Source organism: Streptosporangium nanhuense (assembly GCF_059358815.1).
Genome location: NZ_JCADBG010000016.1, coordinates 115344 through 171433, shown reverse-complemented (window position 1 = coordinate 171433; position 56090 = coordinate 115344). Strand labels below are relative to the sequence as shown.

Annotated in this window: 58 protein-coding genes and 1 pseudogene (2 of these 59 cut by a window edge); 31 read left to right on the top strand and 28 right to left on the bottom strand. The window is 67.3% G+C overall.

From position 1 onward, the window contains the following. The 5 genes from AC5L38_RS28620 to AC5L38_RS28600 form a co-directional block, all read left to right on the top strand. Positions 1-1222, top strand: the 3' portion of a protein-coding gene (locus AC5L38_RS28620; protein ID WP_495245927.1) for an ABC transporter ATP-binding protein. The gene continues 512 nt to the left of window position 1, outside the view; 1222 of the gene's 1734 nt are visible here — the last part of the coding sequence; its start codon lies off the left edge, out of view; the stop codon is at positions 1220-1222. Then, the gene (locus AC5L38_RS28615; protein WP_495245926.1) at positions 1219-3225 is read left to right on the top strand and encodes an ABC transporter ATP-binding protein; all 2007 of its coding nucleotides are present in this window, start codon (positions 1219-1221) and stop codon (positions 3223-3225) included. The genes AC5L38_RS28620 and AC5L38_RS28615 overlap by 4 nt, the downstream gene beginning before the upstream one ends. A 283-nt stretch (positions 3226-3508) precedes the next feature. Next, positions 3509-4369 carry an NAD(P)H-binding protein gene (locus tag AC5L38_RS28610; protein WP_495245925.1) on the top strand — a complete coding sequence of 287 codons (861 nt, stop codon included), beginning with the start codon at positions 3509-3511 and terminating at the stop codon, positions 4367-4369. A gap of 120 nt (positions 4370-4489) precedes the next feature. Beyond that, a complete protein-coding gene (locus tag AC5L38_RS28605; RefSeq protein WP_495245924.1) occupies positions 4490-4864 on the top strand; it encodes a ClpX C4-type zinc finger protein in 375 nt (124 codons plus the stop codon). Positions 4865-5098: 234 nt separating this feature from the next. Further along, on the top strand, positions 5099-5425 hold the full coding sequence (locus AC5L38_RS28600) for a hypothetical protein (RefSeq protein ID WP_495245923.1): 327 nt from the start codon (positions 5099-5101) through the stop codon (positions 5423-5425). A 61-nt stretch (positions 5426-5486) separates the two neighbouring features. Here AC5L38_RS28600 and AC5L38_RS28595 read toward each other — a convergent pair whose 3' ends face one another. Continuing rightward, positions 5487-6137 (bottom strand): MarR family winged helix-turn-helix transcriptional regulator, encoded by a 651-nt coding sequence (locus AC5L38_RS28595; RefSeq protein ID WP_495245922.1) that lies wholly within the window; start codon positions 6135-6137, stop codon positions 5487-5489. A gap of 258 nt (positions 6138-6395) precedes the next feature. On the opposite strand from AC5L38_RS28595, the gene AC5L38_RS28590 reads away from it, so the two are divergent. Then, positions 6396-6941: a carboxymuconolactone decarboxylase family protein gene (locus AC5L38_RS28590; protein ID WP_495245921.1), complete on the top strand. Its 546-nt coding sequence runs from the start codon at positions 6396-6398 to the stop codon at positions 6939-6941. A 110-nt stretch (positions 6942-7051) separates the two neighbouring features. Next, complete coding sequence (locus AC5L38_RS28585; RefSeq protein ID WP_495245920.1) at positions 7052-7756, top strand: type 1 glutamine amidotransferase; 705 nt, start codon at positions 7052-7054, stop codon at positions 7754-7756. 9 nt (positions 7757-7765) lie between these two features. Here AC5L38_RS28585 and AC5L38_RS28580 read toward each other — a convergent pair whose 3' ends face one another. Next, positions 7766-8782 (bottom strand): alcohol dehydrogenase catalytic domain-containing protein, encoded by a 1017-nt coding sequence (locus AC5L38_RS28580; protein WP_495245919.1) that lies wholly within the window; start codon positions 8780-8782, stop codon positions 7766-7768. Positions 8783-8957: 175 nt separating this feature from the next. On the opposite strand from AC5L38_RS28580, the gene AC5L38_RS28575 reads away from it, so the two are divergent. Further along, positions 8958-9554, top strand: coding sequence for a TetR/AcrR family transcriptional regulator (locus AC5L38_RS28575; protein ID WP_495245918.1), 597 nt, complete (start codon positions 8958-8960; stop codon positions 9552-9554). Between the two features lie 108 nt (positions 9555-9662). Further along, positions 9663-10517 (top strand): NAD-dependent protein deacetylase, encoded by an 855-nt coding sequence (locus tag AC5L38_RS28570; protein ID WP_495245917.1) that lies wholly within the window; start codon positions 9663-9665, stop codon positions 10515-10517. A 173-nt stretch (positions 10518-10690) separates the two neighbouring features. Here the strand turns inward: AC5L38_RS28570 and AC5L38_RS28565 are convergent, their stop codons facing one another. Together AC5L38_RS28565 and AC5L38_RS28560 are read right to left on the bottom strand one after the other, a co-directional pair. Beyond that, the gene (locus AC5L38_RS28565) at positions 10691-11542 is read right to left on the bottom strand and encodes a patatin-like phospholipase family protein (RefSeq protein WP_495245916.1); all 852 of its coding nucleotides are present in this window, start codon (positions 11540-11542) and stop codon (positions 10691-10693) included. 82 nt (positions 11543-11624) lie between these two features. Beyond that, entirely contained in the window at positions 11625-12521 is an 897-nt protein-coding gene (locus tag AC5L38_RS28560; RefSeq protein ID WP_495245915.1) for an alpha/beta fold hydrolase, read from the bottom strand. Between the two features lie 83 nt (positions 12522-12604). Between AC5L38_RS28560 and AC5L38_RS28555 the strand changes: the two genes are divergently transcribed. Then, positions 12605-13198: a TetR/AcrR family transcriptional regulator gene (locus AC5L38_RS28555; protein WP_495245914.1), complete on the top strand. Its 594-nt coding sequence runs from the start codon at positions 12605-12607 to the stop codon at positions 13196-13198. A gap of 52 nt (positions 13199-13250) precedes the next feature. Here AC5L38_RS28555 and AC5L38_RS28550 read toward each other — a convergent pair whose 3' ends face one another. From AC5L38_RS28550 to AC5L38_RS28540, 3 genes are all read right to left on the bottom strand, one after another. Next, the gene (locus tag AC5L38_RS28550) at positions 13251-13964 is read right to left on the bottom strand and encodes an HAD family hydrolase (protein WP_495245913.1); all 714 of its coding nucleotides are present in this window, start codon (positions 13962-13964) and stop codon (positions 13251-13253) included. Positions 13965-14007: 43 nt separating this feature from the next. Then, positions 14008-15021 carry an endonuclease/exonuclease/phosphatase family protein gene (locus tag AC5L38_RS28545; RefSeq protein WP_495245912.1) on the bottom strand — a complete coding sequence of 338 codons (1014 nt, stop codon included), beginning with the start codon at positions 15019-15021 and terminating at the stop codon, positions 14008-14010. A gap of 67 nt (positions 15022-15088) precedes the next feature. Continuing rightward, positions 15089-15736, bottom strand: coding sequence for a TetR/AcrR family transcriptional regulator (locus tag AC5L38_RS28540; protein ID WP_495245911.1), 648 nt, complete (start codon positions 15734-15736; stop codon positions 15089-15091). Positions 15737-15811: 75 nt separating this feature from the next. Between AC5L38_RS28540 and AC5L38_RS28535 the strand changes: the two genes are divergently transcribed. Next, on the top strand, positions 15812-16657 hold the full coding sequence (locus AC5L38_RS28535; protein WP_495245910.1) for an arylamine N-acetyltransferase family protein: 846 nt from the start codon (positions 15812-15814) through the stop codon (positions 16655-16657). Positions 16658-16723: 66 nt separating this feature from the next. Here AC5L38_RS28535 and AC5L38_RS28530 read toward each other — a convergent pair whose 3' ends face one another. After that, positions 16724-17182: a hypothetical protein gene (locus AC5L38_RS28530; RefSeq protein ID WP_495245909.1), complete on the bottom strand. Its 459-nt coding sequence runs from the start codon at positions 17180-17182 to the stop codon at positions 16724-16726. 200 nt (positions 17183-17382) lie between these two features. On the opposite strand from AC5L38_RS28530, the gene AC5L38_RS28525 reads away from it, so the two are divergent. Together AC5L38_RS28525 and AC5L38_RS28520 are read left to right on the top strand one after the other, a co-directional pair. After that, positions 17383-17988 carry a GNAT family N-acetyltransferase gene (locus AC5L38_RS28525; RefSeq protein WP_495245908.1) on the top strand — a complete coding sequence of 202 codons (606 nt, stop codon included), beginning with the start codon at positions 17383-17385 and terminating at the stop codon, positions 17986-17988. Positions 17989-18295: 307 nt separating this feature from the next. Continuing rightward, a complete protein-coding gene (locus AC5L38_RS28520; RefSeq protein ID WP_495245907.1) occupies positions 18296-18919 on the top strand; it encodes an LLM class flavin-dependent oxidoreductase in 624 nt (207 codons plus the stop codon). Here the strand turns inward: AC5L38_RS28520 and AC5L38_RS28515 are convergent. Both AC5L38_RS28515 and AC5L38_RS28510 read right to left on the bottom strand, forming a co-directional pair. Further along, positions 18831-19598 (bottom strand): MerR family transcriptional regulator, encoded by a 768-nt coding sequence (locus AC5L38_RS28515; protein ID WP_495245906.1) that lies wholly within the window; start codon positions 19596-19598, stop codon positions 18831-18833. The genes AC5L38_RS28520 and AC5L38_RS28515 overlap by 89 nt on opposite strands. 123 nt (positions 19599-19721) lie before the next feature. Next, positions 19722-21269 (bottom strand): MFS transporter, encoded by a 1548-nt coding sequence (locus AC5L38_RS28510; RefSeq protein ID WP_495245905.1) that lies wholly within the window; start codon positions 21267-21269, stop codon positions 19722-19724. A 162-nt stretch (positions 21270-21431) separates the two neighbouring features. On the opposite strand from AC5L38_RS28510, the gene AC5L38_RS28505 reads away from it, so the two are divergent. The 3 genes from AC5L38_RS28505 to AC5L38_RS28495 all read left to right on the top strand — a co-directional run bounded on the left by AC5L38_RS28505 (position 21432) and on the right by AC5L38_RS28495 (position 24665). After that, a complete protein-coding gene (locus AC5L38_RS28505) occupies positions 21432-21992 on the top strand; it encodes a TetR/AcrR family transcriptional regulator (protein ID WP_495245904.1) in 561 nt (186 codons plus the stop codon). 597 nt (positions 21993-22589) lie between these two features. Beyond that, positions 22590-23015 carry a cellulose binding domain-containing protein gene (locus tag AC5L38_RS28500; protein ID WP_495245903.1) on the top strand — a complete coding sequence of 142 codons (426 nt, stop codon included), beginning with the start codon at positions 22590-22592 and terminating at the stop codon, positions 23013-23015. A 618-nt stretch (positions 23016-23633) separates the two neighbouring features. Further along, the gene (locus tag AC5L38_RS28495) at positions 23634-24665 is read left to right on the top strand and encodes a hypothetical protein (RefSeq protein WP_495245902.1); all 1032 of its coding nucleotides are present in this window, start codon (positions 23634-23636) and stop codon (positions 24663-24665) included. Between the two features lie 598 nt (positions 24666-25263). On the opposite strand, the gene AC5L38_RS28490 is transcribed toward AC5L38_RS28495, so the two are convergent. From AC5L38_RS28490 to AC5L38_RS28445, 10 genes are all read right to left on the bottom strand, one after another. After that, entirely contained in the window at positions 25264-25887 is a 624-nt protein-coding gene (locus AC5L38_RS28490; RefSeq protein WP_495245901.1) for a DJ-1/PfpI family protein, read from the bottom strand. Between the two features lies 1 nt (position 25888). Further along, positions 25889-26857 carry a GlxA family transcriptional regulator gene (locus AC5L38_RS28485; RefSeq protein ID WP_495245900.1) on the bottom strand — a complete coding sequence of 323 codons (969 nt, stop codon included), beginning with the start codon at positions 26855-26857 and terminating at the stop codon, positions 25889-25891. A gap of 262 nt (positions 26858-27119) precedes the next feature. Then, positions 27120-27872, bottom strand: coding sequence for a DUF429 domain-containing protein (locus AC5L38_RS28480; RefSeq protein ID WP_495245899.1), 753 nt, complete (start codon positions 27870-27872; stop codon positions 27120-27122). Between the two features lie 79 nt (positions 27873-27951). Beyond that, a complete protein-coding gene (locus tag AC5L38_RS28475; RefSeq protein WP_495245898.1) occupies positions 27952-28842 on the bottom strand; it encodes a phosphotransferase family protein in 891 nt (296 codons plus the stop codon). A 167-nt stretch (positions 28843-29009) separates the two neighbouring features. Beyond that, entirely contained in the window at positions 29010-30170 is a 1161-nt protein-coding gene (tgmC, locus tag AC5L38_RS28470; RefSeq protein ID WP_495245897.1) for an ATP-grasp peptide maturase system methyltransferase, read from the bottom strand. Beyond that, entirely contained in the window at positions 30167-31102 is a 936-nt protein-coding gene (gene tgmB, locus AC5L38_RS28465) for an ATP-grasp ribosomal peptide maturase (RefSeq protein WP_495245896.1), read from the bottom strand. Before tgmB ends, tgmC begins: the two co-directional genes overlap by 4 nt. Before the next feature lie 11 nt (positions 31103-31113). After that, on the bottom strand, positions 31114-31386 hold the full coding sequence (gene tgmA, locus AC5L38_RS28460; RefSeq protein WP_495245895.1) for a putative ATP-grasp-modified RiPP: 273 nt from the start codon (positions 31384-31386) through the stop codon (positions 31114-31116). Positions 31387-31579: 193 nt separating this feature from the next. Then, on the bottom strand, positions 31580-32431 hold the full coding sequence (locus AC5L38_RS28455) for a helix-turn-helix domain-containing protein (RefSeq protein WP_495245894.1): 852 nt from the start codon (positions 32429-32431) through the stop codon (positions 31580-31582). Continuing rightward, the gene (locus AC5L38_RS28450) at positions 32421-32951 is read right to left on the bottom strand and encodes a DUF6879 family protein (RefSeq protein ID WP_495245893.1); all 531 of its coding nucleotides are present in this window, start codon (positions 32949-32951) and stop codon (positions 32421-32423) included. The genes AC5L38_RS28455 and AC5L38_RS28450 overlap by 11 nt, the downstream gene beginning before the upstream one ends. 5 nt (positions 32952-32956) lie before the next feature. Beyond that, complete coding sequence (locus AC5L38_RS28445) at positions 32957-33154, bottom strand: hypothetical protein (protein ID WP_350915960.1); 198 nt, start codon at positions 33152-33154, stop codon at positions 32957-32959. A gap of 483 nt (positions 33155-33637) precedes the next feature. Here AC5L38_RS28445 and AC5L38_RS28440 point away from each other — a divergent pair, with 483 nt between their 5' ends. The 8 genes and pseudogenes from AC5L38_RS28440 to AC5L38_RS28405 all read left to right on the top strand — a co-directional run bounded on the left by AC5L38_RS28440 (position 33638) and on the right by AC5L38_RS28405 (position 44200). Continuing rightward, the gene (locus tag AC5L38_RS28440) at positions 33638-34579 is read left to right on the top strand and encodes an Eco29kI family restriction endonuclease (protein ID WP_495245892.1); all 942 of its coding nucleotides are present in this window, start codon (positions 33638-33640) and stop codon (positions 34577-34579) included. Between the two features lie 146 nt (positions 34580-34725). After that, entirely contained in the window at positions 34726-36012 is a 1287-nt protein-coding gene (locus AC5L38_RS28435) for a DNA cytosine methyltransferase (RefSeq protein ID WP_495245891.1), read from the top strand. Positions 36013-36392: 380 nt separating this feature from the next. Beyond that, positions 36393-36824 (top strand): very short patch repair endonuclease, encoded by a 432-nt coding sequence (locus AC5L38_RS28430; RefSeq protein ID WP_495245890.1) that lies wholly within the window; start codon positions 36393-36395, stop codon positions 36822-36824. A 138-nt stretch (positions 36825-36962) separates the two neighbouring features. After that, positions 36963-39299, top strand: a complete 2337-nt coding sequence (locus AC5L38_RS28425; RefSeq protein WP_495245889.1) for an ATP-binding protein — start codon at positions 36963-36965, stop codon at positions 39297-39299. Positions 39300-39306: 7 nt separating this feature from the next. Further along, on the top strand, positions 39307-40971 hold the full coding sequence (locus AC5L38_RS28420) for a DEAD/DEAH box helicase family protein (RefSeq protein WP_495245888.1): 1665 nt from the start codon (positions 39307-39309) through the stop codon (positions 40969-40971). Positions 40972-40975: 4 nt separating this feature from the next. Further along, a complete protein-coding gene (locus AC5L38_RS28415) occupies positions 40976-41572 on the top strand; it encodes a hypothetical protein (protein ID WP_495245887.1) in 597 nt (198 codons plus the stop codon). A 600-nt stretch (positions 41573-42172) separates the two neighbouring features. Continuing rightward, complete coding sequence (locus tag AC5L38_RS28410) at positions 42173-43093, top strand: HNH endonuclease (RefSeq protein ID WP_495245886.1); 921 nt, start codon at positions 42173-42175, stop codon at positions 43091-43093. A 281-nt stretch (positions 43094-43374) separates the two neighbouring features. After that, positions 43375-44200, top strand: a pseudogene (locus AC5L38_RS28405) (IS5 family transposase). Positions 44201-44431: 231 nt separating this feature from the next. Here AC5L38_RS28405 and AC5L38_RS28400 read toward each other — a convergent pair. After that, positions 44432-44635 carry a DUF397 domain-containing protein gene (locus tag AC5L38_RS28400; RefSeq protein ID WP_495245885.1) on the bottom strand — a complete coding sequence of 68 codons (204 nt, stop codon included), beginning with the start codon at positions 44633-44635 and terminating at the stop codon, positions 44432-44434. A gap of 5 nt (positions 44636-44640) precedes the next feature. Then, positions 44641-45498 carry a helix-turn-helix domain-containing protein gene (locus AC5L38_RS28395; RefSeq protein WP_495245884.1) on the bottom strand — a complete coding sequence of 286 codons (858 nt, stop codon included), beginning with the start codon at positions 45496-45498 and terminating at the stop codon, positions 44641-44643. A 775-nt stretch (positions 45499-46273) separates the two neighbouring features. Here AC5L38_RS28395 and AC5L38_RS28390 point away from each other — a divergent pair. Beyond that, positions 46274-46744 carry a hypothetical protein gene (locus tag AC5L38_RS28390; RefSeq protein ID WP_495245883.1) on the top strand — a complete coding sequence of 157 codons (471 nt, stop codon included), beginning with the start codon at positions 46274-46276 and terminating at the stop codon, positions 46742-46744. A 202-nt stretch (positions 46745-46946) separates the two neighbouring features. Further along, entirely contained in the window at positions 46947-47357 is a 411-nt protein-coding gene (locus tag AC5L38_RS28385; RefSeq protein ID WP_495245882.1) for an ATP-binding protein, read from the top strand. A gap of 110 nt (positions 47358-47467) precedes the next feature. Here AC5L38_RS28385 and AC5L38_RS28380 read toward each other — a convergent pair whose 3' ends face one another. Then, positions 47468-48205, bottom strand: coding sequence for an AAA family ATPase (locus tag AC5L38_RS28380; RefSeq protein WP_495245881.1), 738 nt, complete (start codon positions 48203-48205; stop codon positions 47468-47470). Between the two features lie 279 nt (positions 48206-48484). Between AC5L38_RS28380 and AC5L38_RS28375 the strand changes: the two genes are divergently transcribed. The 3 genes from AC5L38_RS28375 to AC5L38_RS28365 all read left to right on the top strand — a co-directional run bounded on the left by AC5L38_RS28375 (position 48485) and on the right by AC5L38_RS28365 (position 49286). Then, a complete protein-coding gene (locus tag AC5L38_RS28375; protein ID WP_495245880.1) occupies positions 48485-48802 on the top strand; it encodes a hypothetical protein in 318 nt (105 codons plus the stop codon). 104 nt (positions 48803-48906) lie between these two features. Next, positions 48907-49053 (top strand): hypothetical protein, encoded by a 147-nt coding sequence (locus AC5L38_RS28370; RefSeq protein ID WP_495245879.1) that lies wholly within the window; start codon positions 48907-48909, stop codon positions 49051-49053. A gap of 32 nt (positions 49054-49085) precedes the next feature. Continuing rightward, positions 49086-49286, top strand: coding sequence for a hypothetical protein (locus AC5L38_RS28365; RefSeq protein WP_495245878.1), 201 nt, complete (start codon positions 49086-49088; stop codon positions 49284-49286). Here the strand turns inward: AC5L38_RS28365 and AC5L38_RS28360 are convergent. Beyond that, positions 49267-50283 carry an oxidoreductase gene (locus AC5L38_RS28360; RefSeq protein WP_495245877.1) on the bottom strand — a complete coding sequence of 339 codons (1017 nt, stop codon included), beginning with the start codon at positions 50281-50283 and terminating at the stop codon, positions 49267-49269. The two genes, AC5L38_RS28365 and AC5L38_RS28360, sit on opposite strands and share 20 nt — an antisense overlap. 613 nt (positions 50284-50896) lie before the next feature. Between AC5L38_RS28360 and AC5L38_RS28355 the strand changes: the two genes are divergently transcribed. After that, a complete protein-coding gene (locus AC5L38_RS28355) occupies positions 50897-51349 on the top strand; it encodes an ester cyclase (protein ID WP_495245876.1) in 453 nt (150 codons plus the stop codon). Positions 51350-51690: 341 nt separating this feature from the next. On the opposite strand, the gene AC5L38_RS28350 is transcribed toward AC5L38_RS28355, so the two are convergent. Next, the gene (locus tag AC5L38_RS28350; RefSeq protein ID WP_495245875.1) at positions 51691-52134 is read right to left on the bottom strand and encodes a hypothetical protein; all 444 of its coding nucleotides are present in this window, start codon (positions 52132-52134) and stop codon (positions 51691-51693) included. 163 nt (positions 52135-52297) lie between these two features. On the opposite strand from AC5L38_RS28350, the gene AC5L38_RS28345 reads away from it, so the two are divergent. After that, on the top strand, positions 52298-53026 hold the full coding sequence (locus AC5L38_RS28345; protein WP_495245874.1) for an FHA domain-containing protein: 729 nt from the start codon (positions 52298-52300) through the stop codon (positions 53024-53026). A 156-nt stretch (positions 53027-53182) separates the two neighbouring features. Here the strand turns inward: AC5L38_RS28345 and AC5L38_RS28340 are convergent, their stop codons facing one another. The 3 genes from AC5L38_RS28340 to AC5L38_RS28330 all read right to left on the bottom strand — a co-directional run. Next, positions 53183-54643 (bottom strand): protein kinase domain-containing protein, encoded by a 1461-nt coding sequence (locus tag AC5L38_RS28340; RefSeq protein ID WP_495245873.1) that lies wholly within the window; start codon positions 54641-54643, stop codon positions 53183-53185. A 262-nt stretch (positions 54644-54905) separates the two neighbouring features. Beyond that, positions 54906-55553, bottom strand: a complete 648-nt coding sequence (locus AC5L38_RS28335) for a TetR/AcrR family transcriptional regulator (protein WP_495245872.1) — start codon at positions 55551-55553, stop codon at positions 54906-54908. A 108-nt stretch (positions 55554-55661) separates the two neighbouring features. After that, a protein-coding gene (locus tag AC5L38_RS28330; protein ID WP_495245871.1) for a class I SAM-dependent methyltransferase crosses the window boundary here: on the bottom strand, positions 55662-56090 show its 3' portion. It continues 417 nt past the right edge of the window; only the last 429 of its 846 coding nucleotides appear in the window; its start codon lies off the right edge, out of view; its stop codon occupies positions 55662-55664.

Here is a 56090-nt window from a genome sequence, read left to right as displayed (position 1 = left end):
GATCGGCCTGATCATCACCCGCATGGTCCCCCAGTTCCGCGCGATGCAGGAACGCATCGACCTGGTCAACCGGGTGCTGCGCGAGCAGCTCACCGGCATCCGCGTCGTGCGCGCCTTCGTACGGGAGCGCGAGGAGACCCGCAGGTTCGCCGAGGCGAACCAGGCGCTGACCGACACGTCGCTGCGCGTCGGACGGCTGACCGCGCTCATCTTCCCGACCGTGATGCTGATCCTCAACGTCTCCAGCATCGCCGTGCTCTGGTTCGGCGCCGCCCGGGTGGACAGCGGCGAGATGCAGATCGGTGCCCTCACCGCGTTCCTCATGTACCTGATGCAGATCCTCATGTCGATGATGATGGCCACCTTCATCTCGATGATGATCCCGCGCGCCGCGGTCTGCGCCGAGCGCATCGTCGAGGTGCTCGACACCGAGTCGTCGGTGACACCGCCCGGCGACCCCGTACGGCAGGTGAGCGGGCACGCGGAGCTGGAGATGCGCGACGTCGAGTTCCGCTATCCGGGCGCGGCGGCGCCGGTGCTGTCCGGCATCTCCTTTCGCGCGAGCGCGGGACGGACCACCGCCGTCATCGGCAGTACGGGCTCCGGCAAGACGACACTGATCTCCCTGATCCCCCGGCTGTTCGACGCCACCTCCGGCACGGTGGCGGTCGACGGCGTCGACATCCGCGACCTCGACCCCCAGACGCTCTGGACGCGCATCGGCCTGGTGCCGCAGAAGCCGTACCTGTTCAGCGGCACCGTCGCGAGCAACCTGCGGTACGGCAACCCCGACGCGAGCGACGCGGAGCTGTGGGAGGCGCTGGAGGTCGCCCAGGCCCGCGACTTCGTCGAGGCGATGCCCGAGCGCCTGGAGGCGCCCATCGCGCAGGGCGGCACGAACGTCTCCGGCGGGCAGCGGCAGCGGCTCGCCATCGCCAGGGCGCTGGTCAGCAAGCCGGAGATCTACCTGTTCGACGACTCGTTCTCGGCCCTCGACCTGGCCACCGACGCGCGGCTGCGGGCCGCCCTGCGCCCGCACACCGCCGAGGCCGCCGTCATCATCGTCGGCCAGCGGGTCTCCACCATCGCCGACGCCGACCAGATCATCGTCCTGGACGACGGCGTGATCGTCGGCCTGGGAACCCACGACGAGCTGCTGGATTCCTGCCCGACGTACCTGGAGATCGTCGAGTCCCAACTAGCCGCGGAGACCGCAGCATGAGCGACCGGCCCATGACGACCACGCGCCCGCGCCCTCCGGGCCCTCCCGCCGGAGGCGGCGGCTTCGGCCGCGGACCCATGGGGGCGGCCGGGATGCCCGCGGAGAAGTCGATGAACTTCGGGCCGTCCGCGCGACGGCTGATGCGGCGCATGCATCCCGACCGCCCGAAACTCCTGGCCGTCGTCGCCCTCGCCGTGGCCAGCGTGGTGCTGAACGTCATCGGCCCGAAGATCCTCGGCTACGCGACGGACATCATCTTCACCGGGGTGATCGGCAAGCAGCTGCCCGCCGGCACGACCCAGGAGCAGGCGATCGCCGCCGCCCGCGCGTCGGGCAACGACAACTTCGCCAACCTGCTCGCGGGGCTGGACCTCGTACCGGGCCGGGGCATCGACTTCGGCGCGCTGGGCACGATCCTGCTGTGGGTCCTGGGGATCTACGTGGCGGCGTCGGCCTTCGCCTGGATCCAGGGCTACGTGCTCAACGACGTGGTGCAGCGCACCGTGTTCCGGTTGCGCGAGGAGGTCGAGAACAAGCTGAACCGGCTCCCCCTGCGGTTCTTCGACGGCCAGCCGCGCGGCGAGCTGCTCAGCAGGGTCACCAACGACATCGACAACGTGGCCCAGAGCCTGCAGCAGACGATGAGCCAGCTGCTGACCTCGGTGCTGACCGTGATCGGCGTGCTGGCGATGATGTTCGTCATCTCGCCGCTGCTCGCGCTGATCGCCCTGGTCACCATCCCGCTGTCGATGGTCGTCACCGCGCGGATCGCGAAGCGCTCGCAGAAGCACTTCGTCGCGCAGTGGGCCCACACCGGCACCCTGAACGCCCACATCGAGGAGGCGTTCACCGGTCACGAGCTGGTGAAGGTGTTCGGCCGCCGCCCCGAGGTCGAGGAGGTCTTCAGGCAGCGGAACGAGGAGCTGTTCAAGGCCAGCTTCGGCGCCCAGTTCGTCTCCGGGATCATCATGCCGACGATGATGTTCATCGGGAACCTCAACTACGTCGCCATCGCCGTCGTCGGCGGCCTGCGGGTCGCCACCGGGTCGATGAGCCTGGGCGACGTGCAGGCGTTCATCCAGTACTCGCGGCAGTTCACCCAGCCGCTGACCCAGGTCGCCTCGATGGCCAACCTGCTGCAGTCGGGGGTTGCCTCGGCCGAGCGGGTCTTCGAGCTGCTCGACGCCGAGGAGCAGGCCCCGGACCCCGCAGTCCCGGTGCCTCCCACCGTCAGGCGGGGCCGTGTCGAGTTCGAGCACGTGTCCTTCAGCTACGACCCGGAGCAGCCTCTCATCGAGGACCTGTCCCTGGTGGCCGAACCCGGGCACACGGTCGCGATCGTCGGCCCGACCGGCGCGGGCAAGACCACCCTGGTCAACCTCGTCATGCGCTTCTACGAGCTGGACTCGGGACGGATCACCCTCGACGGCGTCGACATCACCGCGATGCGCCGCGACGACCTGCGCTCGCACATCGGCATGGTGCTCCAGGACACCTGGCTGTTCGGCGGCACCATCCGCGAGAACATCGCCTACGGCAACCCCCTGGCCACCGAGGAGCAGCTCCTGGCCGCCGCGCGGGCCACGTTCGTCGACCGTTTCGTACGCACCCTGCCCGACGGCTACGACACCGTGATCGACGAGGAGGGGAGCAACGTCAGCGCCGGGGAGAAGCAGCTGCTGACCATCGCCCGCGCCTTCCTCGCCGACCCGTCCCTGCTCATCCTGGACGAGGCCACCAGCTCGGTCGACACCCGCACCGAGGTCCTGGTGCAGCACGCCATGGCCGCGCTCCGCTCGGACCGCACCAGCTTCGTCATCGCCCACCGCCTGTCCACCATCCGCGACGCCGACCTCATCCTGGTGATGGACGCGGGACGCATCGTCGAGCACGGCACCCACGACGAGCTGCTCGCCGCCCGGGGCGCCTACCACCGCCTGTACTCGGCGCAGTTCAGCGGCGCCGTGGTCACGGACGACGAGGAGGCCACCGCCGCACGCTGAAAGCCGCGCGGCCCGGGGCCCTCCGATCCCGAGCCGCGCGGCCGTTCACCCGGTCGGGCCCGCCGCCGGTCGGGAGGCCACTCGGGCGGCGGCCCGCCGGGAGCCTGACGCTCCCCTCACCGGAGATCCGTAGCCGCCGCCCCACCGGATTGGCCGGATCCCGGGAAAACATCGGCCACCCCCGGTTCGCCGTGGCGGGCACCGCTCCTCCTTTCCTCCTTGACCTCGACCAAAGGTGAGGTTGCAGGCTGGTCGGGACATCCCATCGACGGAGGAGATTCGCATGATCCTGGTCACCGGAGCGACCGGCAAGGTCGGCGGGCAGGTCGTTTCCCAGCTTCTCGACGCGGGCGTCGCCGTGCGCGCGCTGTCCCGCGATCCCGCGTCCGCCACCCTCCCGGAGGGCGCCGAGGTCGTACGCGGCGACCTGGCCGACCCCGCCACGCTGGACGGCGCCCTGGACGGGGTCGAGTCGGTCTTCCTCGTCTGGCCCACCCTCTCGGCCGACCACGCGGCACCCGCGACCATCGAGGCGATCGCCGAGCACGCCCGCGGCATCGTCTACCTCTCCTCGCAGGGCGTCCCCGACCAGGCACCGGGCACGCCCGAGGTGGACCCGAACTCGATCCTCGGCTCCCACGCCCTCGTGGAACGGCTGATCGAGCGGTCCGGGCTGGAGTGGACGTTCCTGCGGCCCGGCGGGTTCGCGGCCAACACCCTGATGTGGGCCCCGCAGATCCGGGACACCGGGGTCGTCCGCTGGATCCACGGAGCCGCCTCAAGGGCGCTGATCCACGAGCGGGACATCGCCGCCGCCGGGGTGAGCGTGCTCACCGGCACCGGCCACGCCGGGGCGAGATACGTGCTGAGCGGTCCCGAGCCCCTGACCCAGATCGAGCAGGTGGCCGCCATCGCCCAGGCCGTCGGCCGGCCGATCCGCTGGGAGGAGCTCCCGCCCGAGATCGCGCTGCGCGGGCTGCTCGACCAGGGCTGGCCACCCGCGGCGGCGGAGGAGATGATCGGCGCGTACGCGCAGATGGTGACGGCCCCCGAGCCGTCCACCTCCACGGTGGAGGAACTCACCGGGAGGCCGGCCACCCCGTTCCGCCGGTGGGCGGCCGACCACGCCGACGACTTCCGCTGACGCGCCCGACCGGAGATCCGCCTCTCTCACGAGCCCTCTTGTCAGGCACTCCCTGACAGCGTAGATTCACGGCTAGCCGCGTCAGGCGCGGCCTGACAACCATCGCTCCGGGAGGACCACATGCCGGCTCCGTCTCTCGCCGACCAGGCGATCCACTGCTCCTTCTGCGCCAAGGCGGAGACCGAGGTGGAGAAGGTCATCGCCGGTCCCGGCGTGTACATCTGCAACGAGTGCGTGGGGCTGTGCCAGGACATACTCCTCAGCGAGGCGTCGAAGCCCCCGGCGGCCGCCGAGATCCACGGGCCGGACAGCATGACCGACGAGCAGATTCTCGACCTCCTGCCCCGCGTCGCGCTGGTGAGCAGCCAGGTCGACGCCAACCTGCGGGTATGGGTCGACCGCCTGCGCGACCGCGGCGTCACGTGGTCCAGGATCGGCGCGGCCCTGGGAATGACACGGCAGTCGGCCTGGGAGAGGTTCTCCGGGGAGGAATGAGAACAGGTCCCCCGGAACCTCCGCACGCCCGGCCCGGCACCGGCGACCCGCACCCTTCTCGTACGCGCAGCCCTCGCCGGGCCGGCAAGAGCGGAGCGCCACCCGGGCCCGGGACGGCCCGGCGACCGGCGGCCCGCGGATCGCCGTGGCGGACCGTGCCCGCCGAGACTTCCCTGACATGCGAAACATGCGAATCCCGTCGCGAGGACCTCGCGGCGGAGGGCGGGAGCGACGATGAGCTCAAGTGGCGAGATCTGGCGACTGACGCGCCGGGACGACCTGGTCGGCGAAATCGAGGTCAAGGGTGCGGACGGGCTGTGGCTCCGCGGCCGGTTCGTCGCCGGGCCCGCGTTCCCTGACGTGGAACCGCTGTTCCAGCGAGAACTGGCGCTGCTCGACACCCTCGACGAGGACTACGAGCGGTGGGAGGCGATCCATGACGAGATCGCGGAAACCGTGCGCCTGACAGGGCCGCATCGTCCGGTGGCGGAGTTCCTGCTTCACATCCGGAACGGCGAGGCGTGGTTCCGCTGGAGCGACGAGCCGTTCGCCGAGGAGTAGCGTCCGGTCGGCCGTGACCGCCGCCGCCGGTCCCGGTGGGGCCGGGCGCGCGGAAGCCGGCCTAGGTCGTCCACGAGGAGGTGAAGCGCTGCCAGGCGAGCTGTTGCTGCTCGGGGGAGGCGTCGACCTGTTCGGCGCAGTCCAGGCGTAGGTGCCGATCTCCGAATGGTTCGTCCAGGTAGTCGCAGTGGTGGGGGTTCGCGGAGTCCGCGTGGACGTTCGGCCGGAAGAAGCGGCAGGTGACGCAGATGCGTTGCGGCGGGATGTCGCCGTTCTGCTGCAACGTACGGATCAGCTTGACCAGCGACCGCAGCATGGCGGTCTGCTCGCGGGAGTCGAGCGTCTCGACGGCGCCGCTCAGGAAGTCGGGCCATTCGCTCGCACGATCCGCCATCGTCTCGCCGGCCGTGGTGAGGCGCAGGGTCACGGACCGCCTGTTCGCGCCGGGCTCCTTCACCACGAGCCCTTTTTCCACCAGCGTGCCCACCGCGGTGCTCGCGGTCGCGGCCGAGACGCCCAGGCGGGCGGCGAGGCTGCCGAGACTCGTCGGCCGCCCGCGCAGCAGTTCCAGGGCCTGCGCCTGGGTCGGCGTCACGCCCGCGGACCCGGCCCCCTTCCACGCCCTGCTCCGGAGCACCGTACCGATCTTGGAGAGGCCGCTCGTTACACGCCTCGCGACGGGCTCGCTGATCGCGTCGAAGCCCTCGGTCATATTTCGTACTCCTAACTTTGGCTTGACGTGGCACCGATCAGCATTGATAGTACTACTAACGGTTGATCGAGCCAAGCGTTTACAGGCCCGCTACCTGCGCAAACTCTGTTCGACGTGCGCACGCAGCGGCAGCCCTGGCGATCGGCATCGATCACGACCGCGAGACCTCCGGTCTCGGCCGTCCGGACGTGCGCGTAGGCAGTGCGCGTTCACGGCACCTCACCCATCTTTCGATGATGATGACAGGAGCACCCTCCGATGTCCCGTGTCAAACTGATCGACGCTCAGAGCGCCACCGGTGAGTCCGAGCCCCTGCTGGACGACATCACCGCGGCGTTCGGCACGACGCCGGCCATGTTCAAGGCCGTCGCCAACTCGCCGGCCGCGCTGAAGATGATGTGGGCCGGCTTCGGAGCCCTCGGCGGCGGACGCCTGGGTGCCCAGCTCGGCGAGCAGGTCGCCGTGCTCGTCGCCGACCGGAACAGCTGCGAGTACTGCCTGGCCGCCCACACCGCCCTGGGCCGCAAGGCCGGTGTCCCGGCGGGGGACATGCGCCAGGCCCAGGCCGGCCACTCGCACGACCCGCGCGTCGACGCCGCGCTCGGGTTCGCGGCCAAGCTGGTGGAGAACCGCGCGCAGGTGACGGACTCCGACGTCGAAGCGCTGCGTACGGCCGGTTTCGACGACGAGGAGATCGTGGAGCTGGTGGCGCACGTCGCGCTCAACCTCTTCACCAACTACATCAACGTCGCGCTGGAGGTCCCCCTCGACTTCCCGAAGGTCGCCCTGCGCAAGGCCGACTGACCTGGCGGGGCGGGCGGCGGGCGACTCGCCCGCTCCCGTCCCTCCCGGTACGTATCGCTTTCCGCAGCCGGGACCGCGAAGAGAGCCGGCACGACGAAGAGGAGACCCGTGTGCGCGCAGTAGTCATCCAGCACGTCCCGTTCGAGGGCCCGGCCCTGATCGCGACGGCGCTGTCCTCGGCCGGCGCGGAGGTGCGGGTGGTGCGCGCCGACCGGCACGAACCCCTGCCGGAGGCGTCGCGGCTCGATGTGCTCGTGGTCCTCGGCGGGCCGATGGGCGCCCTCGACGACCACGACCACCGGCACCTGGCGGGCGAGCGGGAACTCATCGCGCGGTGCGTACGCCAGGGCAGGCCGGTGCTCGGCGTCTGCCTCGGCGCGCAACTGCTCGCCGCGTCGCTGGGAGCGGAGGTACGGCGCGGACCGGCGATCGAGGTCGGCACCGGGAGCGTCACGCTCACCCCTGACGGGCTGGCGGACCCGGTCTTCGGACCGTCCGGGCCGGAACTGCCGGTCGTGCACTGGCACCAGGACACCTTCGACCTGCCGGAGGACGGCGTGCTGCTGGCCGGCTCAGATCGGTACGCGCACCAGGCGTTCCGCGTCGGCGCGTCCTACGGCCTGCAGTTCCACGTCGAACTCGACGCCGACGCCCTCGCCCGCGTCACGCCGCACCTGCCCCCGGGGACCGTCGTGGCCCCCGGCACCGCTCACGCGGCGGCCGCCGAGGGGGAACGGATACTCGGCCGCTGGGCCGCGCACGCACTGGCCGTCGCGGGTGACCGGCGACGACCGCCGGACGGGCACCGGCCGTGACAGGTCGGCTCACGCGGCCATGTCGAGGACGACGCGGAACCGGGCCTCGCCGCCCAGCATCCGCTCGTACGCCTTCGGCGCCTCCGCCAGCGGCATGGTCTCGATCATCGGGCGGATGTCGTGCCGCCCGCTGAAGGCCAGGTTGTCCTCGTTCTCGATCGAGCTGCCGGTGAGACTCCCGCTGATCGTGCGGGTCCCGAAGATGAGGTCGGGGGTGTTGACGGAGATGGGGTCCATGGCGGCTCCGACGACCACCAGCTGACCGCGAGGCGCGAGCCCGGCGACCAGCGGCGTCATCGAGGCGCCGCTGGTCGCCGTCGCGATGATCGCGGCCGCGCCCCCGAGCTCCCGCAGGGCGGCCCCCGGGTCCTCGCTGGAACTGTCGATGTAGTGGTCCGCCCCCAGTCGCCTGGCCAGCGCCTCCTTGCCCGTTCCCCGGGCGATGGCGGCCACGCGGTAACCGAGCTTGGCGGCGTACTGCAGGCCCAGGTGACCGAGGCCCCCGATCCCCTGGACGGCCACCAGCGACCCCGGGAGGCCGCCCACCCGCTGCAGCGCCTTGAACGTCGTGAGACCGGCGCACAGCAGCGGCGCCGCCTCGACGGAGCTCATGCCCTCGGGAACGCGTACGAGCCCGCTGCCCCTGGCGAAGACGACCTCGGCGTAGCCGCCGTCCACGGTGGTTCCCACCTGGTCCTGGTTCGCGCAGTTGACGAAGTCGCCCCTCCGGCAGGGGTCGCACTCGCCGCACTGGCCGCCCAGGAATCCGACCCCCACCCGGTCCCCCACCTTCCAGCCGGTCACGCCGTCGCCCACCGCGTCGATGACGCCGACGATCTCGTGGCCGGGGACGAGGGGCCGCTCCGGATCGGCCCGGAGCCCCTCGGCGGCGAGGACGTCGGTGTGACAGACCCCGCAGCTCTCGACCCGGATCCTGACCTGGCCCACGGGGGGCCGCCGGAGCTCGCGGACCACGAGCTCGAACTTCCGCGATCCGGTGACTTCGAAGGCACGGTAGGTGGACATGGCTCTCCTCATGGGGTTCGCGTTCTCGTCGCGGCCGTGACGGCCCGCGAGACGGTCCCGGAGGTGCTCCGGGCTTTTTCAATATGACCGGTCGTCTTAAAGGTGTCAACCGAGCTCCATCGTGACTTGACGGCATGCAAGACGACCGGCCATATTGAAAGCCGAGGGGGCGACCATGGCCAGGAAGAGCATGCGCGCGGAGATCGTCGAGGCCGCGCTGGAGCAGTTTCACGTCCGGGGCTACAACGCGGCCGGCGTGAAGGACATCACCGACGCGGCCGGCACGCCGAAGGGGTCCTTCTACAACCACTTCGACAGCAAGGAGGCCCTGGCCGTCGTCGCCCTGGAACGCTACGGCGCGGGGCTCCGCATGGACGATCTCGCCGACAGTCAGGTCGAGCCCCTGACCCGCCTGCGCGGGCACTTCGAGTTCCTCCGCGACGAGACCGTGCGGCACGGATGCACCCGGGGATGCCTCATCGGCAACTTCGGTGCCGAGATCGCCGACCGCAGCGACCTCATCCGTACGGCCGTGCGGCAGAACTTCCAGCAGTGGGCCGCCCTGATCGCGGCGGCGCTCGCCGAGGCCCGGCAGGCCGGGTCGGTACGTCCCGACCTCGACCCCGAGGCGACGGCCCGCTTCCTTCTCGCCGCCTGGGAGGGCACCCTCCTCGCGGTCCGCGCCGACCGTTCGGTGAGCGCCTTCGACTCCTTCTTCACCGTCGCGTTCGGCACCCTGCTCGTACGGGACGCCGACCACCCCGGCGCATGACCTCCAGCGTGATCACAGGAGAGCGACCATGAGAGAGCGATCATGAGAGCCGGTCCTCCGGCGGGCCCCGGGGCCACCCGGCCCGGGCGGGTGGGGCAGCATGGAGAGGTGAGCGACGGTACGAGCACGCTGGCGGAACTACTGGCCGGGGGCGGCGTCCTGGTGCTGAGCGGCGCCGGGATATCGACGGAGTCGGGCATCCCCGACTATCGAGGGCCCGGCGGCACCCTGACCCGGCACACCCCCATGACCTACCAGACGTTCACCGGCGACCCGGCGGCCAGGCGACGCTACTGGGCCCGCAGCTACATCGGGTGGCGGACGATGAACCGGGCGACGCCGAACGACGGCCACCACGCCGTCGCGTCCCTCCAGCGGCGGGGCCTGGTGTCCGGCATCGTCACGCAGAACGTCGACGGCCTGCACCAGGCGGGCGGCGCCCGCTCCGTCATCGAGCTGCACGGCAACCTGCGGGACGTGGTCTGCCTGGGGTGCGGCCACTCCAGCCCCCGCGAGGAGCTCGACCGGCGCCTGACCCAGGCGAACCCGCGCTTCGGCGCCCTGCCCACCGCGATCAACCCGGACGGCGACGTCGAACTGCCGGAAGAGGAGATGGACGCGTTCCAGGTGGTCGAATGCCGGGCGTGCGACGGGGGGATGCTGAAGCCCGACGTCGTCTTCTTCGGGGAGACGGTCCCGGCGGAGCGGGTACGCGAGTGCTACGCGCTCGTGGAGGGGGCGCGCCTGCTCCTGGTCCTCGGGTCGTCGCTGACGGTGATGTCGGGCCGCCGGTTCGTGCTGCACGCCGCGAAGCTCGGCATCCCCGTGGCGATCGTCAACCAGGGCCCGACCCGAGGCGACGACTACGCGACCCTCACCGTCGACGCCCCCCTGGGCACGGTCCTTCCCGAGCTGGTCCGCCTCATCGACACCGGAGCGGTGCCCACCGGCTCGCCGTACTGATCCGCCGGTACGAGTGCGACCCGTACGACGGCACCAACCCGACGAGGTCCGGGGTCGCGTTCCGTCCGGCACGCCGGGCCCCCGCCCCGCTGAAAGCGGCTCCCGGTCTGGCCCCACAGGTGATCCTTGACATACCCGCGGGCCGGCGACGATCTCGCGGGGAGCCGTTGGGGTCAGGGGTTCCAGAGGCGGGCTATCCGGGGTGCCACCCGGGCGGCCTGGGCGCGGCCCACCCGGGCGGCGGGGGCGCGGCGGGCCGGGTCCAGCATGCCGCCGAGACCTCTGCCGACGGCCTTCTTCCACGCCTCCGGCTCGGGCTCGATCAGCGCCGCCTCGGCGTCCGGGCCCAGCTCGGCGATCTGCTCCGCCACCCCCTTCATGACGCCGCCGCCGCGTGTCACGGGCGCGAGCACGACGACGCGGTCGTAGCCGGCGGCCAGGTCGACGTTGCCCGGGGAGCACATGCCGCCGTCGATGTACCGCCGGCCGCCGACGGTGGCCGGCGGGCGGGTGCCCGGTCCCGCGGTGCTGGCAGCGACGCAGTCCACCAGGTCCGCCCCGCTTCCGGCCTCGAACGTGACCCGCTCGCCGGTCCCGGCGTCCACAGCGGTGATCATCAGCGGCCGATCCGGCCACTCACGTGTCCCGCCGAGCCACCGGGCGATCTCCGTCCGGCGTTCGGCCTCCGGCGCGGTCCTGGCGGCCAGGGCGATCCTGCCCATGCGGGTGCCGAACTCGGCCGCGGTCCTCGACCGGCTCAGCACCCAGACAAGGCGTACCAGGCCGAACGCCGAGGTCCTGGGAGCACGCTCGCCGTCCGGTGGCGCGAGCTGCCCGCCGTACAGGTGCTCGACACCGACGCCGGCGGCGAGCTGCGCGCCCACCACGGCCCCGGCGGACGTACCGATCACCAGATCGGCCTCGCCCAGGTCGACACCGTGCTCGGCCAGACCGGCCAGGACGCCGACCTCCCACGCGATGCCGACGATCCCGCCACTACCCAGCACCAGTGCTCTGCCCGCCATCGTCTCTCCTCCCCGTCCCCTGCTGGATCTGCTCGAACCTGCTCAGATCTACTCAGACCTGCTCGGACCTCATCAGAGCTGCTCAGACCTGGTCCGCCGTACGGCCGACGAAGCCGAGAACGCGGTCGGTGACCAGGTCGGGCGCCTCCAACGGGATCGCGTGGCCGATGCCGGGCACGATCTCCGAGTGGCGCAGCGGCAGGAGCCGCCGGGCACGGGCGAGTGCCTGGGCGGGCCGCATCAACGTGGTGCGGGCCGCGAGGATGAGCTGCGCGGGCACGGTCACGCGGCGGAGCTCGTCGTCGGTGAACCGCCGTGCGGGACTGCGGTGCGGGCGGAAGGCGTGGGCGCCGAGCAGGACGGGATCCATGATCTCGGAGCGCTCGACCAGGGCGTGCACGGCCAGAAGGCGGGCCAGCGGGGGCCGCCAGGACGCGGGCGCCCGCATCGCGAACACCGCCGCGAACAGGCTGAGAAGGAACCGTGCGGGCACCTTCTCCAGGCCGCCGGGGTCGAGCAGGGTGACGGAGGCGAGCCGCTCCGGCCGGTGGACGGCCTGGTTGAGCACGAGCCAGCCGCCGTAGGAGAGGCCGACCAGATGCGCGCGGGTCAGGTCGAGACCGGCGAGGACCTCCGACAGCCAGGCCGCGGCGTCGCCGGAGCCGGTCACGGGCCTGCGCTGCACGCTGCCGCCGGGGTCGTCGATCGTGTCGATCGCGTAGACCGGACGGTGCCGTCCGAGTTCGGCCACCTGGTGGTACCAGGTGGAGGCGTTGGCACCGTGCCCGTGAAGCAGCACGATCGGCTCCCCCGCCACCGGCCCGCAGCGATAGACCCGGGTGGTTCCGAACCCGGTCTCCACGTCGATCGTGTCGTGGGGCGGCCACAGTGTCATCGCGGTGTCGTAGGCGGTCCGGAACTCCCGTTCCGCCGCCTCGCTGGTGAAGTGCCCGACCTGAGCGCGGGTGCCGCCGTCCATGATCTGTCCCCCAATTAAATTGGTACAGACGTATAGGGTACGGTTGTACCAACTAATCGAGGCCCTGTCCATGGAGAGGTCGCATGAGCCGCGCCGACAACCGGGAGAGCCGACGCAACGACATCGCCGAGGCGCTCCTGCGGGTGATGGGCACGCGCGGGCTGCACGCCGTCACGATGCGCGCCGTCGCCGCAGAGGCGGGCGTCTCGCTCCACCTGGTGCAGCACTACTTCGAAACCAAGGAGCAGCTCACACTCTTCGCGCTGCGGCGGCTCGCGGAGCAGATGGCGGAGCGGCTGAAGGCGAAGCTGGCCGGGACGCGCCGGCCGCGCGAGGTGCTGGAGGCCATCCTCACCGAGGCGATCCCGGCTGACGAACGCAGCCGGATCTTCCACCTCGCCTACACGTCCTACGCGGTGCTGGCCGTCACCGACGAGGCGCTGGCCGCGCACCCCTTCCTGGCCGCACCGGACGCGATGGAGTCGTTCGTGGCCGGTCGGCTCGCCCAGGCACGGGACGACGGCGACATGGCGGCGGACCTCGACCCACGTACGGAGGCGATCGTGCTGCTGGCCACCGCCGCCGGACTGGGCATCGCCGTGCTGGCCGGGCAGCGCGACGCGGAGAGCGCCCTGGCGGTGCTGCGCGGTCGGCTCGCCCGGCTCATCCCCGCGTGACCCCGGCTCGCGTGATTCCGGCCCGCGTGACCCCGGCCCGCGTGATTCCGGCTCATTTCCGGTCCGGCACGCCCAGCACGGCCCGTACGACGGCGTCGGTCTCGGCGAGGTCCCCCAGCACCAGCTCGGGACCGGCCTCGCCCAGGACGCTCGCGTCGTTGAAGCCGGTGGCCACCGCGATCACCCTCGCCCCGCCCTCCCGGCCGGCCCGGACGTCGTTCGGCGTGTCACCGACCAGCACGGTGTTGCGCGCGGTGAAGGACTCCCCGTACTTGCCCTCGGCGCGCTCCTGCGCCAGGGCCACCAGTGCGGCGCGGTCCTCGTGGTCGGTGCCGTACGCGCCCACCTCGAAGTCCACGAAGCCCTCCAGCCCGAACACCGTGAGCTTGCCGATCGAGACCGGCTCGGTGTTGCCGGTGAGCACCGACTGCACCACGTCCCGGCGTCCCGCCAGCTCCGCGAGCACCTCGCGTGCCCCCGCCAGGGCCCGGCCGCGCTCCCGCATGACGGCCTCGCGCACGACGAACGCCTCGGCGAGGGCGACGTAGAAGGAGGCGAGGAGCCGGTCCGACACCTCGACGTCGTGCGTCCGGAGGATCTCGGAGACGATCGCCCGCTCGGTCCGCCCGGCCACCTTCACCGGGTGCTCCATCCGCCTGCCGGTGGTGGCGTGCAGCGCGTGGTCGTAGGTGTCGGCGGTGACACCGCCGGCGTCGATCAGCGTGTGGTCGATGTCCCACAGTACGAGCGTTCTCGGCAAGCTCACCGCCCGAGCATAACGAGCCCGGAAGGCACGGCCCCCGTGGGTGTCAGAGGTCGAGGCGCGCGACGAGCGGAAGGTGGTCGCTACCGGTGGCGGGCAGGGTCCAGGCGGCGACGGGGATCGCCGTACGAGTCATGACGTGGTCGATCCGGGCGAGCGGGAAGGCGGCGGGCCAGCTGAAACCGAACCTCTCCCGGGCCGAGGCCATCCGGGAGGTGAGCGGGGCCAGGCCACGGTCGTCGAGGGTGCCGTTGAGGTCGCCCAGCAGGACGACCCTGTCCAGTTTCTCCGAGGCGACGGCCGTCCCCAGCCTGGCGGCGCTCTCATCCCTGCGCCCGGACCCGAACCCGTCCGGCGGCCGGATGCGGATCGAGGGAAGGTGGGCGACGTACACGGCCACGTCCCCGTGCGGCGTCCGCGCGGTGACCCGCAGCCCGCGGTTCCAGTCGGGCCCGACGTCCGCCGGTCTGATGTCCACCGGCCGCGGGTCCGTCAGGGGATACCTGGACCAGAGGCCGACGGTGCCCGCGACCGCGCGGTGGGGATGGCCGGACGCGAGGACCCTCGCGTAGACGGGCAGGACGCCGGGCGTCAGCTCCTCCAGCGCGACGAGGTCGGCCCCGGCCCGCGCCACGGCCGCCGCGGTCCCCTCGTGGTCGGGGTTCTCCTCGCCGACGTTGTGCTGGAGCACGGTCAGGTCACCCGCCGCCACCCGGTCGGCGGGCAGCACCCGTCCACCGAAGACCGCGACCCAGATCGCCGCGGGCAGCACCAGGGACGCCACCGCGAGGGGCGAGCGGCGTAGCAGCGCCGGTCCCAGCAGTACGGGAACGGCCAGGCCTGCCCAGGGCAGGAAGGTCTCCAGCAGGCTGCCGAGATTGCCCACGGCGTTGGGCACGACGGAGGGGAACGCCAGCAGCACCGCCACCAGCACGGCGGCCGACGCGAGAACCCGTCCGCGCCTCCAGGGCGTCCTGAGAGTCCCGCCCGGCGCGCCCCGCCTCCACGGCGGGCGGACGCTCCTCCCTTCGCCACCGGCTTTTTGATCCTCGACGCTCATGCACCCGACCGTACGGCCATATTTGCCGGAACGGATGGATCAGGCCGGCCGTCGGGGAACGCGGCCGTCAACCACCGCCGATGTCGGCCAGGCCGATGTCACTGTCGGGCAGTCGCTGGATGTCCGGGTGGGCACGCAGGCCGTCGAGCATGAGCGTCAGGTAGCGGTCCACGCCGCGCTGGGTGAGTTCGGCGCGCAGGCCGGGCATCGGTCGCAGCAGCAGGGCCATCATCATCGTCAGGTCGCCGGCGTCCACGTCATGACGCAGGTCGCCGTCGGCCTGGGCACGGCGGACGAGCCGGTCGAGGATCTTCAGCAGGGTCTGGCGCAGCCGTTGTTCCTCGGGGTCGGAACGCAGTTGCTCCCAGGTGCTGGTGAACCAGATCGACAGCCAGGTGGCCAGCCGCAGTTCGGCGGCGGCCTGTCGGACGAAACGCGACAGCGCCCGCCAGGCGTCCGGTTCCTCGTCCTCGGCGTCGCGCGCGATGGCGACCACGCGATGGAAGCCGTCCAGCGCGACCCCGCGCACCAGTGCCTCGCGGTCGGGGAAGCGGCGATAGAGGGTGGCGGTCCCGACACTCGCGCGGCGAGCCACCTCCTCCATCGGCACCTCGGCGCCGCGTTCGGCGATGAGGGCGCGGGCGGCCTCGATGATCTGTTCGCGGTTGTGCCTGGCGTCGGCTCGGAGCTCGCGGCCGGACCTTTCGTTCTTCACTTCAACAGTATACGGATGGTCTTCTTTCACTTATCCTGACTAAACGGAGGATCTTCTTTCATTTAGGGGGTAGAGATGACCATCGACCCGATACTCCGCAGGATCGGGCATCAGGGGCCCGTGGCCGCCGACCTGGAGACGCTGTTCGCCCTGCACCGCGCCTGGCGGCGGGCCGTGCCGTACGAGAACCTCGACATCCAGCTCGGCAGGCCGATCGATCTCGAACCGGAGGCGGTGTTCGACAAACTCGTGCGGCGGGGGCGAGGCGGCTACTGCTATGAGCAGAACACCGGCCTGGCCATGCTGCTGCGCACGGTCGGCTTCCAGGTGACGATGGTGGAGGCCGGCGCCTTGCGCGCGGCCCGGGGCGAGGCGGCGTGGGGCAACCACAACGCGCTGCTGGTCGACCTCGACGGCCGCCGCTGGCTGGCCGACGCGGGCATCGGGGACGGGTTCGTCGAGCCGCTGCAGCTGCGCGAGGGACCGCACACCCAGGGGGACCTGACGTACCGGCTGGAGCGCCTCGATCCGGACACCTGGCGCTTCCATCATCACCCCGGCGGGACGATCGCCTCCTACGACCTCCGGCTGCGACCGCGCGAGATCGCCGACTTCGCCGCCCGCTCCCGGGAACTGTCCACCTCCCCCAGATCCGCGTATGTCACCACGCTCATGGCCGCCCGGCCGATCGACGGCCACACGCTGGTGCTGCTTTCACGCACGCTACGCAGGCTGGGCGCCGACGGCATGACGTCCCGGGTGATCGGCGACGTGGACGAGTTCGCCAGAACGCTCTCCACGGACTTCCTCGTCCCCCTCGACGACCTCGGCCAGGACGGCGTCGCCCGGCTCTGGCACAAGGCGGGCACCCAGGACGATCTGTGGCGCGCACGCGTCAGTGACATGCCCCGGATCCGATGAGGACGGCGGTGGCGGGGAGGCGCCATGGCAGGGGATGACGTCGTGGGTTCGCGCTTTGAAGGGCCGTCAGGCCGTCGTCAAACGGCCGGCGAGCCGGTCCAGGCCCTGCCTGATCATCTGCCCGTAGCCGTCGTCGCCGAGCGCGCCGACGGCGGCACGCCCGCGTTCGAGGTGGTCGCGCGCCCGGTCGAGGTCGCCGAGCCTGCGGTAGGCGTCGCCCAGGTTGAGGTGCAGCGAAGGGTAGAAACCGCTCACCGAACCGGCGACACCAGCCCGGTGGGCCCGCTCGTCGGTGACCAGGTCGGCCGCCTCCAGGGCGCGAAGGTCCCAGAGCAGCTCCTCCTCCACCTCGTCCTGGACGTCGGCCATCGAGTGAGCGAGAGCGCACCGGTGCAGGGGGTCGCCCGTCACCCCGATCTCCTCCCACACCTCGGAGAACAGCTTCCGAGCGGCCTCTCGCTCACCTCGCCTGCTCAGCTCGACACCTTGGCCGATCCTGACCATCGTCACGTCGGGCTCGGTCATGCGGTCTCCTCGGGAAAAGGTCAACGGTGTTCGGCGACTGTAACGACCACCACCGACACAACGGCGCCGCCCCGACCCCGATCCCGGAAAGCGGCCTGGCTCGATCTCCTCGATCGGTGACCGGCCAGGCCGGTCGGCCCATGTGGCCCGGGGCGGCTCCGGCGACGACCGTGTCCACGGATGGCGGTACCGTCCCACTCGTGACTCAGCACGACAGGCCCGAACAGGAGGAACCCTTCTCCGCTGGCCCGTGGGAGGGTTCCTCGCGGGTGACCCTGCGGCCGATCACCGGCCACGACCAGGACGAGTTCCTCGAACTGGTCCGTGCCAGTGCCGACCTGCACCATCCGTGGATGTCCCTGCCCGGCACACCGCGGGAGTTCCAGGCCTACCTCGAACGGTTCGCCGACCGGCAGGCCGCCGAGGGCCTGCTGGTCCGTACGCGGGACACCGGCGCCATCGTGGGCAACATCAATATCAGCAACATCATCCGCGGGCGTTTCCAGTGCGGCTCCCTCTCCTACGCCGCCTTCGCGCCCACCGCCGGCCAGGGCTACATGTCCGAGGGCCTCCGCCTGGTGCTGCGCCACGCGTTCGAGGTGTTGCGGCTCCACCGACTGGAGGCCAACATCCAGCCCGGCAACCACGCCTCCATCGGGCTCGTCCGGCGGAACGGCTTCCGCAGGGAGGGATACTCCCCGGACATGCTGTTCATCGACGGCGCCTGGCGCGACCACGAACGGTGGGCCGCGATCGCCCCCGGCCAGGGTTCCGGCGACCCGCACCCGACCCTGCCCGCCCGCTGAGACACCCCGCGATCCCGCGCCCCGGACCACGACCTCGCCGTACGGCCGGAAGCCGGACACGGTACAGCCGCTTCCCGCGGCCGTGACCGGTCGCGAGTTGCCTTGACGCCGGTGACAAGGTTCTAGCGTGGCCGCGACAGATGGATGCGGAGGCCGCCGACGCGTGGCGAGACCACACGCCGCCACGGTGCCGCCACGGTGCCGCCACGGTGCCGCCACGGTGCCGCCACGGTGCCGCCACGGTGCCGCCACGGCGGCCGGCGACCGGCCATCCGTCGCATCGGCCCGCCCGACCGGAGGAACGACGATGAAGTTCGCAGTCAGCTACAGCACGCCCTACCACGGCGTCGACCCCGACAAGATCATGGCCTACGCCCAGCACGCCGAGGACTGCGGCTTCGAGGCGCTGTACCTGCCCGAGCACATCGTGCTGTATCCGGGGGCGACGGTCGGGCGCTTCGAGCTCCCGCCGTCGCTGCCGTACCTCGATCCGCTCGACTGCCTGAGCTTCGTCGCCGCGGCCACGCGACGGATCCTGCTCGGGACGGGTGTGCTGCTGCTGCCGTACCACCATCCGGTGATCCTCGCCAAGCGCCTGGCGACCGTCGACGTGCTGTCCAAGGGGCGGATGCGGCTGCTGACCGTGGGGCTCGGCGCCCTGCCCGGCGAGGCCGGGGCGGTGGGGGTCGACTTCGGCACCCGTGGACGGCGTGCCGACGAGGCGATCGACGTGATGCGGCTGCTGTGGGCCGGTGGCGAGGACGGTGTCGGCTTCGACCCTGCCGCACCGTTCCGCCGGGGCGACCGCCCCCGCGGCTCCCTCACCCCTCGGCCGGCGAGGTTCAGCTCAGCCGGGCGTGCGCGTACGCGACCATGGCGTCGCGCATGTACGCGGCCAGCCCCTCGGCGATCCGCTCGTAGTTCACCTTGAGCTGATCGTCGTCGGCCTGCATCCGGGCCAGGTGCGTGTACTCCGCCACGGTCGGCGTCCAGAACCGGGTCAGGTGCCGGTAGTGGGCGTCGAGTTCGGCGAGGACCGCGGGGTCGTCGGCCGGCGTGCCGGCGACCATGTGCTCGGCCATCCGGATCATTGCCGCCATCGCCTCCCGCCCCATGCGGTCGAGCTCCCGCGGAGTCACGGTGTCCAGGAGCTCCTGCTGCCCGGCCCGCTCCCAGTGCCCCGGCCACCGCTCGCGGGCCTCCGCGCCGTACGCCGCCCCGTCGAACCCCTCGAACAGATTCTCCGGCCTGCTGATTCTGGACATGCCGTCCTTCCCTTCGCTCTCCTGGAGTTCGGTGATGGTACGAGCCACCACGCGGGCCACCGCGTCCAGCCGGTCGCGTTCGCCCAGCAGCCGCCGGTGGTGCTCGCGCAACGCCTCCACCGGGTCGGTGTGCCGGTCGACGATCTCCCCGATCTCGGCGAGACCGAGATCGAGCTCCCGCAGCACGAGGATCCGCTGCAGTCGCAGCAGCTGGTCCTCCTCGTAGTGGCGGTAGCCGTTCTCCCCGACCCAGGCGGGTGCCAGCAACCCGATCTCGTCGTAGTGACGCAGGGTCCTCGACGTCACCCCGGACATCCGTGCCACCTGTGCGATCGACCACGCCATGGACCGCCCACCCGTTTTCTCACCGTCACCGAGCCGGTTCCTCCGGCCTGTCCACGACGCTAGATGTTGACGCGACGGCAGAGTCAAGCCGGGAACGCACGGCCGGAGACTCGGCCGCCGGGCCTATGCGGGAACCGCGCCGTCGGCGGGCGTGGTCGCCTGACCGTTCGCGGCGTTCCGCGTACGGACGATTCCCCAGCCGACGAGCGCGGCGGACACGACCGTGAGCGTGAGAGCCGCGACCGTGACCGCTTCCCCGAACTGCGCGGTCTGCCGCGCGGTCCAGCCCGACGTGGCGATGTCGCCGGTGAACAGGGCCGCGAGGATCGTGCCGGTGACGGCGATGCCCGCGCCGGAGGTGACCTCGGTGGCGGTGTCGACGATCGCCGTGCCGATCGTGGTCCGGTTCTCCGGCAGGCCACGCAGGACGTTGACGCCGGCGACGACGCCGACCACGCGCATCCCGGCGGCCACGAGCACGAGGGCGATCGCGACCGCCGGATAGCCGGAACGGCCCAGCAGGCCGTAGACGGCGAGCCCCGCCACGACGGCCACGGCACTGAGCCACGCGGCCCGGTCGAGACCGGCCCACCGCACGAACGGGCCGACGAACGCACCGCCCGCGATGAGGACGACGACCTGCGGCAGCATCCCGAGGGCGGCCTGCGCGGGCGTCCATCCCCAGTCGAGCTGCAGTTGCAGCGTCACCATGTAACCGAGGCCGACGGTCCCCAGCCCGGCCGCGGCCTTGAACGCCAGGCCGCTGGAGACCAGGGGGTGGGCGAGGAGTCTCATGTCGAGGAGCGGGTGGCGCGCCGAACGCTCGCGCAGGACGAACACGACCGCCGCCACGACGGCCGCCGCCGTGGCCACCCACACGACCCACGATCCGGCGCCCTCCTCCACGAACAGCGTCGGCGTGACGAGCGCGAGCACGATCGTCACCGTTCCCAGCACCGCGCCCGCGACATCCACCGGATCGCGGTGCAGGTCGGCCGCGACGTCCGCGGCGACGCCGAACCGCACACCGGCGATCGCGAGGACGGCGATCGGCACGTTCACCAGCAGCAGGACCTGCCACGGCGCGATCGCGAGGACCAGGCCGCCCGTCGTCGGGCCGATCGCGAGCCCGACCAGGCCCACGGTCGAGATGAGGGTCATCGCACGGACGCGCAGGCCGTCGTCGGCGAACAGCCGGAAGGCCAGCGCCATCGATCCCGGAGTGGTCATCGCGGCGGCGACCCCCATCGCCGTCCGGACGGCGATCAGCTGCTCCCCGGTGGAGACGAACGCGGTGGCCAGGCTCGCGACGCCGAGCAGCACCAGGCCGACGAGCATGATCCGTCGTCGGCCGAACCGGTCGGCGATCGCGCCGAAGAACAGCATCAGCCCGCCGAACACGACCGTGTAGGAGCCCGTCACCCACTGCAACCCGATCGTCGAGACGTGCAGTTCGCGGCCGATCGAGGGCAGCGCGACGTTCAGGATCGAGTTGTCCAGCATCTCGAACAGGAACACCGCCGACAGCCCGGCCAGGGCCATCCAGGCCTCACCCAGCGACCGGGGTACGCGGGGTTCGGTGGGGTGTCGGATGCTCATGGCGTACTCCTCGCCGTAGGAATCGGTGGTGCCGTACGTGGCGGCGAAGCCGATGCGTGCCGGGGTCGTCAAGCGGGCGGAACGGCACCGAGCGGGCGGAACGGCCGGGGTCCGCGCGGGTCCGGTCCCGTGGGGGTGCCCACGAACGGGCAGATAAGATAGAGACGTCTACCTTCCGGCCGCCAGCATAGGGCGACACGATAAGATAGGCAAATCTATCTAACGGAGGGCATGATGGCCGAGCGGCGCCGCGGAGCGGCACTGGAGAAGGCGCTCCTGGACGCGGCCTGGGCGGAACTCGCCGACAACGGCTACGCCAGGTTCACCATGGACGCCGTCGTCCAGCGCGCCGGCACCAGCCCTCCGGTGCTCTACCGCCGCTGGTCCGACCGCGACGAACTCGTCCGGGCGGCCATCTCCCACGCCCTGGAGCACTCCCGGGTCGACGTCCCCGACACCGGGAGCCTGCGCGAGGACGTCCTCACCCTCATGCGGACGATCAACACCACTCGCGCCCAGTTCATCACCGTGATGAGCGTGCACCTGGCCGCCTACTACCAGGCCACGGGCACCGGCCCCGGCGAACTCCTCGCCACGGGACACGAGAAAACCGGCGACGTCATCTTCGACCGCGCCGTCGACCGCGGCGAGATCAACCCCGAGCACCTCACCGAACGCGTCAAGACCCTCCCCTTCGACCTGCTACGCCTCGCGATCCTCACGACCTTCGCCCCGGCCCCTGACCACGTCCTCGAAGAGATCGTCGACACGATCTTCCTCCCCCTCGTACGCTGACCGCGCGATGTGAACGTCCGCCTCATACAGGACGTCCTGGCACTCGATCCCCTCTTTGATGTCGTCGCGCGCCCCCGAGGTGTCCACCGACCGCCCGAAACGCTCTCGCATGCACAAAGGGAATCTCCGTCGGTCGCGGCCGAGTTTCGGGGATGTAGGTCTCGCCTCGAAACCAGCGGAATATGAGTATCGCGTGCCGGAACGGTGTCAGTGCCCGGCTGCCTTCAGGGGTTCCGCGCAGGCGGCGTTCGGTCCGCAGCCGTCGCGCGAGATGCCGAACGAGCTCACGGGAGACGTCAGCGCGGCACGACGGGGAATCACGTGTGGTCTTCCGGCCGAGCGGGGTTCTTGTGGTGAGCCCTCTTCCACCGGAGGCTCCACACCCATTTCCGGCCGTCGACGACCTCTCCTGATAAGCCCGGAATTCCATCATCCATTCTTCGGAAATCCCAGCTGCCGGAACCATTCCGCTGAGATCACCTCATTGAATGACTGAAACTTTCAGTGCCGTTGACGGTATTCGACGCCGACCGTATCGTTCGATCATCGCCTATGCGTGCGTCTTTCATCGCGCGCACTTCCTGACAGGAGAGGCCCATGAAAGAACGGCGCGTCCGTCGGCGACGGCACCTGATCATGTGGCTGGCGGCCGCCTTGTTCGGCGCGTTCACCGTCGTCACACCCGCCGACGCCGCCACCACCTGCACGCTGACGTTCCAGGCCAACTACCGGGGGACCGTCGGCGGGCAGTACAGATGGCAGGTCGATGCGCGGCTGACCAACACCGGCACGACACCGTCGACCACCTGGGAGGCGGTCATCGACTTTCCCTTCTCGGCGGGGGCGTCCGTCCACCTGTTCTGGAACGTGAAGAGGTTCTCGACGAACGTGTGGAGACCGGCGTCGTGGAACGGCGCCATCCGGCCGAACCAGTACGCGTACTTCGGGTTCGAGGTCGACATGCCCATGACGACCACCTCGCCACCTCTTCCCACTTCCAGTCAGTGCAACATCACCTATTGACGAAACGGGCGAGTCCATGAGGCTCGTCCGTTCTTCAGTTTTCAGTGTGTCACGAGACCAGGAACTTCTCGTATTCTCCGACGACGTCCGCCCGGGCCATGAGCATGGCGTAGCCGTCGCCCCCGTAGGTCAGATCGACGCTCACGTATTCGCCGTTGGCGAGGAACTTGACGGTGCCAACGAGGTGATCTCAGCGGAACGGTTCCGACAGCCGGGATTTCCGAGGAATGAACGGCAGAGTTCCGGGCTTATCGGGAGAGGTCGTCGACGGCCGGAAATGGGTGTGGAACCTCCGGTGGAAGAGGACTCACCACAAGAACCCTGCTCGGCCTCGTCCTCACCCATTTCGAGCACAATCACCCAGCCGAAATTCGCTGAGATCAGCTCAATGAGTGATCACGGTCGCTGACGATTTTCACCTGTTGCGACCTTCATCGTTCCGACCGGATTCACCCGTGCTCATGGAACCACTTCTTGTGACCGATCGTCTGATGATTTGTGCGATCTCTACGCGGGCTGAGACGGTCGGGTTCGATTCTGGCGACGGTCCTCCTGATGCTGGGAACGGGATGTACGGATCAGGAACCGCCCAGCCGGCCCGACACGCTGCCTGTTCTGATGCCGGTCGGTGATGTGCTGCCGGAGGCCGTGCTCACAGTGCCTCGCAAGCTGAAGAACGGTGTCGCGGTGACGCCGGTGGCGTCACTCGGTGCGGACGAGCTGCTCATGATGACCGGCGAACGCCGTCCTACGTTCATCGGCCTCAACGTCGAGACAGGGCGTCGACGTACGTTGGCCAGGGCACCCGAGTGGGCGGCGTGCGGAGGGTGTTTCGAGATTCAGCACACCGCCGTCAACGCCACGCAGGTGGCCTGGCTTGTCAGCGGATACGCGCCGGGCGCGACAACCGGCGGCCGGCGCCATCTGGAACTGTGGACCATGCCCCGATCCGGTGGACCGATGCGCGCGGTGACGCGGCTGCCGCTGGACAAGAAGCGCGATGTGTTCGGCTTCCAGCTCACCGACGACACCGCCGCGTGGTGGAACTACGACGGTGAGATCTGGCACGTCCCGCTCACCGGCGGCGATCCCGTGCGGGTTCTCCCCGGTCGAAGGCTTCGCGTCACCTCCTGGCCGTGGGCCTGGGACGAGCGGGAACGCAGCGTGGTCAACCTGATCACCGGTCAGGAGACCCCCGCGAGCGGCATGGACGACCTTGGGGATCTGAGCTGCGGGCCGGCCTGGTGCGTCGGTGACACCTACTCCCCGCGCTCCCGGCTACGGAACGCCACGCTGCTGAGGCTGAACGGCTCCGAACGCACCACTCTTCCCGGGGACTCCCAGCTCCTCATGGCCCCGATCCGCGACAGGGTCGCCCTTCTCGGCCTTCCGACCATCGTCGGCGACATGTCGATTCCCAACACCTGGGGCGCCGGACAACTTGGACCGGCCCTTCAGCTCTACGACCGGTGCACCAGACAGTCCGCGTTGATCGGATCTCCGGATACGACCAAGGCCCGAGAAACCTGGAACGAGATCAAGACAGGTGCCGGGGCCGCGGCGGGACCGATCCTGTTCTGGGAAACGACGCGTGGGCGCTACACGGTCCTGGACCTCGCCCGCATCACCGAGTCACCCTGTACGACCTGAGGCTCTCGCACAGGGAACCGATCTCAGGAATGGGCTCTTTCATCCTGGTGGTGGTCGTCCTCAGTAACCTCCGGAACGATGCCTTCCGCAGCCGGTCTTCTTTCCCATCCGTCCCCATCAACCTCCGGCACCCGAAAGCCGGGGATGACTGATTTCGTCTCATCGTCTTACGACTTCAGGTAGGGCGTGGCATACCCATGCGGTCCGACCTTGGCGGCGCGGGTCCGGAAAACGCGTCCCTCCAAGGGACCGAACCGGACCATGTGAAGACGAAACAGCGTCCGCGGGTGCGGACCGCCAGGCGGGCACCCGGTCGAGAAGCGCCTCGGTCTGCTCCGGGTAGGCCCGCCTCGATGAAACGCGGAGCGAGCATGACGGCGTCCACCCAGGCGGCAACCGCGCACGCCCGGTCGATGACGTATGCCCTGTCGTCATCGATCCGGAAATTGCCGGAGTGCAGGTCGTAGTGGAGAAGGGCGTCGCCCTCCAGCGCATCAAGGCTGAACGTATCCCGGGCTGTTGATCTTACGCGTCCCGGATGGAACAACCCGTCCCGATGTCGTCCCCGTACCCCCTCAGGTTCCCGCCCGTTGTGAGGTCAGGCCTCTCTCAGGAAGGAGCGCACCAGCTCGGTGATCTCCGCGGGAGCGGTCCTTGGCGTCCCGGCGTCGAACGGTGGCTGTGGCGCGTATTCCAACCCGAGCTGGATCGCCATGGCCATGTCATCGCCCGCCAGCAAGGAGGCGAGATAGAGCGCCATGTCGATACCGGCCAGCACCCCGCCCGAGGTTATGATCTTGCCGTCCTTGACGAAGCGTTCGTCGACCGGCTGCGCCCCGAACCGCGAGAGCAGGTCGTGGGCCACCCAGTGCGTGGTCGCCCTGACCCCCTCCAGCAGACCTGCCGCGCCGAGCGTGAGCGAGCCCACGCATACCGAGGCGGTCCACGTGGTGGTCGGGTGCGCGGCCTTCACGTACCGGATCAAGTCCTGGTCCGCCATGCTCCGCATCACGTCCTTGGTGCCCGGCACCACCAGCACGTCGGGCGCGGGCAGGTCGGCGAAGGAGGCGGTGGCCGTCAGTGTGACTCCTTCGTCGGCGATGACGCCTGGCCGCTCGGCCACGAAGGTGACCGTCGCACCGGGAATGTTGCGGAGCACGAAGTACGGTCCCAGGGCGTCCGCGGCGTCATAGCCCGCGTACAGGGGGATGGCGATCTGCATGTCAGTGCTCCTTGGTACGGAATCGGCGCCGATACTCCCCCGGCGAGATCTTGAGGTGCCGCCGGAAGACGCGGTAAAGGGTCTCCGGCGTCCCGAGACCGACGCGGACGGCGATGCGGTCGAGCGGTTCGTCGGTGCTCTCCAACAGCCGCTTGGCCGCCGCCGTCCGCGCGTGCTCGACATACCGCGCGGGCGGCACGCCGACCTCGGTCCTGAACACGCGTGAGAAGTGGCGGACACTCGTGTTCACGCGTCCCGCGAGGGCCTCCACCGACAGGTCGACGTCGAGGTTCTCCTCGATCCATCCCTGCAGGTCGCGCAGAGGCTCGCGCTTCGGCGTCCGGGTGCTCAGCGGCGTGCTGAACTGGCTCTGTCCGCCCGGTCGCTGCAGGTACACGACCAGCCAGCGAGAGATCTCCCTGGCCAGGTCGTGGCCGTGGTCGTGAGCGACGAGAGCGAGGGCGAGATCGATCCCCGAGGTGACTCCCGCCGAAGTCCACACGTCACCGTCGCGTACGTAGATGCGGTCGGCGTCCACCTGCACGTTCGGATACTCGCGGGCGAGCATGTCCCCCACGGCCCAGTGGGTGGTCGCCCGCCGCCCCTCCAGCAGGCCTGCCTCGGCTAGCAGCAACGTGCCCGAGCAGATGGATCCGACGCGGCCCGACTCCCCGGCGAGCCTGCGGACCTCCGGAACCAATGCCGCCGTGCCGGTGACGGTTTCAGGGGTCGGGAGGCCGCCGACGACCAGCAACGTGTCGATCGGCCCTTTCACACTTCGTAGCGGCGTCTCGGCGACCACCGTCACACCGGACGAGGAGCGTACGGCTCCCGCGTGGACGGCCGTGACCTCCAACCGGTAGTCGGCGCCCGGGTTCAGCAGTCCGGCCGCGGAGAAGACATCAGCCGGACCTGCGAGATCGAGCAACTGGAAGCCGTCGAAAAGCACGATGACGACGCGTTGCGGCATGTCGCCATACTTGGCCACCCGCGGCGATGGCCGCAAGGACACATGTCTTGCAGATCCGGCCATCGTGAGGTGCCATGCCGGAAATCATGTGCGGCGCCGTTCGACGCGGTGCGGTCGGCTTCGACGCGGTGCGGGGGCTTCCCGGTGTGGGCGGCGGGAACCGACCACGGCGACCACACGCCCACCTGATCACCTGCCCCTGTCCCTGTTTCCACGAACGGTGAGGAGGCTGTCGTGGACGTATGCGCGGACCAGGGCTTGCTCATCCATCCGGGCGAAGCTCGCTCAGGGGTCCGGTGGGGAGCACGATCCACCCCTCGGAGCGCGCCGAACGAACTTGCTCCGGCGCCGGAACGGTCACGAGACCCAGAGATGCGGCGCGGGCGGTGAGCGCGGCGATGACGGCGTCCGTCGCGTGGTCGGACGTCCGGCAGATCCGCTCGTGTTCCCCCAGGTCCAGCCATGGCGCCGCTTCCTGGAGCTCGTCGACCAGCCGCGCGAGCTCGCCACGATTCGCCGGGCGTTTGTAACGGTCGTGGGGCAGGCCCCAGCGTCTGAGCGAGGCCGCGGGGTAGACCTCCGCCACGACACCGGTGCCGCTACGGTCGACCGGCTGACCCTGCCGGGCGAGGTCGGCGAGCAGGGCCGCGCAACGCAGGGCCGTGCTGCCGATGAGATTCGCGGAAACACTCAGAGGATAGAAGTCCAGGACTTTCTTGACCTCATGGTCGGTGACCCGCAGGGTGAACTGCCTGCGCCAGACGACGTCCGTGCCGCCCCCGGGCACGGCGACATGTCCCGTGCGGTGAGCCGTGATGAAATCAACGAACTTGTCCGGCCAGCCAAGCGGACAGTCGATGCCGGCCTTGTCCGCGCCCTTGATCGCTTCAATGATCAGAGCATCGTCCGCCAGAGTCTCGACCCTGCGGACACGAGCTCTGTCGGCGGACCAGTAGAGCCAGGCCACCGCCGTCGCTTTTGCTTCTGTCGCCAGGTCGACACCAACCGTGAGCACGGTTTCACGATAGGACACCGGCTGATCAGCGGACAGGCGGTCACCCTCGGGTCCTCCAGAAGCCGGCCCTCAAAGCAGGTCAGCGGGAGCGATGCCACACCCAGGCTCGTCCTGCCTCGGCGGCGCGGGCACGAAAGTCGCGCCCTTCCGCAGGACCGAACCGGGCCTTGTGAAGACGGAACAGCGTCCACAGCGCGGCCAGGGCGGTGACAGCGTCCGCGGGTGCGGACCGCCAGGCGGGCACCCGGTCGAGAAGCGCCTCGGTCTGCTCCGGAGCATGGCCCGCCTCGATGAAACGCGGAGCGAGCATGACGGCGTCCACCCAGGCCGCACCGCGCACCGCGAACGCCCAGTCGATGACGTACGCCCTGCCGTCATGGATCCGGAAGTTGCCAGAGTGCAGGTCGTAGTGAAGAAGGGTGTCGCCCTCCAGGGTGTCGAGACTGAACGTGCCGAGCGCCGTCTCGTACATGGCCCGGTGCGGCAGCTCCTCGGCGGGAAGGGCGAGTAGCAGCGCGGCCTTGGCCTGGAGCACCGCGACATTCGCGGCGACATCCGGAACGTCATCCCGGCCGGGACACGGAGTGAGCGACTCGTTCAGGACGGTCAGGGTGTCCAGCACGAGCGACACGTCCGGCGAACCGGGTGACAGGTCGGCGTCGCGACCGTCGACGTACTCGTGCAGCAGCACAATCCACCCCTCCGCCTCATCGCTCCACAGCAGGCGAGGCGTGGGCAGACCGGACGGAAGTACGGCGCCCACCCGTCGCTCCCGCGCGTACAGCGACGCGGCCGGACTGGTGGTGGAGACAGCCTTGAGGAAGACGGTTCCGCCGTCCTCGGTGTGCAGCCGGGCGGCGAGGCCGGGCATGAGCCCTTCGGTCACCGGGTCGGCTTTGAGGACCTGGCCGATCCGCTGCTCGACGGTGTGACGCACGTTGCCGGGGAGGTCGTCCCACTGTGGTCTCACGGTCGGCTCTCCCTTGGGTCGTCGGCGCAGCCCGCGTAGCACTGGCTGCATTGACTGGCAGGTATCCACAGCTTGGGGGCTGACCTTAGTGCTGGTGGGATGGACGGCGAGCGTTACGCCACGCCGTCACCGAAGCCGAACAAGCCCTGAGCCCGCGGCCGAGAAACTCAGACGGGCAGATCCCAACTCGGCCCGCCGGGATCACCCAGCCAGACATGCTGACGCTCCCCGCTCACGGTGAGCCCGTACGCCGACTGGTGCGGAGATCCCGCGTCCTGCCAGATCAGGACGGCGTCCTCAACCGCGTCCCACAGCCGCATCGGGCCGTGCTGGCGAACCGTCCACCCGCCTTCCGGGTCGGGCCGGGTGGTGGCCTGCGAACCGGTGGCCACGTCCAGCAGGGCGACCTCCTCTCCTCCCCCCAGCTTCACCGCCGACGGCGCGGCCAGCTGCCCGACGAACAGCCCGGCTGGATCGTCCAGGACACGCGGATCCACCCGGCTGCTCCTGCCGTCCCCGATCCCCAGGATGGGAGAGGACATCGGGGGCGGGCCGTGCGGGCGGGCGGTCATGAAGTAGACGTCGTCCTCCAGGAACCGTCCGCTGGCGGTGCCGTCGTCGGCAAGGGTCAGGTGTGCGAACGCAACCCCGCCCATCCACCCGGAAAGAGGAGTGGTGATCGTGCCTCCGTCGCGGACCTGCCACACCCAGGGGATCGGGATGTAGCGGACCGAACAGGTGGCGATCAGCCGGTCGTACTCGGCGTTCTCCTCGTAACCCGCGAGGCCGTCGCCGACCACGAGCGTGGGCGCGTATCCGGCGGCGGCGAGCGCGTCGCGGGCCCGCCCGGCCACGACCTGGTCGTACTCGATGGAGGTCACGGCCTCGTCCCCGAGCCGATGACACATCAGCGCCGTGGAGTAGCCGGTTCCGGTGCCGATCTCCAGCACCTTCTCACCGCTGGAGATCCTCGCGGCCTCCAGCATCCGCACGACCAGGCCTGGCAGTGTCGACGACGACGTGGGCGCCCCACGGGCGAGACCGTGTGCCTCCTCGACCATCACGCCATCGACCTGCGTCACCCACGTCTCGTCGCGGTAGACCAGCTTCAGCCATTCGTCCCCGGTCATCTCCTCGCGCCGCGCCACCTCCCACCGGTCGCCGTACTCGGTGGCCCTGGCGATCGCCGAGCCGAGAAACGGCTCACGCGCCACGGACTCGACCGCGTCCCGCCACGCCGGGTCGCGCAGGTGCCCGGTTCGGGCGAGCCGGTCAGCGAGGTCACGGCGGAGCCGCGCGGCCAGGCCGGGCGTGCCATGAGCGGTCACGGTCGTTCCTCCAGGAGCAGATCGGCGAGAGCGGCGGCGATCGGCAGGCCGGTGGCGTCTTCGAGCCACCCCCACTGCCCGTTGGGGTTGCACTCAAGAAACACCGGAACACCGTCAGCGGTGAGCGCGAAGTCGAACGCGCCAAAACGCAGGCCGAGGTGCTCGACGTACGCGAGACAGCCTTCGGCAAGACCGGGCGGGGGCTCGACCACCGTGTACGAGAGCCGGTCGTAGTCCTGTCGCCAGTCGAGCAGGCCGGAGTCGATCCGGACGCAGAACACTCGCCTGCCGACCACGGTCACCCGCAGGTCGGCCACCTTGGCGACACGTGTCTGGAACAGGTGCGCGGCGCGGCCGACGGAGTCGTCCAGGTCACCCGGTTCGACCGGGGCAGTCCATATGACGGCAGGCTCCCCGCCGGGACCGGTGCACGGGGTCGCCCGCAGCGGCTTGTAGACGATCGGGCCGTGTTCGGTCGCGAACGCACGGGCGTCGTCCACCCGATTGGTGATCAAGGTGGCGGGCACGTCGAACCCGGCCCGTCGCGCGATGGCGAGCTGGAGGGGCTTGTGCTCGGCCGCAGTGATCGCCCACGGGTGGCTGACGTACTGACACGGCAGAGAGGCGAGCACCCCACCGACCCCGAAGCGGGCCTGCGTGGCGGTGAACCGCTCGACCTGGGACAGGCTTTCCGGCAGGTACGGTGTGGGCCGCCGATGGTAGACGGACCGTACCCGCTCCAGGGCGACCTCCCGGGAGCGAGTGGTCAGGACTCCGCGCGCCGGGAACTCCCCGAACCACGCCGACAGGCCGGCGTCAGCGGGAAAGTCCACTCCGGGATCGAACCGGGCGACACGGGCGTCACGTTCGTTCAGACGATCGATGACCATGTCCGCCGTCGGATCGTCCAGACAGGTGAGCACCAGGATCACGCGGACGGCCCTCAGTCGGTGTCGTAGTCGGTGACCGTGGTCTGGTCCGAGGGCTGAGGGGCCGAACCGTCGCCCCCTCCTCCCGTCCTCTGCGACCTGCTGGTCTGCTTGTTGGTGCCGTGCTTGCCCGCTTCGATGATCCGGCCGGTCGTCGCGTCACGATGGACACCGGTCTGAGTGACCGGGTCGAGCTCCACCCTGTACGGGGCGGCGAGTGCGGCTTCCGCCGATGCGAACGGGACCGACCGCGTGAGACCCCATGGCTGTCCGAACGGGTTGTCCATGACTGCACCCTTTCCTCAACGTGGTGCGGGAGGTGATGCCCTGGTCCGCGCGATGCCGGGATGTCCTGGTGATCAGCACCAGACCCCGGACCTGGCCGTCCGTGAGGGCATGTTCCGACGGTAGGAACCCGCTCACAGCGGGTCAACGGGATTGCTCCAGATTGCTCGAAAACCAGCCCGAGGTCAGTAACCGTCAGCCGCGTGGCTCGACTTCGGCGTGCAGATCACCAAGCACCCGAGCAATGACCTCGCGAGCCTCGCGGCCGTAGCGGGCGATGCCCGCCAGGGAATCGAAGATCTTCACATAGATCTCGATCTCGCTGGGCTGGGTGAGGGTGAGCTCCGCGGCGAAGGTCTCGACGAGCACGGTGTGGTCTTCCAGGACGTGGAAGCCGTGCAGGGGCGTGGCCGCGTACGACTCCCGCAGCGGGATGACCCCGAGTCGCAACCTGGGCAGCGAGGTCGCCACGGACAGGCGGTCCAGCTGCTCCATCAGGATCTCGCGAGGCGCCGTTCCGTACCGCAGCGCCGCCTCGGTCATCACGATGTGAACGTCCGCCTCATACAGGACGTCCTGGCGCTTGATCCGCGCCTTGATCCCCTCTTCGATGTCGTCGCGCGCCCCCCAGATGTCCACCGACCGCCTGAAGCGCTCTCGCATGTACGGAGGGATCTGGAGCAGACCGGGGATGACGGAACACTGGAACGACCGGATCCGCCCGGCCCCGGATTCGAGCCGGCCGATCTCCTGCTGACGCGCCTTCACCCCGTCGCGGATCCGGCGGCGCCACTCCACGTACTTCGACTCCAGGGAGCGAAGCTCCGCGACGAGGTCGGGTTCCCTCTCCCTGGCGTCCGCTATCTCCAACCAGACGCGGATGTCGTGATCGGTGGGAACCTGTCTGCCCAGCTCGATCTTGCTGACCTTGGACGCCTGCCACCCGGCCTGACCTGCGAGCCCCCTGCCGCTCAGCCCGGCGTCCAGTCGCACCTCCCGCAGCTTGAAACCCAGTGCTTCGCGTGCCTGGCGGATGTCACTCGACACGCTTCACGAATTCCTCACGGGACACCGACAGCTTCCGGGCGAGATCAAACCATTCGCAGTGCGCGGCCACGACGCCGGGATCATCGATCAGCTCGGCACCCAGCATCGATCCGTCCTCGTCGTCGAAGTGAAGGACGGCCGACAGGGAACGGTCGAAGCACCACACGTCGAGCTGAGGGACACCTGCCCCGAGCGCGGTGTCGCGGTCCAGGTATCGGATGTCCTCCCCCGCCGCGTTGTTGGCCATGGCTCCATGCAACCCGAAACGGGCATAGTCCGACAGGGGAAGGGAGACCACCCGGACCCTCTGGAAGTAGCGTCCTTCCACAGCCGCCTGGCGGACCGAGTGAAGCCACGGCCTGTTGGCCCACTCCGGATCGGGATTCCCCTTCAGGAACCGGCGCAGCGGTTCCCGTTCGACCGGCGAGTTGTAGCGGTCGCGCGTCTCCAGACGCTGGGCGGTGGACCGGAACGAGGCGAACAACTCCTGGAAGCGGTCACCTCTGACGAGTTCCGTCACCCTTGCTACTCCTTCGGGATGAACGTGAGCATCTCGCGGGGGATCTCGACGATAGCCTCTCCCAGCCCGAGGTTGACGGCGTCACCGAGCGCCTGGGGGTCGAGGATGAGCTTGCCCTGGATGGCCACCGTGCCACTGGAGGTCTCGTAGGCAGCGGGACAGTCACCGTTCTCGGAGGACGTGCCAAGGAACCGCAGACGCATGTGCATGATCCTTCCCAGAGATTGCTAGAGATAGCTAGCAACGTTGACTTTGAGGGGCGTGGCGGACGGCGTCAAGGCTCTGCGCGGTTAAGGCCTCTGTAGACGCTCGTCCGGGAGGTGCCCAGGTCGTACCAACGCCCCTCAAAGGGACGCTTGACCCCGTACGCGGCCCGGGAGACGCTGACAACATGGATCCGGCAGGGCAATCCGCTGGCTTGGAACAGGTTCCGGCTCCCAAGAAGTGGTGCTGGGTGCGCGGCCAGCCCGCCGTGTGCGGAGCGAAGTCATTCGGCGGGCGCCGCAAAGTCTGGGCGCTGTGCGCAGAACACGCGGAAGAACTACCCGACCTCACTGCCCCAGCGCCGTGGGAGCACATAAATCGCTCTGATGTCCGGGCTGCGGGGGAACCTCAATATGCCTAAAGTTGGGCATTGCCTCCATATTCTACTGACGCGTCCATGAAGATCGTCTACGCTCCACTTCGTGACTGCTATCGACCCTCTCCCCTTCATGACCGGCATCGAAGGTACGTCAACGAGCTTCGGGGGATCGTCCCCTAGTCAGAAGTTCAATCCGCTTGGCCTGGACACGCTGAGTCACAACTTGAGAGAGGCGCTGGACTCGCGACCAAGGTTTCCGCTCGCTGATCTTCGAAAGTTCGTTGGCGCTGGGTTGTACGCGCTTTACTACGTCGGCGACTCCCCACTCTATGAGCGGCTACGAGATCAGGACATCCCGATCTATGTGGGGAAGGCCGAGGCGGGGAACAGCAGCTATGGTGACGCGCCTGACGACACGAAGCCGAAACTCTATGAGCGGATCGTGGACAAGCACGCGGGCAGTATCGCAGAGGCGTCAGTAGGCAGAAGCGGGAATCTTCAGGTCAAGGACTTCGAGGTGCGATACCTCCTGCTTGACGATGTCTGGATCGTGCTTGGCGAGCGTGCGCTCTTGCGTGCGTATAGCCCGGTGATCTGGAACACCTTGATGCCTGGTTTCGGAGCGAATCCTCCGGGGAGTGCCCGCAGCAACGCAAGATCGGTGTGGGACACCATTCACCCTGGCAGGCCGCGAGCAGGAATGATCTGTAACCGGCGCTATACCCGGTTAGAGATGGAGGAGCGTGTCAAGAGGGGGATAGAGATCTCCCTAATGGGTCCCGGGGATGACAGGGACGCCGCGTTGAAGGCACTGCGGGATTCGAGAGCCGACATGATCTGGTCGCCGCCCAAGAAGGGGGAGAGGGACCGACGCCTCAGGGTCTTCAGAGCAGCCGCGTTCATTGAGGAGAACAAGTCCGTCGGCAGCAAGATCGAAGCAACGGATTGGGTGGACACGCATGGCGACATGACCGCCGCAGAGCCGGATCCCGAGGAGGCGGCGGAGAACAACATCCTCGTGGCCGAGCTCGGGGATGCTTCGTGAGGGCGTCGATCGATGGCGGGAGCGACCCCTGCGAGCGGAGAGCGTCGATCGCCAGCGTGAGGCGCACGTTGGGCAAGTGAAAAATCTATTCGAACTTTTTCTCTAGAAGTTGCTGTAGATCAACAACTCCGCGGTATGCTTTCACCGTGTCTGATCAGCATGAAGAGCCAGTGAGTGACCGTACGGCCGTCGAGCTATTCGCCGGTGGCGGGGGCCTGGCCATGGCGGTCCATCGTGCAGGCTTCCGTCCACTCCTGTTCAACGAGTTCGCCAAGCGAGCTTGCGAGACATTGGTGGCCAATAAGGCTAAGCCAGTCGCCGAGGGTGAAGTCCCCTGGATTCCGACGCCAGGCGAACCATGGCCGCTGATCGAAGGTGACATACGAGAGGTTAAGTTCGGCTACCTGAACGGGAAGGTAGATGTCCTCGCCGGCGGCCCACCGTGCCAGCCCTTCAGTTTGGGTGGGATCGCCAAGGGCGACGAGGACGCCCGGAACATGTTCCCTCAGATGTTCCGGGCCATCCGTGAGATGCGGCCGAAAGCTGTGATCTGCGAAAATGTCCGCGGTCTACTACGCAAGTCGTTCGAGCCCTACTTCAATTACATCGTGCGAGAACTAGAACTACCCTTCGTGGAAAGGACGGAAGGAGCTACTTGGCAGGAGCATGACGCGGTACTGCAAGAGAAGATCGAAAAGGGAGACGTTGACCCATCGGAGCGCTATCGGGTTATCGTCACTCCAGTTAATGCCGCCGACTATGGAGTCCCTCAAGTAAGACACCGCGTCATCATCGTGGCCTTCAGAGCGGATCTGTCCGACCTGGAAGAGCGCGTGGCGAGGTTCGAGAAGCTCGTCGAGCCAGAGTTCTCTGAGTCCGCACTTATGCATTCGATGGTCGATGGTGGTTACTGGAAGCGACACAAGGACGTTCCCGAGGAGGTCAAGCATAGGGTTCTCGCAAGACTGCCACAGGTACTCCCCATGCCGGACGGTAAGAGTCCCTGGCGTACTCTACGAGATGCGATCAGGGGCATTGAAGGTCTTGACTACCGTGACACAGAGCTTCCCCCCATCCCACTTGAGTTGTTAGATCGCCAAGAACATCGTCTCGGCGGATTCCACGACCACATTGGCTGGCCCGATGCCCGCATCTACCCAGGTCACACACCCAACGAGCTTGACCGACCGGCGAAGACCGTCAAAGCTGGTGTCCATGGAGTGCCGGGAGGCGAATCCGTGGTGCTACTCGATGATGGGAGCCACCGCTACATGACAGTTCGTGAGACCGCACGTGTTATGACCTTCCCCGATAATTGGCGACTGAAAGGTCCTCGCGGCGAGAAAATGCGCCAGCTCGGCAACGCTGTACCAGTCCTGCTAGGCGAGGTCTTCGCCAGGGCTGTCGGTGAGGCACTAAACGGAGCTGAGTAGGGCGGCATGACCATCACCACAGACTCCTCTCGGGGGCGATGGAAGGACAAGCCACCACCGGATCGTGCCTGGAAGAGCAGCGAGAAGAACCGGAGCAAGAAAGTGACGACCGCTGAACAGGACCACGCAGCGGGGGCACATCATTTTCGGTACAAAGATCTCGGCGATGGCCGTCGGTCCTGTGCGTCCATCGTTTTGAGAGCGCCAAATCGGCGTATACGCGCCTACCTTCGTTGGTCGGACAACGGGCGCTATCCAGAGAAGTACGTAGGAGAAGTTGATCGAGATACCCGAGAGGAAAATCTGGCGCTCGCCTGGCAGATAGCTATCGAGCGAGGATTTCTCACAGCAGACTCTAACCGCGGGGCAGGGCGAGTTAGATGAAGGAATCATGGGCATCTACTTCAGCTGTACGCGCCGTTATGCAAGGCAACCGCGGTCGCGATACTCGTCCGGAACGAGCTCTCCGCTCAGCTACTCATGCTCTGGGACTGAGATACAGAGTCGGGATCCGTCCGCTCCCGAAGATCCGAAGGACAGCGGATCTCGTGTTCACCAGGGTGAAAGTCGCGGTTTTCCTCGACGGCTGCTACTGGCATGGCTGTGAGGAACATTACCGTCCATCGCGGCAGAACGCGGAGTTTTGGTCCTCTAAGATCGCGGCTAATCGGAGTCGTGACCGGGAGACCGATCGTCTGCTGAGTGACGAGGGCTGGGAAATCATACGCATCTGGGAGCACGAGGATGCCGTTGAGGCAGCCGTTCGGATAGCGAAGGTAGTGCGCCAGAAGCGAAATGCGCGTCCCGAGTGATTCGAAGCTCGCGAGTGTCCTGACCTTGTCGGCAGCCGAGCCATAACTTTGACATCACCAAGGCTAGCCATGAGATCCTCAAGGGATGTGTTCTTCGATGTTGGTTGCTGCTCCTCTCCTACACCGGAGGGAAATGTGATGTCCCCCGCTAAAGTCAACGTACAACCACATGGGCGTATTCTGTCGGTCCTCGGCGACATCGAGTTCGCGCAGTGGCAATGCATCTCCGAGCTAATCGATAACGCGTTCGATGACTTCCTCGCGCACGACGACATGAGAAGCATAGGCAGACGGCCCGCAGTCGCCGTCTCACTTCCCGGGCGAAACAGCGACCCACGAACCGCCGAGGTGTGGATCCGCGACAACGGCCGTGGCATGAGCCTGGAGACGCTGACGAACGCCGTTCGCGCGGGCTGGACTAGCAATAGCCGGTATGGCTCCTTAGGTCTCTATGGGATGGGATTCAATATCGCGACCGCCCGTCTAGGCCGGATAACAACAATTAAGACGACGCGCGCCGGAGACCCCTCATGGACTGTCATCACGCTCGATCTCGTGCAATTGGGTCGGGGCGACGACTATACCGTTCCCGTTAGATTCGAGCCCAAAGACGACATAGACGAACACGGCACGCAGATCATCATCGGCAAGCTGAAGACCGATCAGTGGGACGCACTATCTAAGCAAGAGGCACGCATTCGGGATCAGTTGGGCGATGTCTACGGATACCTGCTCCGCGAGCGTGACTTTCTCATCACCGTAAATGGCAAGAAAATCCAGCCACGCCTACCTTGTGTCTGGGATGCCTCACGGTCGGTTATTCGGCATGGCACCGAGATCCCCGCGATCACCCAGATCGATCGGACTCTCCCTCCAGCGAACGCCTGCATGGACTGTGGCTACTGGAACAGGGAGCAGATCGAGCGTTGCGATGAGTGCGGCAGTACCCGGTTGGAGCTGCGCGACCGCCGAATTTGGGGGTGGATTGGCATCCAACGCTACCTCCATAAGACCGACTATGGCTTCGATTTCCTCCGCAACGGGCGGAAGATATTGATTCGCGACAAAAGCCTCTTCGGGTGGGTTGACCCTGATGGGCTGGATGATTCGCTCCCCGAATATCCGATCGACTCACGACAGCGACGCGGACGATTTGTCGGCGAGATCCACTGCGACCATGTGCCGGTTAACTACCAAAAGAACGCCTTCGAGTATGACAGTCCGGAGTGGCGTGCCGTTGTCCGGCTACTTCGTGGAGATGGGCCCTTGGGAGAGAAGGCTGCACAACAGCGGGGTTACCCAAGAAACACCAGTCCTTTGGCGACCATCTACACGGGATACCGCCGCGAGGATCCGGGGCTGAAGTACTTAGTACCGGGTGACGGGAAGCAGGTGCTCTTCGACAAGGCCGTCGAATGGGCCAAGCGATTCCGCGATGGTGATCCTGAATACCGGACCGATGAGATTTGGTACCAAGCCGCTTACCAGCATGATCATCCAGTCACGCCCGAACCTGAGCCCGCTCCTGACGACATCTTTGATGAGATGGGGCTTGGTGGTGACGAGCTCGACCTCGGCGAGGATTCAGGTACGCCGATCTCTGGACAGCCTGAAACACCATCGGATCCAGTACCACCTTCAGAAGAGACTCTGGATCAGCGATTGGCACGATATCGGGACCGTGCGACGAAGATCGTCGATATCTCGGGCCGGTACGAGGCTTCCGACTTGGGAAGTGTCGACCTTACCGCTTGGGCCATCTCCGAAGCCTCTTTGAAGGACGCGGCGGAGAACTCCGTCCCTGTCTTCGCGCAGATGATTCGCGCCCCCAAGCTAGAGATCTTCATCGCGGCTAAGCACCCCCTTCTCACCGAATACGGAATGGAGATGCGCGACCTCGTCATGGTCGAGCTCTCTGAGTTCATGCGCATTCGCTGGAGCTCTACTGGTCGTGACCCTAAACCCTTGTCAATCGTGTTGTCCGACATCAAAAGCAGGGCAACCGACCAGAAGGTGACGGTGGATGTCCTGGCAACCCGCGCCGGCCGACTGCTCGATCGGATTCGAGAAGCAATGCAGCGTGAGATCAAAGGTTCTCCAACTGGATATTGGGAACTGCTCCAGGAATCCGACCGCCTCCTCGCGCAAAGGCGGTTCGCGATTGAGGGCGGAGATGCCGCTTGGGACGCCACGATTGGGTCTGGAGACTTCGCGCTGTTCCTTCCTCCCAGCGCCATCGTCCGGCTATTGGAGAGGAGGCCTGAAGCGTTCTTGGATGGGAAGGTCTTCAAACGCCAGTTCCTCGGTCTCAGCGACGATACCTCGCGGTCGTTGATCGTCTCTCGGCTGGTTGGGTACGTTAGTGACCTAGCATTGCTTCTTCAGCACCAAGGAGCCCGTTTCGGCCTCGCCGAGCTTCAACGAGCACGGCTGAGCTGCGTACTGATCGAAACCGAACTCGCGGACTCGGAGTAGGGGTGCCATGGCCGGAGGCTTCCTCGATCCCGCCTTCCTTCTCGAACTAGGGCCGAATCAATTCCCTCGGCAGATCGAACGGCTGCTCTGGCACATCGGTTTCACTGATGTCGTTAATATCGATGGCTCCGGGGACGAAGGCGGTGACGTCATCGGTCGATATAAGGGGCATCAATGGGTTCTTCAATGCAAATGGAAGATGCGTGGAGCCGTTGGCGCGATGGCGGTCGATGAGGTAGCCCGAGCTAAGGACGTCTATCGCGCTGCGAAAGCGGCAGTGATCACGAACACTCGCATAAGCGCGGACGCCACCCGTCGTACCGATCAGCTCGCCTTGGTCTCGCCACGGATTCAGCTCTGGTCCGGCACCACCCTGAGTAGGGCCTTTGAACGGGCCTCAGAGCGATTCGGCAAGATCGAATTCCGCCCCTATCAGAGGGATGCCAAAGACGCTCTCAATTACTCGTTGGAAAACACTGGTCGCGCATTGCTCATCCTGGCCACTGGCCTGGGCAAAACGGTCGTCAGTGGCGAAATTATCAATGACCACCTTTCTCAATTCGCACATGACCAGGTCCTTGTCACCGCGCATACCAAGGACCTGGTCGATCAGCTCGAACGCGCACTATGGCGCCACCTACCCAAGGGGACGAAGACCCGGTTAATGACCGGGGAGAGGAGGCCAGACGACCTTAGCGGGGTCACATGCGCAACGCTGGAAAGTGCCCTATTCGCAGTGCGACGCGGATATCGGCCAGGTCTGATCGTTGTAGATGAGGCTCACCATGTTGGGGAGAACGGCCATTACAGTGAACTTCTTGAGACTTTGTCCGGCTCCCGCCATCTCGGCGTCACCGCCACTCCCTGGCGGGGCGATGCGTATGACATCACCCATCGCTTCGGCCCAACGGCATTCACCCTCGGCATTGAGGAGGGAATGAAGCGTGGCTATCTCACTCACGTCGATTACCGTCTCTTCGCCGATAACCTCGATTGGGACGTCGTACGGCACGCAAGCGAAAACTCTTACAGCCTTGGCGAGTTGAACAGCAAGCTCTTCCTCCCCCAGCGCGATGAAGCAATTCGAGATGAACTCGCTGCGGCCTGGGGAGGCATACCCAACCCCCGCGCACTGGTCTTCTGCCGAACTATCGAGCACGCTGAGCGCATGGCTGACCTTCTCCGTCGTAACGGGCGGTGGTCCAACGCGCTCGCCGTTCATGCTGCTCTCACTAAGCGAGAACGTCAGTCACGGCTACTAGCTTTCCGATCCGGCGCTGTACCCATCTTGACCTCGGTAGACATCCTCAACGAGGGTGTAGATGTTCCTGACGTCAATATTCTTTGCTTCGCAAGAGTCACCCATAGCCGGCGTATCTTCGTGCAACAGCTCGGCCGAGGGCTGCGACTCCGCGATGGCAAGAGCCGCGTCGTCGTACTCGACTTCGTCAGCGACCTACGTCGGATCGCCGCCGCGTTGAGCATCAAAAGAGAGCTTGAAGCGGGAGACACCGAAGTGCTCCGCGACCTAGACCACTCCACCGTCGAGTTCTCTAACCAACGTGTAGGGGCGTTGATGGATGAATGGATCAAGGATGCGGCTAGCTTGGAGACCGCATACGATGAAGCTCGGCTGCAATTTCCAGATCCTTACCTGAACTCCGGCTGGTGAAACCTTGTCCGAGTTACCTGAACCGATCCGCGATCAAATTATCACCGAGCTCTACCGCCAGGCCGACGAACTGGACTGGGAACTCCTATCCACTACACAGAAGAAAATTCAATATCGGAAGTGGATTGAGGATCCTCGCGTGGGTGGTGTCCTCGGAAGTTTCTTCGATGAGCACCGCATGGGGACCTGGATTAAGGATACCCCTATGAAAGAGTATGCCCGCGCACAAGAGGGCTTCGGCACTATGGCAAAGTATGCACGAAGTCAGTTTCCTGGGCCTGACAGTCTAATTGAGCGCGCTCTTGGCAGAGGGTGGAAGCTGGTCGATGACAGCATAAACGAGAAGCCTATGAACTGTCTTGCCACAGATGGTAGTCGTAACCGTTATATCTGCTGGGGACGCCCGAATACTTTTCGCGACCTCGTTTGGGCTGCACTCAATAAGGCTATCACAATGCCTGAAAAGCCTTTGATAATTGTCGCCTTGCAAGATGGCATAACCCTCTCTGAGCCAGAAAAAGTAGCACAAAGAGCGATCGCCTCACATTGTGGGATCGATGTCAATTATATTCATCGCGAACTTAGGCGCTTGCCTTGTTAGATTGTGACACAGAAACAATTTTGCATTATTAGTAGATGCCTGTTTCGTTGATACTGTGAGCCTTTCCCATCGTATTTCGCGAAGTTGAAGAACGAGGATCGCTTTGACAACCGAGCTGCCCGAAGGGGGTAGCACTTCAGCTTCCACAGTACACACCGACTCTTCGACTGCGCGTGCGTCTACCCTCCAGGCCTACACAGGCATGGGGCCTTTACGGTTTTTGGCTCCGGCACGAAAGCAGTGGCGCCGCCGCCACGAGAGCAGGAGTCGCGGCGCCTATGCCGCAGGGCGAAGTCTTCGGTGTTCGGTACCCGTAGGACTGGTCCGGCGGGGTCGATTGCACGCGCAGCACGGTGGTGAGCGAGACGGCCATGGTCAGCTGGGCGGCATTGCCGCCTCAGCCGGCCGGCCCAGTATCACTCTAACGTCCACAACCAGCATCTTTAGGCCCGATATGCGCTGGGCGTGAAGTTCGGCCGCTCCTGAGACCTACTTCCAGAACGTCTATGGTCGGTAGTGTTCGATAACCTTGAACGCAGTTGTGTCGCTTCTATGGCATATATGGGCATAGGACGACGTTCTGTGAGGCGAGGTGGTCAAGTGACGGCTTGGTTAGTGATCGCGGTGGACAAGCGCAAGCGCGCCGGCGACGGGTATGACGATGACCCATCCCACCACTACAGCTGGGATGAGCGAGTGCCGAACGCCACAGCGATTGCAGTCGGTGATGTGATTGCATTATGGGATACGAAGAACCTGCTCGGGCTATCGGTCATCGAGTCCATCGAGGTTGGCGAAGGTGAGAAGAATCTCAAGTCCTGCCCGTTCTGCGGTCGGGCGGATATCGCTTCCCGCAAGAAGATGACCCCCGAATACAGGTGCTGGAAATGCAAGAAGGAGTTTGATCAACCGGTCACTAAGCGTGTGACGGTTAAGACTTACCGTAGCCATCATGAGGCCGGATGGATCGACCTTTACGGCAGCATATCGGGTGCTGAATTGCGCGAGCTGTGCGAGAAGGCTGGGTCGCAACTGAGCCTCAGGCGGCTGCGGTGGGATGATTTCCGAGAAAGGATCGAAAAAGGAAAAACTCGAACCCCGTTAGGCATCGTCGACAGCACCCAAGAGGTCATCACTGGCGGACATCGCGAGGCTACTGTGCGAGTACGCGTCGGCCAGCCTGGCTTCCGCCGGGACCTGCTGGACACCTTCGGCACAGTGTGTGCGTTCACCGGCCCTGGCCCCGAGCAGTCTTTGGAAGCAGCCCACTTGTACAGCTATGCCGCCAATAGCAAGCATTACAGAAGCGGAGGCCTATTGTTACGCCGCGACCTTCACCGGCTATTCGATCTTGGACTCATCGCGGTCAATCCTGAGACGAAGAAAACAGACGTGTCCAGAGAACTCAATATCTTCCCTGATTATGCGCGGCTGCATGGCGAGCCGCTAAGCGTCGTGCTAACCACCGGCCACCTCAAGTGGCTTTCCGAGCATTGGAACATGCATCGAATCCTCGCATAGGCGGCTATATTCACATACTCAAATTGACTATGTGAAGTATCATAATTAGGTTCCGCCGCTACGGCTATCTTCTTCGACTCCAAGAGGAAATCTCACCGAGTGAACAGGACAGTTTAACTTGGCTAGGGCTTGTCGAGTGCCTGAAGATCCACATGCGCATACCCAGTCGACAGATCCGCCCCAGCTCCAGCAAAACCCGTACAGGCTACTTAGAGCGCCTAACAGAATGAGTTCGACTGTGCTTTGATCTCCCGCGGTAGCGACGGTGAGAGGGGTGGCAGGTGGCGCGGCTGAAGCCGTGGGAGGTCAGCGACGAGTTGTGGGCGGTCATCGAGCCGCTGCTGCCGAAACACCGGCGTCGGGCCCGCTGGCCGGGGCGTAAACGGCTCGATGACCGCCTGGCTCTGCAGGGCGTGTTGTTCGTGCTGCACACTGGGATCGCCTGGGAGCATCTGCCGCAGGAACTGGGGTACGGCTCGGGCATGACGTGCTGGCGTCGGCTGAACGAGTGGCACAAGGCAGGTGTCTGGCAGCGCCTGCACGAGGTGCTCCTGGCCCAGCTGCGCGCCGCCGATGCTCTCGACTTCTCCCGGGCCGCAGTAGATTCTTCGCAGATCAGGGCGTTAAAAGGGGGGCGCAGACCGGCCCGAGCCCGGTCGATCGAGGACGAGCCGGCAGCAAGCACCACCTGATCACCGACTGATCACCGACGCCACCGGCATCCCGCTCGCCGTCATTCTCACCGGCGCCAACCGCAACGATGTCACCCAGCTTCGCCCGCTGCTGGAGGCCATCCCGAAGGTCTGTGGCAAGCGCGGCCGTCCACGGCAACGTCCCGACGTCGTGCTCGCCGACCGCGGCTATGACCATGACAAGTACCATGATCTGGTCCGTGAGCTGCAGATACGCCCACTCATCGCTCGACGCGGCACCGGACACGGCTCTGGCCTGGGCAAACACCGCTGGGTCGTGGAACAGACGTTCGCCCTGTTGCATGCCTTCCGCCGCCTGCGCATCCGCTGGGAAGTCCGCGCTGACATCCACGAAGCCTTCCTCAAGCTGGCCTGCGCACTCATCTGCTGGCGACGCCTCAACTCATTGCGTTAGGCGCTCTTAGCTGCGGACAAGTTCGGACTAGGTGAGGCTCAGCCATTTGCGAGTGCCCTCTACGCGCGTTCCCGCCTCTCTGTCGCCGGATCCAGTGAGAGTATGACCTCACAATGGCCTGCCTTTAAAACAAAAACATCTCCCACGAAATCGACCTTCACCGGATTCCGAATACACTCTGCGGTAGAGTTCACTTTCGCAGGAGGCTTATAAGAACTGTCGGCTAGCTTATCAGATCTCGAATGATCCATTTTTGATACCACCGATGAAGGTCTGCCATTCGGCGCTGGCAAAGTGTAGCACTGGCCCGTTCGGATTCTTGCTATCCCGTACGGCACGGCCGCCGCCAGGAAGCTCTGCCGTCTCTACGCAGTTGTCCTGCTGGGCGCTCTGGCTGCTCTTGTGCCAGGTGAGTACAGGGGTGATTCGGCCCACAGTTGTTACCTCTCCTCCTGCTGTAATTGATCAACCAGGGCAGTCACATGGCGTACGGACTGATTGACGGTCAGAGCAGCCGCTACCAAGCGATTAAATATGAGCGTATACGCCTGAACCTCCTCTGGCCGCTCCAAAAAGAGATTGTCTGTCGGCGTCTCCAGGTAGACGATCGACGGATCCAGGTCGCCCACGAAGTCCAAGATGACGAACCCGCTGCCCATCGCCGCGTGCGCACCAATTGAGTCAGGTAGCACCTGGACAGCGATGTTCGGGCGCATCGCCATGTCAGCAAGATGGCCGAGTTGTTCCGCCATAACCTTGGGACCACCGACCATCTTCCTCAGCGCCGCCTCGTCGATGACGGCCCAGATCTGCGGCGGGTTGTCACGGCTAAGGATTGCCTGCCTAGCCAGACGCGCCTCAACACGACGCTGAACGGCGGTCTGATCAAGAACCTGTCCGGCTTGGAAGATCGCCGTGGCGTAGTCAGCTGTTTGCAGCAGGCCGGGGATGGTCACGAGCTCGACGGTGCGGATCTGGGTCGCTTCTGCCTCGAAGCCGGGGAGGCTGCCACCAAACACGTCCTTGTACTTGGCCCACCAACCCCTCTCTCGCGACTTCCGGGCAAGATCGAGTATCGCCTCATGCACGACGGGGTCGACGACGTTATATAGGTCGAGCAGGAGTCGAACGTTACCGATATCAGGCAGAACCCACTTATTTTGCTCCATATGAGTGAGACGGCCACGCGACCATTCCAAGCGTCTGGCGACCTCATCGTGGGTGAGACCGGCCTGCTCACGTAGCCGAATGAGCTCGGCGCTCAGACGTCGCCTTTTGACAGTCGGACTACCGGTCATCTGCCCTCTTCTCGCACGTTAAGTAAGCAAATCGCACAAGCCGCCCGCCGAAACTAGACAATACCGGCGATGAAATTTTGGCCTTGAAAATTCTGCGGTCGACCATCACTATGTGAAGAGTATCCATCACCCAGAGTGATCTAGGTGCGACTCTCACCTAACGCACCTTTTGAAACTCTTGAGAGCAGTCCCTCGGAGATGGCGGCCCGATGTGGGCCAGGAGCTCGGTTCGTCCGCTGCCATCACCAAGCTGAGGACGCTCCAGAAAACGGTTCTGCCAGACGAATGGCGTCGTCTGGCAGAACCTCGACCGCACTCTGGAGGTGCGACCTGTGTCCAACCCTAATAGAACCCCAAAGATCATCCGGGTCCGCTGGCATGCCGAGCAGCCGCCCTCGCCCCTGGGGTGTCGCTGGTGCGGCCACCCCCCGTACGCGCACGACGCCGCCAGCCTGCCGCATCGGCCCGGTCATCTGTGGGAGCAGCCCACTCCGGTCCAGGTCCGTACCCGCATGACGGCCCGGCGTCGTCTCGGGCTCTGCGGTCGGCTGCCTTCGGCCGTGCCCCCGGTGCAAGTCGCACCTGCCGCGCCGAACCCGTTCACCACCGTGACCGCGCGCCCGACGAGCCGTCCCTTCGCGAGTTCTCCCACAGGTAGGGGACGCCATGTGCGACCGGCCGCGCCGTCGTACGGGCAGCCGTCGTACGGACGGGAGTCGCCGGGTGTACGGCCCTGGCCGGGCAGGCGCGAGGCGTATCGGAAAGGGGTGACGGCATGAGCGCACCACACGTCGAAGCGACCGCCGGAACAACGGAAAGCCTCTCCTTCGAGCGCGGAGAAGGGGAAGGCGACACCGGTGCGCCAACGCTCCGGTTCATCGGTTGGTGTCTCTGGTACGGCAAGGCCACCGAACGCTGGTGGGCGCTCTCCCCCGCCTGGTGCCGGGAGCGCGTCGGACTGATCGAGGCCGACGCCTTCGCCGAGCTGGTCGCGCGGATGCGGCACGTCGAGGACTTCCGTCCCCACCTCGCTCCCGAACAGTGTGAACGGCCACGGCGTCCTCTTCCCGGGACGGGCCGCCGAACGGCCGTTCCAGAGCCGCGGCCCGAAGGTGTCGACGGCACCGAGGACGTCAGGGTCGCGGAAAGGGACGCCGAGGGCGGGAAGAGCATCGCGATCACGAGGAAGGGGGGTGGCGGGAATGGCAGGACGACTCCTTTCCGTGCTCGTCGGCGTGTTCGCTGACCGGTTCCGGGCGACAGCCGACGACGCCACGGAACCGGCCCAGGCGGGTCCGGCCCAGGCGGGAGCGGTATGGTCGCCGCACCTGGGCCACGTACCCGGGTGGTCGACGCCCTCGGATCACGCGGGTCACGCGGGTCACGCGGGTCACGCGGGCCATACGGGTCACGCGGGCCATACGGGTCACGTAGCCGCGAGCTCTCCGGTGATCTCTCAGCGGTTCGGGGCCACCCGCGACCAGGTCAGGTCCGCGCGAAACTTCGTCGCCGGGATCCTCGGGGGCGACCACCCGCTGTACGACGACGCCATGCTCCTCACCAGCGAACTCGCCACCAACGCCGTCGAGCATTCAACCCAACCCGATACCGCGGGGGACGATACGGGACCGGGCGAGCGGGCACGGGAGTTCGTCGTCACGGTGGCCTTCGTCCCGTACGGCGTGCTGGTCACCGTCCAGGACCCCGGCTCCGCGCGGATCCCCTGCGTGAGGAACTCCGGGCTGGACGCCACGGGCGGCCGGGGACTGATGCTCGTCAACGACCTCGCGACCCGCTGGGGCTTCCATCGCGACGGCACCGGGACCGTCATCTGGTTCGAGCTCGGCTCACCCGGCTGAAAGCCCCGGCAAGGCAGATGGGCCGGTGTGACGGTACGAGCTCTGGAGGTATTCGTACCGTCACACCGGCCCATTCGGATCGATCTCCGGGACATCGTCCGTGAAGGGGGTCAGCCGTCGCCCCGGTCCAGGGCGTGGCGCAGGTAGAACTCGGGCTTGGCCAGGTAGCGGCGCCAGTGGTCGACCACTTGGAGCTTGTCCCACTCGGTGGTGTGGATGCCTTGGTCATCGAGTTCGAGGATCTGGGCGCCGGGCAGGCTGGCGAGGATCGGCGAGTGGGTGGCACAGATGATCTGGCCGCCCTCGCCACGCACCCGGTCCATCAGGCTGAGCAGCCGCAGGCACGAGGTGAAGGACAGGGCCGCCTCCGGCTCGTCCATCAAATACAGGCCGGGGCCGGTCACCATCCGTTCGAGAACCGTGAAGAATCCCTCACCGTGTGACTGCTCGGTGAGGTTCTCCTCCCAGTAGCCGTACAGGCCGGACACGTTGTTCCCCAGGTTGAACAGGGTTTCGGCGCGAAGGAAGAACCCTCGCCTCTTGAGCCGGGTGCCGTGGATGAGCCGCAGTCCGAGCGAGGTCAGCTCGACGTCCAGGACCTCGCCGAGCGGGGTGGCCGCGGGTCCCCTGCTGGCGTACTTCGTCCCGGCCTTCCCTCCCTCGGAGTTGATCCGGCACACGTCTGCGACGGCCTCGACGATCGTGGACTTCCCCGAGCCGTTCTCCCCCACCAGGAACGTCACCGGGGCGGTCAGCTCGACGCCGTCGACCAGGTGCGCGACCGGGGGCAGGGTGAACGGCCATTCGCTGGGGTGGGGGTTGGGAATGCGCAGGTTTGTCATCAGCATCGTGGTCAGTATCGCCGATCGTGCCGGAGTAGCCGCTCGGGTACGGACGGGATCAGCGCGGAGAACCATCCTCAGCCTCTCTCGAACACCGTGGATCCGGCGGCGTGACCCCGGTACGGCCGGCATCCCGCGTCCGGCCTTGATCGGTGCCGCCGGGATGACTAGCCTGATCGCCGTGCTGCCGGAAGGCGGGGCCGAGGCGATCGCGCCGCGCGGGAGGGGCCCCGGCCACGACGAGCCGCTCGACCACGCCGCCATGGAGTTGGGGACCGACTGACGATGAGCGCGGAAGAGGATTTCAAGCGGGTCGGCGCCGAACTGGCCGACCTGGGTGTGGGGATCTCCAAGATGATGGGGAGTCCCTCGCTCAAGGATCAGGCGGGAAAGGTGTTCGCGAGCCTGCAGCGCGACGGCTCGATGGTGTTCCGGCTGGTCAGGGAGACCCCCGAACACACAGCCGCGCTCCAGCTGGCCGGTGCGTCCCTGTTCGACCCCTCGGGGCGGGGCCGGGCGATGAAGGACTGGGTGGTCGTGCCCCACTCCTCGGCCGAGAAGTGGACGGATCTGGCCGAGGCCGCTCTCAGCCGCCCACGCTGACCACACGGCGATCGGCAGGCCGGTCGAGAGTGTGCGTGGTTTTGTCGGACGTTTGCGGCAGGCTACCCGCGACCGGCCGGAATTGGATCTACCTGGGGACGCACATGGCGCGCATGCTCCGCGGCATCGACGACGAGGTCTACGTGCAGTACGGGCTGTTCACCCTGTCCGGCACCGACCTCGGGGAGTGGAGCACTGGGCTTCGATGCGGGTCGATCCTTCCCCCGAGCCGACCTTTGAGGAGTGGCTGAGCTGGACAGAGAAGAGGCTCCGCAGGAAGGGCGTGACGATTCACGAGTGGCTGCGGACGCAGGGTGTCGAGATCGAGGACGGGGTCGAGGTCACGCCGGAGAGCGTCGTCCGTCCCGAGGGTCGGCCCGGCCGGTTCGCCGATCCACTCGTCGACCGCTACTCCGCGCGGCAGAAGGCCAGGGAATCCCTTCCCTCTGAAAGGCGTCGCGCGTTCAGAGGAGGACGCCGGTGAGCTTCTCGCTGAGCTCCCACAGCCGGGTCGCGGAGTGCGGGTCGACCGAGTAGGGCATGACGCCGAAGGCGTGGGACTCCTGGTTTCGCACCCGCTCCTCGGCGATGGCGACGGGGTCGTCGCCCTCGGGGACGAACGGGGCGATGTCGGAGTTCTCGCAGTAGACGCCGCCGAGTCCGTCGAGCTGCGGGCTGGTGGCGCACCACACGCTCGTCGCGGCGCCCTGCTGGGGGCTCTTCTTGTTGCGTGACGGGTCGATGAGCGGTTCGCCGTTCTCGTCGATCATGCCCATCCGCTGGAGGATCTCCGGGTCGGTGTACCGGACGAGCGGGGTGAGGATCCTGCCCGGGTGCAGGGAGAACGCCCGCACCCCGTGGTCGCGTCCGCGCCGGTCGAGCTCGACGGCGAAGAGGTTGTTGGCCGTCTTCGACTGGCCGTATGCGCTCATCGGGTCGTACGGGCGGTGATCGAAGTGCACGTCGTCCCAGACGATGTCGGACTCGCGGTGTCCCCACGACGAGACCGCGACCACCCTGGCGCCCTCGGCCCGCAGCAGCGCGGGCCAGAGCCGGAGCGTCAGCTGGAAGTGGCCGAGGTGGTTGGTCGCGAACTGGGACTCGTAGCCGCGCGCGTCGCGTGAGAGCGGGACGGCCATGATCCCGGCGCTGTTGATCAGCATGTGCAGCGGCCGGTCACCGCCGAGGAAGCGGTCGGCGAACGCGTCGACCGACTCCGGGTCCTGGAGGTCCATCGGTTCGAGCTGGACGCCGTCGATGCCCGCGAGGGTCTCGGCCGCCTTCTCGCGGTTCCGTACGGGAACGACGACCGACGCTCCCGCCGCGCGCAGGGCACGGACGGTCTCGACGCCGAGGCCGGAGTAGCCGCCCGTGACGATCGCGGTTCTGCCCGTGAGGTCGACGCCGGCGACGACCTCGCTCGCGGTCGTCGCGGGGCCGTACCCCGTGCCGAGCGGGGTTTGCGGTGTGGATGTGGTCATGCGATCCCCTCCGGGACGTCGAGGCCGGTACGGCCGGGTTCGGTGTGGCACGTGGGCCCTTCAGCGATGGCCCATCGAAGCGGAGGCTTCTCCGTTTCGATGGGACCGACGTTAACGGAGGATTCTCCGTTTAGCAAACGTGCCGTGTTCTCCCAGGGAACCTTGGCTGTGAGCAGGCATGATGCCGAGTGGATACCACTTCACGCGTCCGACGCGCCGAAGAACCGGGGTGCGTCCGGGAGGGCGTTCCCGGCGAGTCGCTCACGACACGTTCGCGGAGGTCGAGGCCGGGCTTCGCCGGTGCCGGCGGGGCCGATCACAGGGGTGGCCGAGCCCGGTGGATCACCGTCTCGCCGGTCGGCAACCGAGGCGCGCAGCCCTTTTTGTCTTGCTGGTACCGCTATGGGGTGGCCGGGAGATCGTGGCGCCTTCCATGATGTGAATACGACGCCATCTGGACCGGCGGCTGACCCCCTGCTGGGTAACCTTTAGTGAACGCCGTCGGTGCCCTGGCCCGACCCGCTGTCACCTGAGCGCTGCGACGTACGCCCTCCCGATCACCTCGGGAGCCTCAGAGCCCAATGCCTCGTCCCGCACCAGCGAAGGGCCAGCCATGTCAAACGTCATGTCCAACGCCAAGAGAATCAAAAGCCAGCTGTGCGAAGCGGTCAACGCCCATGATCTGCACCGGGTGCTGGAGTTCTACAGCCCGGACGCCGTCCTCGTCTCACCGGCGGGCATAGCGGAAGGACGTGAGCAGATCACCTGGGTCTACGAGCAGTTCTTCAAGGGGTTTCCCGACCTCCAGCAGGCGACCTGGCTGGAGGCCGACGGCGACAATCCCGTGGTCGCGGAATGGACGCTCACCGGCACCCACATGGGGCCCTTCCTCCTGCCTGACGGGCGCGAGGTGGAGGGAACCGAACGTCGCATCACCATCCGCGGCTCGTGCATGGCCCACATCGACAACGGCCTGATCGTCACGCACCGGGAGTACTTCGACCAGCTGGAGCTGTACAGCCAGCTCGGCTTCGGCCTGAGCGAGCTCGGTCTCCCCGTCGCTTAGGTCGGGGATGCTCGGGTCGGGGATGCTCGGGTCATGGTTGCTTAGGTCGAAGCCGCGTGGGTCAGGGCTGCTTGGGTCAGGTGCTCCCCCGGACCGGTCACGCGGGCGGTCACCCCTCACGGGCCCGTAACGAAGTCCCGGGTGATCCGGTGATCCGGGTGCCGGAAAGTCCGTTGATCCGGGTGCCGGAAAGGAAGACAGCGGCCGGTCCCCTCGGGGACCGGCCGCTGTGTCAACGAGAAGAGATCCCACCCTGGCTCAGGACGAGCGAGGCGTGACGGGCGAAGAACAACGTGACGAGCGTGGCGTGACGCGGTGAACGAGGTGTGGCGAGCGCGGTGTCAGGCGCCGTAGAACCACTTCGACGTCCAGATCCTGATCCACTCGCCCGGCGGGTAGACGCGGCCGTTGGTGACGATCCAGCGGCTGTTGGATCGCACGCAGTCGACGTCGGGCCAGTGGGGGGAGCCGTAGGCGTTGGAGTTCTGACCGCTGGGCAGATCGCGGTACGGACCCTTCGCGCCGCAGTAGAAGTGGCTGCTGGCGTCCCGGCTCAGCTGCAGCGTGGCGCCCGTGCGGTTGTAGACGATCCCGCAGGGGTTGGTGACGCCGCCGCAGGAGGTTCCGAGCGTGCCGACCTCTCCGTCGCGCGGCTCGTCGGTCATCACCAGGGCGTCCGGCGGCACCACCGGGTCGGCGTGGGCGCTCGGCGCTCCCGCCAACGTCAGAAGTAACGCCGTGGCCCCCAACGCGGCGGCCCCCGCCCGCGTACGTACTGCGAACATGCTTTCCTCCCGTGGATGTTTTCGTGCGCCGTCCCGGCCCTCGCCGGATGACGGCCGCCAGCACGCTGGGCCCCTGAAATCCAGCGCTGACATGAACATCGTTCGACATAGGCTGGGGTCCTGTGAACCTGCAAGCTTCCAGGGTGCGGTGAGGGCGTGATGGATGCGGACGATCCTCTTGCAGGCCGAGGGCTCCGGCGCCGAACCTGCCGTCATCGAGCTTTCTCCGGGCCGCGAGATCACTTTCGGTCGCGGAACGGCGAGCGTCCCGGTCGACTTCCTGCTGGACCATCCGGGGATCTCCAGGCGGGCCGGGATCATCTGCGCCATGGAGGACTACTGGCTGCTCACCAATCTCAGCCATGACTCCACCCTGGTCGTGGAGAACCCCGAGGGCGGAGGGGAGTTCCTCAAGGTGGCTCCGCGCCGGGTGGCGGCGCCCGTGCCGTTCGAGTTCGCCCGCGTGGTGCTCCCGGTGGCGGGCGGCGCCTGTTCCTTCCTGGTGTTCGCCTCGCAGCACAGTTTCATCGACCCCGACGCGCCCGAGACCCTGGCGGTCGGCGAGCCGACGATCTCCGGCTTCTCCCTGGACGAGACGGCGAAGTACTTTCTCGTGCTGGTCGCGCTCTGCGAGCCGCGCCTCCGCGACGGCGCGTCCTCGATCATCCCGACGGTGCCCGAGGTGCTGGAACGGCTCGGTGAGGTTCCCGGCTGCGCGGGACTGACCCGGGCCGCGGTCAACTTCCACATCGACTATCTGGCGCGTACGAAACTGCGCGTCAAACCGTCGTCCGGTTCGCGCAAGGCCGACTGGCAACGCGCCGCGCTGGTCTCCGTCGCGCTGCGCTTCGACCTGGTGCGGGAGGAGCACCTGCAGCGGCTGAGCACGTGATCACCGTGGCCGGCGCCGGACCGGCCCTCCGTGCGACCGCCCGGCCCGGCCTCCGGTGCGGACACGACCGCCGTCCGGCCCGGCCTTCCGTACGAGCACGACCGTCCGGGCCGGGCTCCCGTGCGAGCACGACGGGCCGGACGGTCTCCCGTGCGATCACGGCTCGTATTCGGCCCGGTACTTCCGCACCCGTTCGACGAACGGCCGGATACGTTCGGGAACCCCGTTCTCCTCGCGGATCACGTCGTCGGAGGAGCGGAACGCCCCGGCTCCCAGCAGGCCGGGATCTCCGGGCACCCCGGCCATCAGGGGGAGCCGTACGCACATGTAGCGGCCGACGGCGGGGATCGTGTCCTGGGGTGTGAAAGGCGGGGTGGGGACGACGCCGCGGCGGTCGACGGGCAGGTAGTACTGCAGCACCGACGGCGTCCAGCGTGCGAGGCCGTACTCGTTCTTGGCCGCGTCGAACAGATTCTCGTCGAAGTTGCTCTCCGCCTTCAGGATCCCGGCGATCAGTGCCGGGCTCAGACCCGGCTCGTCGCACATCGTCCCGGCTTCGACGATCAGGGCGCGATACCGCGGGGGGATGTCGGAGTCGGAGCGCAACCAGCGCCCGTACGGATCGGCCACGGAGGAGTCGACCATCGCGGCCCCCGAGACACCGGCCAGCATCAGAAGGGCCGCGGCCATCGCTCCCGCCGTCCGAATGCCCGTTCGCCGGGGCGAGGCCTTGACGGTGCCGGCCAGCACCCGCGCCCGGTAGAGCTGGCGGGCCGCGCTGGGCCGGAGCCTCGCGTCGGGGGTCAGGCAGTCACTCACCCAGGAGCGCCAGGCCTCGGGCAGCGAGACCGGAAGCGTCAGGGGCCGCTCGCCGGCGGCGTACTCCGCGGCGGCGACGTAGCGCGCGCGGGCGGTCGGGGCACTGAAGGGAAGGTGGCCGGTGAGCAGCTGGCATGCCGTCACGCCCAGCGCCCAGACGTCGGCCGAGACCCGCACGGCGTGCCCCCGCTCGCTCACGGGCTCGCTCCAGCGCTCGGGAGGCACGTGGTCCACGGAGCCCATCGGGGGGAGATAGCCGTGGGTCCCGTCTATCTCGGTGGCCAGGCCGAAGTCGGCGAGGCGCACCGAGCCGTCGGCCATCACGAGCACGTTGTTGGGCTTGAGATCCCCATGCACCCATCGCTCGGCGTGCATGTGCGCTATTCCCTCGCAAATCTCGCTGATCAGCCTCGGCGCGTCGGGAACGGCGGCACCCGCTCGAATCAGATCGGCCAGTGACCGTTCGGCCAGGTCCATGACCAGAACGCACGCGCCGTCGAGTTCGGGATTCTCGGTGTCATCGACGACGAGCGTTTCGCGCAGCCGAATCAGCCGGGAATGCCGCAGCCTGCTGTGCAGGCGTATTTCCCGCTGCGTCATGTCCTTGAGGTATTTCAACTGCCGCCGGGTGACCGTGCCCGTGGGCAGGAATTTCAACGCCGCGCGTGTCGCGCCCTCACCGTCCCGAACTCCCAGATAGACGCTCGCCCAGCTCCCCGTGGCGATGGGTTTGCCGACCTGCCAGTCACCTACGCGATACCCTCGGGGAACATTGACCGCCCAGCCCTCGGTGTTCACAGGCCTCCCGCCTCCCGGAATTTCCTGACCGGGATCGTCAGAAACGGTATGTGAAATTAGTTACCACAACTCGCGAGGGTGAGCGTAGCCGGGAAAGGCTCCCGCCCGCTCCCGGAAGAACCCCGGGCGATCGGGTCCGGCACCGTGAGAACGACGTCTCGCCATGTCAGGCGGCCGACGAAAGCCCCTCCGGCCCTGGGGCTTTCATTTCCCTCCCACCGGCCATTCGACGACACCGATATCGCCGCGCCGGGAATCGGCTCTAGGGGGTACGGGCCGGGCCTATGCCGTTCAACACCGTGGTGAGCAGGTCCTCGACGAAGCCGGGGGGGATCTCCAGGGCGGTAGCCGCGCCACCGCCGAACAGGTGAGGCAGGACCAGCTCGTGGCAGGCGCCGATGAGCATGGCGGCGGCGGCCTCGGCGTTGGCGTCCGGGGCCAGGCGGCCGAGGTCGCGCTCGGCGCGCAGGTACGCGGCCAGGTCCGCGCGTAGTCCCAAGCCGCTCGCCGCCGGGTTGGGCAGGTTCGCGAACCGGACGAGAACCTCCGGCCGGCCGATCAGGCCCGCGAAGGAGGGCAGGATCGCGGCGTGCAGCGCCAGCCCCTGGGTGATGTAGGCGCGCAGGTTGTCCTCGACGGTGCCGCTTCCGGCCCTGGTGGGCCGTTCGCCCAGCCCGCGCTCGACGCTCCGGACGTGAGCGTGCAGGGCGAGCGCGAGCAGCTCCTCCTTGCCCTCGAAGTGGTTGTACAGCACACCGTCGGCGACCCGGGCCTCGCGGGCGATGTCTCGTACGGTGAGCCCGGCGGTACCGTGCCGGGCCATGAGGCGTTCGGCGGCGGCGATCAGGTGCTCGCGCAGGCTCTGATCGCCCTCGCCGTCACGCAGGGCCGCTGCTTTTCTCGGGGACATCACATCGCATCGTAGTGACCGCGGGGAGTAAATGATCACCCGCTCCCGATGATCACCAGGAGCGGGTGACGGCCGCTAGCGGGTGACGGCCGGGGGGCAGGTGAAAGGTCAGGGGCGGGTGGCGGTGATCAACCAGGCGGCGCCGCGCAGCCGTACGGCGTCGGGTTCCTCGTAGGGCCGCAGTGCCACCGTGAGCGCGTCGAGGGCTCGGGCCGCGGTGTCCTCGCCGACCTGGTCGAGGGCGAAGCGGACGGGGCCCCACGCCCCGAGGAAACCGGCCGCGTCGGCGGCGTCCCCGCCCCACACCTGGGGCGCGTCGACCGGGGTGGAGGTCACCTCCTCGAAGCCCGCGCCGGTGAGCACCTCGCGGACGCGGACCGGGTCGGCCAGCGACTCCGGGCCGGGGGCACCGGGCCCGGCCGGGGCGGGGCTCGGCGGCAGGTGCTCGGCCATCGCCGCGAAGACTGTGCCCAGGTCGTTGTCGGCCATTCTCCGCAGGGACAGGACGGCCAGGCGTCCACCCGGTCGCAGCGCGCG

Excerpts from the sequence above, each read along its gene's own strand:
- AC5L38_RS28355 (WP_495245876.1), top strand. The coding sequence starts at position 50,897 with ATGTCAAACGTCATGTCCAACGCCAAGAGAATCAAAAGCCAGCTGTGC.
- AC5L38_RS28335 (WP_495245872.1), bottom strand. The coding sequence starts at position 55,553 with ATGTCCCCGAGAAAAGCAGCGGCCCTGCGTGACGGCGAGGGCGATCAG.
- AC5L38_RS28575 (WP_495245918.1), top strand. The coding sequence starts at position 8,958 with ATGGCCAGGAAGAGCATGCGCGCGGAGATCGTCGAGGCCGCGCTGGAG.
- AC5L38_RS28350 (WP_495245875.1), bottom strand. The coding sequence starts at position 52,134 with ATGTTCGCAGTACGTACGCGGGCGGGGGCCGCCGCGTTGGGGGCCACG.
- AC5L38_RS28375 (WP_495245880.1), top strand. The coding sequence starts at position 48,485 with ATGAGCGCGGAAGAGGATTTCAAGCGGGTCGGCGCCGAACTGGCCGAC.
- AC5L38_RS28425 (WP_495245889.1), top strand. The coding sequence starts at position 36,963 with ATGTCCCCCGCTAAAGTCAACGTACAACCACATGGGCGTATTCTGTCG.
- AC5L38_RS28580 (WP_495245919.1), bottom strand. The coding sequence starts at position 8,782 with ATGTCCACCTACCGTGCCTTCGAAGTCACCGGATCGCGGAAGTTCGAG.
- AC5L38_RS28555 (WP_495245914.1), top strand. The coding sequence starts at position 12,605 with ATGAGCCGCGCCGACAACCGGGAGAGCCGACGCAACGACATCGCCGAG.
- AC5L38_RS28605 (WP_495245924.1), top strand. The coding sequence starts at position 4,490 with ATGCCGGCTCCGTCTCTCGCCGACCAGGCGATCCACTGCTCCTTCTGC.
- AC5L38_RS28490 (WP_495245901.1), bottom strand. The coding sequence starts at position 25,887 with ATGCAGATCGCCATCCCCCTGTACGCGGGCTATGACGCCGCGGACGCC.
- AC5L38_RS28500 (WP_495245903.1), top strand. The coding sequence starts at position 22,590 with ATGAAAGAACGGCGCGTCCGTCGGCGACGGCACCTGATCATGTGGCTG.
- AC5L38_RS28615 (WP_495245926.1), top strand. The coding sequence starts at position 1,219 with ATGAGCGACCGGCCCATGACGACCACGCGCCCGCGCCCTCCGGGCCCT.
- AC5L38_RS28565 (WP_495245916.1), bottom strand. The coding sequence starts at position 11,542 with ATGGCGGGCAGAGCACTGGTGCTGGGTAGTGGCGGGATCGTCGGCATC.
- AC5L38_RS28515 (WP_495245906.1), bottom strand. The coding sequence starts at position 19,598 with ATGGCGTGGTCGATCGCACAGGTGGCACGGATGTCCGGGGTGACGTCG.
- AC5L38_RS28395 (WP_495245884.1), bottom strand. The coding sequence starts at position 45,498 with ATGACCGGTAGTCCGACTGTCAAAAGGCGACGTCTGAGCGCCGAGCTC.
- AC5L38_RS28380 (WP_495245881.1), bottom strand. The coding sequence starts at position 48,205 with ATGCTGATGACAAACCTGCGCATTCCCAACCCCCACCCCAGCGAATGG.
- AC5L38_RS28360 (WP_495245877.1), bottom strand. The coding sequence starts at position 50,283 with ATGACCACATCCACACCGCAAACCCCGCTCGGCACGGGGTACGGCCCC.
- AC5L38_RS28445 (WP_350915960.1), bottom strand. The coding sequence starts at position 33,154 with ATGCGTCTGCGGTTCCTTGGCACGTCCTCCGAGAACGGTGACTGTCCC.
- AC5L38_RS28495 (WP_495245902.1), top strand. The coding sequence starts at position 23,634 with ATGCCGGTCGGTGATGTGCTGCCGGAGGCCGTGCTCACAGTGCCTCGC.
- AC5L38_RS28430 (WP_495245890.1), top strand. The coding sequence starts at position 36,393 with ATGAAGGAATCATGGGCATCTACTTCAGCTGTACGCGCCGTTATGCAA.
- AC5L38_RS28390 (WP_495245883.1), top strand. The coding sequence starts at position 46,274 with ATGAGCGCACCACACGTCGAAGCGACCGCCGGAACAACGGAAAGCCTC.
- AC5L38_RS28505 (WP_495245904.1), top strand. The coding sequence starts at position 21,432 with ATGGCCGAGCGGCGCCGCGGAGCGGCACTGGAGAAGGCGCTCCTGGAC.
- AC5L38_RS28590 (WP_495245921.1), top strand. The coding sequence starts at position 6,396 with ATGTCCCGTGTCAAACTGATCGACGCTCAGAGCGCCACCGGTGAGTCC.
- AC5L38_RS28370 (WP_495245879.1), top strand. The coding sequence starts at position 48,907 with ATGGCGCGCATGCTCCGCGGCATCGACGACGAGGTCTACGTGCAGTAC.
- tgmA (WP_495245895.1), bottom strand. The coding sequence starts at position 31,386 with ATGGACAACCCGTTCGGACAGCCATGGGGTCTCACGCGGTCGGTCCCG.
- AC5L38_RS28530 (WP_495245909.1), bottom strand. The coding sequence starts at position 17,182 with ATGACCGAGCCCGACGTGACGATGGTCAGGATCGGCCAAGGTGTCGAG.
- AC5L38_RS28485 (WP_495245900.1), bottom strand. The coding sequence starts at position 26,857 with ATGCCGCAACGCGTCGTCATCGTGCTTTTCGACGGCTTCCAGTTGCTC.
- AC5L38_RS28560 (WP_495245915.1), bottom strand. The coding sequence starts at position 12,521 with ATGGACGGCGGCACCCGCGCTCAGGTCGGGCACTTCACCAGCGAGGCG.
- AC5L38_RS28595 (WP_495245922.1), bottom strand. The coding sequence starts at position 6,137 with ATGACCGAGGGCTTCGACGCGATCAGCGAGCCCGTCGCGAGGCGTGTA.
- AC5L38_RS28545 (WP_495245912.1), bottom strand. The coding sequence starts at position 15,021 with ATGAGCGTCGAGGATCAAAAAGCCGGTGGCGAAGGGAGGAGCGTCCGC.
- AC5L38_RS28535 (WP_495245910.1), top strand. The coding sequence starts at position 15,812 with ATGACCATCGACCCGATACTCCGCAGGATCGGGCATCAGGGGCCCGTG.
- AC5L38_RS28610 (WP_495245925.1), top strand. The coding sequence starts at position 3,509 with ATGATCCTGGTCACCGGAGCGACCGGCAAGGTCGGCGGGCAGGTCGTT.
- AC5L38_RS28520 (WP_495245907.1), top strand. The coding sequence starts at position 18,296 with ATGAAGTTCGCAGTCAGCTACAGCACGCCCTACCACGGCGTCGACCCC.
- AC5L38_RS28600 (WP_495245923.1), top strand. The coding sequence starts at position 5,099 with ATGAGCTCAAGTGGCGAGATCTGGCGACTGACGCGCCGGGACGACCTG.
- AC5L38_RS28420 (WP_495245888.1), top strand. The coding sequence starts at position 39,307 with ATGGCCGGAGGCTTCCTCGATCCCGCCTTCCTTCTCGAACTAGGGCCG.
- AC5L38_RS28345 (WP_495245874.1), top strand. The coding sequence starts at position 52,298 with ATGCGGACGATCCTCTTGCAGGCCGAGGGCTCCGGCGCCGAACCTGCC.